This is a genomic window from Marinobacterium arenosum (assembly GCF_019795155.1).
GTDB classification, from domain to species: Bacteria; Pseudomonadota; Gammaproteobacteria; order Pseudomonadales; family Balneatricaceae; genus Marinobacterium_C; species Marinobacterium_C arenosum.
Map to the genome: position 1 here is coordinate 1 of NZ_JAILYN010000021.1, position 55,021 is coordinate 55,021.

Genomic DNA, 55,021 nt, shown 5'->3' on the forward strand with positions numbered 1-55,021 from the left:
GGATTTGCCAAGATCGATAGCCAGTGTCTTAACTTGCATGAGATGGACCCCTCTCTTTCGGTTTGGGTGACCTTCTCAGCGTAGGCGCGCTGAGAGGGAGGGTGGGTCCATCCCATTTCCTACTTAAGATGAGGGGCAGCGCGCACACCCTACAGAGCTTTACCTAGTTCAACCAGATCCGCCACCACCAGATCCGGCTCGATCCCCCAGGGGTCGAACAGGGTCTTGTCGCTGCGTTTGATCCAGGCGGCGTTCAGGCCGGCGCTCTTGCCGCCGATCACATCCCAGGGGTTGCTGGAGACCAGCCAGCAATCCTCTTTGCGGCTGCCGGTCCGTTCGACCAGGTAGTCGTAAACCACCGGATTCGGCTTGTAGGTGCGTTTGTCGTCGACGCTGACGATATCGCTCAGCAGCGGCAGTACGCCGGCCTGTTCCAGCAGCGGGCGAACCGAACGTTCCGGACCGTTGGAGAAGGCGACCAGGGTGTGGCCCTGGGCTTTCAGTGCCTGCAAGCCGGGAATCACGTCGTTGAAGGCATCAAGCGTCAGGAACTCTGTCAGCAGTGCTTGCTGCTGCTGGTCCGAAAGTTCCAGGTTGTAGACCTGCAGGCAGTAGCGCAGGGCGTCGTGGGTGCAGGTGCCGAAATCCTCGTAGCGGCCCATCAGTGCGCGGCGAAACGCATACTCCACCTTCTTGTCATGCCAGAGCCGGCCGAAGGCTTCCGCCTCATCGCCGATCAGGTCGCCGAGTTTGTAGGCCACGGCGACCGGGTCCACCAGGGTGCCGTAAACATCGAATCCAATTGCGCAGGGCATTCCACCATCCTCCTTCTTCCCGCAAAGCCCCTCAAGCGCTGGAGAGCCAACGGTATTCCATGGAAATTCAAGATTATCCCCTAAGGGATAGTCCTTAATTTAGGGTTCGTTCAGGAATATATTGAAAAATCGCTCAATTAACCAGCGAGGCGCTGTGAATTGTTTGGACGTTTGCCGTGACAGACGAGGAGGCGAGGTTTGCCCCGAATTACGTTGGTCGCGCCTGAGTGCCCGACCGGAAGCTCTCCTACAGTAGGACCGGGGGCAAAAAACGTGCGAGGAACGGGCAGGCGATCCGCTGGGGGTTGGGGCGCAACCCGTATCAAAAAAAGGAAAAATCAGCCGCGGTAGATCACTTCCACCAGGTGGAAACCGAACTGGGTCTTGATCGGGCCGTGCACCACCAGCTCTTTCTTGCGGAAGATCACGTTGTCGATCGCCTTGACCATCTGGCCGGGCCGCACCTCTCCTAGGTCGCCGCCGCGCTTACGGGAGTTGCACAGCGAATGCTTTTTGGCCAGCTGGCCGAAGTCGGCACTCTTGGCCAGTTGCTGTTTCAGCTGTTCCGCTTCCTGTCGGGTTTTTACCAGGATATGGCGGGCGAGGGCGGTACTCATAGGACTTGGCTTCTTCAGTTTCTTTAGGGGATGGAAAGGCGGGGATATTAACATCTCCCGCCCATATCGTGATGCGGAAAGGCTAGGGGCTGCAACAGGGGGGAGTCGGTCGCGGCTGAAGCCCCTCCCACAACAAGGAATATTCTGCCTGTGTAGCAGCCCGCTCCGCGGGCGACCGATGTTGGCACCGAATTTCCAAGCAAGTCGAGCCTTAAGGCTCCTCCTACCCTGTCCGCTAAAACAGGAAGGGATTGAACAAATCAACCGGCGTCGGCCTGGATCGCGGTCAACGCGATGGTGAACACGATATCGTCGACCAGTGCGCCGCGCGACAGGTCGTTGACCGGCTTGCGCATCCCCTGCAGCATCGGCCCGATACTAATCACGTCGGCGCTGCGCTGCACCGCCTTGTAGGTGGTGTTGCCTGTGTTCAGGTCGGGGAATACGAATACCGTCGCCTTGCCGGCCACCGAGCTGCCCGGTGCCTTGGACTGGGCCACGCTTTCCATTACCGCCGCATCGTACTGCAGCGGGCCGTCGATCAGCAGGTCGGGCCGCTTCTCCTTGGCGATCCGGGTGGCCTCGCGAACCTTGTCGACGTCGGCGCCATGGCCGGAGCTGCGGGTCGAGTAGCTGATCATCGCCACCCGAGGCGGAATGCCGAAGGCGCGGGCCGAATCGGCCGACTGGATGGCGATATCGGCCAGCTGTTCGGCGTTCGGGTCCGGGTTGATCGCACAGTCGCCGTACACCAGTACCTGGTCCGGCAGGCACATGAAGAACACCGAGGACACCAGGTTGGTGTCCGGTGCGGTCTTGATCAGCTGCAGCGGCGGTCTGATGGTGTTGGCGGTGGTGTGCACCGCGCCGCTGACCAGCCCGTCGACATGGCCCATCTCCAACATCAGGGTGGCCAGCACCACGTTGTCCTGCAGCTGCTCGGCAGCGATGATCTCGGTCATCCCCTTGTGTTTGCGCAGTTCGACCATCCGGCCGACGTAGTGGTTGCGGATCTTGGCCGGGTCGAAGATCTCGACCCCTTCGCCCAGCTCCAGATCCTGGTTCTTCGCCACCCGGTGGATCTCCTCCGGATCGCCCAGCAGGGCGCAGCGGGCGATGCCGCGCTGGGCACAGATCGCCGCGGCCTTGACGGTACGGGGTTCGTCACCTTCCGGTAGCACGATGATTTTGTTGGCGCGGCGGGCCCGTTCGATCAGCTGGTAGCGGAAGGCCGGCGGCGACAGCCGGCGTTCGTAGCTCGGTTCGACGAAGCGCTGCAGCCAGTCGCTGTCGATATAGGCGGCGGTCGCTTCCTTTATCTGCTGAACCCGCTCCAGGTCGTCGGCCGGGATCTCCCGGTCCAGCCGCGGCATATTGCGGGCGGTCTGCCAGCTATCGGTGGAGACGCTCAATACCGGCAGGCCGGCGTGGTGGGCGCCAGCGCAGAGTTTCATCACTGTCGGTGAGGGTTCGATGCCGCCGGTCAGTACCAGGGCGGCCAGGTCGACCCCGTTCAAACCGGCCAGGCAGGTGGCCAGGATGATGTCGTCGCGGTCGCCGGGGGTGAACACCAGGGTGCCCGGCTTCAACTCCTCCACCGCATTGGCGACCGTACGGGCGCACATGGTGATCCGCTTGACCCGGCGGCTGTCCAGTTCGCCCTGATTGATCACCCGGGCGTTCAGGTATTCGGCGATGTCGCGCACCCGCGGTGCGATCAGTTCCCGGTCCCAGGGGATGCAGCCGAGAATGCGGAAACTGTTGCTGAAGATCCGGCAGTGTTCGCGCACCACCTGCTCGGTGATGCTGTGGGTTACCGTATCGTCACCGTCCGGTTGCAGGCGGCCTTCGCGGTCGACCGGTGCGTCCAGCTTGTTGAGGATGCAACCGAGCACCTTGGGGTTGTGGATACCGCCGTAGGCACGGGCGGTGATATCGATATGGTCTTCGAATGCCGCCGGGGTATCGTTGCCCGGCGCGGCGACCAGCACCACCTGGGCGTCCAGCGCCTTGGCGATCTCCTTGTTGATCCGGGTGGCGTAGGGCTGGTTATGGGTCGGCACCATCCCCTCGATGATCACCACCTCGTTGCCGGCCGGCAGCGACTGTTCGTAGCGGGCGACGATCTCCTCCAGCAGTTCGTCGCCGCGGCCTTCGCTGACCAGGTGTTCCGCCTCGCGGATATTGATCGCCTGGGCGATCGGAAACTCGCAGCTGGGCTGCAGCATCTCGATCGAGCGGTCGTCGGTTTCGTCGCCGCGTACCGGCTGGGCGATCGGCTTGAAGAAGTGAACTTTGATCCCCTGGCGGTCCATGGCGTGGAACAGCCCCAGTACCGCGGTGGTCAGGCCGGCGCCGAGGCCGGTGGGTACTACCATCAATGCTTGTGACATCTTCGATCCTGCCTGGCCGGGTTACTGGGCGATGAACTGCGCCGCGTCCTGGGCGATCATCAGCTCTTCGTTGGTCGGGATCACCAGTGCGCAGGCACGGCTGCCGTCCGCGGTGATCGGCCCCTGGACACCGCGGATGGCGGCGGCGTTACGCTGCTCATCCAGCGTCAGGCCGAGGAAGCCGAGCTGGCGGATCACCTCGGCGCGGATCCGCACCGAGTTCTCGCCGATGCCGCCGGTGAACACCAGCGCATCGAGCCGGCCCAGCGGCACCATCAGCGCGGCGATCTCCTTGGCCAGCCGGTAGGCGTAGATCTCCAGCGCCAACTGGGCGCGCTTATGATCCTTGTCGGCGGCGTCCTCGATGGTGCGGCAGTCGTTGCTGATGCCGGAGATGCCGAGCAGGCCACTCTGCTTCCACAGCAGGTCGTTGACCTGCTCAATGCTGATATCCAGGCGGTGGGCCAGGTATTCGTGGATGCTCGGATCGATGCTGCCGCAACGGGTGCCGTGTACCACCCCTTCGTTTGGTGTCATCCCCATCGAGGTGTCCAGGCTCTGGCCGTTCAACACCGCGCTGACGCTGGCGCCATTGCCCAGGTGGGCGATGATCAGTGCGCAGTCGTCCAGCGGTCGGTTCAGTTCGGCGGCCGCCTGGCTGGCGACATAGCGGAAGCTGGTGCCATGAAAACCGTAGCGGCGCACGCCGTGGTGGATATAAAGCTCGTACGGCAGCGGGTAGACAAAGGCTTTTTCCGGCATCGACTGGTGGAAGGCGGTGTCGAACACCGCGGTGTGCGGCAGCTCGGGGAAGGCGGCACGGGCGATCTCGATACCGCTGATATTGGCCGGGTTGTGCAATGGCGCCAGGTGGTTGCAGCTGGCGATCACGTTGACCACCTCGTCGTCAATCAGCATCGACGAGCGGAACCGTTCGCCGCCGTGCACCACCCGGTGACCGACAGCGCCGATCCGCCCGGCCAGGTCGCCGGTCTGGTGGATCTGCTCGACGATGGCGTTCATCGCCGCCTTGTGGTCGGCATCCGGAATCGCGGTCAGCTGTTTTTCGCCATTGTGTTTGACGATCAGCTGGGCTTCGCTGCTGAACAGCCGTTCGGCGATCCCCTGCAGCAGTTCGCCGCCGCTGGCGGGTTCGATGATGGCGAATTTGATGGATGAGCTACCGCAGTTCAGTACCAGGACCAGTGATTCCGTCATTACTTCTACAACCTTCAGATGACTTGAGCGGGTACGGGCAGGCGCGACTGGGCGTTCGGCGTCTTACCCTGAGGTTTTTTACAGCGTAGTTGTTACGGTCGGGCGACGGTGGGCAGGAGGTCATAACCGGCTGCACCTGCCGACGGCAGACACGCACAAACCAGGGTTATGACTATTTTTATGAGGCTGGTTTACGGGGCTGAATTCTACGACCTTTGTATGGGGATGTGTAGCGTTGGGCCGGATAAAACCTTACATTTTTGCAGGTGCACAGATACCTGCACTAATCGGCTCAAAGCGCGCACTCTATTGCCGGGCCAAGCGTGTTGCTGCGCACCATGGAGAGCAGTTGATCCCGTAGTTGAGCGGCGGTTGGACTGAGCGAGCGGCTCTTGCGGGTCAGCAGGCAGATCTCCCGCGCCAGCAGTGGATGGTCGAGCGGTTGGTAGTGCAGTCCGGCGAAGGCGGCGGTGCTGGCCGCCAGTGCCGGCAGGATGGCGATACCGAGCCGGGCGCGTACCAGCTCCGCCAGGCCGGCCGGGTTGGAAACCTCCAGCAGCGGGCCATCCAGGTTCAGCTTGACCGGGGCTTCGCCGGGTATCCGCGACAGCTGGGCGCGGATGCCGGTATCGCTGGTCAGGAAGATCAGCTGATGTTGCTGCAGCTGCTGCCAGTCCAGCTGTTCGGTCGCCAGCAGCGGATGGTCCGGCGGCAGCACCACGCCGTAGCGATCACGCAGTAAGGGCTGATAGTCCAGTTCGCTGTGGCTGGAGTGGTTGCCGCCGATACCGAAATCCACCTCGTTGTTCAGCACCCGCTGCTCGATGCCGGCGGCGTTGTCGTCGCGCAGGTAGAGGCCGACCTGCGGGTACTGGCGGTGGAACCGGTCGATCAGCGGCGGTAGCAGCCGGCTCAGAACCGACGGCGAGCAGGCGATGCCGATCTTGCCCGATTGACCGGCGGCGACCGCCTGCAGGTCGTGCAAGGCGGTGTCGAAGTTGGACAGCAGCTGCTTGGCGACCGGCAGAAAACGCTCGCCCTCGGCGTTGAGCAAAACCTGGCGAGTGGTGCGATCGAGCAACTTGAGACCGGCCTGTTCCTCCAGCTGCTTGATGGTGGCGGTCAGCGTCGACTGGGTCAGGTGCAGCCGGCGGGCGGCCTGGGTGAAGCTGCCGCTGTCGGCGACGGTGACGAAGGCGCGCAGATGACGGATCGACAGATTATTCAGCATCATCGATTAATCTATTGTTTTTTATCATTTGTATTTGGTAATGCCATTTTGCATCATGGCACCATCGAAAATAAAGCAATGACAAGCAACGGAACCGGTTCAACACCGGCTTCGTTGAGAAAGACAAGAGTGAGTGAGCAATGATCCCGTCCATCACCATCGAAGACACGGTTCAACAGCAGTACCTGGCGTTTATCGAGGCGCTGAAGGAGGCCGGCTTCGAGGGCGACCTGAATGCCGATTACGCCAACCGGGTGGCACTGTCGACCGACAACAGCATCTATCAGCTGCTGCCGCAGGGTGTGCTTTACCCGAAGCATATCGACGACCTTGTGCGTATCGCCAAGCTGAGCAATGACAGTCGCTTCAGTAAGGTGGTGCTGAGCCCGCGTGGCGGTGGTACCGGCACCAACGGTCAGTCGCTGACCGACGGCCTGGTGGTGGATATCTCCAAACATATGAACCAGGTATTGGAGATCAACGCCGAAGAGCGCTGGGTGCGGGTGCAGGGCGGGGTGGTCAAGGATCAGCTGAACGCCGCACTGAAGCCGTACGGCCTGTTCTTCGCGCCGGAGCTGTCGACCAGCAACCGGGCCACCGTCGGCGGCATGATCAATACCGATGCCAGCGGTCAGGGTTCGGTGCTGTACGGCAAGACCCGCGACCATGTGCTGGAGTTGAACAGCGTTTTTCTGGATGGCACCGTCTGGCGCTCCGGCCCGCTGGATGAGGCGCAGCTGGACGAGATCAAACAGCGCGACGACCGGGTCGGCGAGGTGCACCGGCTGGTCGACGGGATCTTCAGCGACAAGCGGGAGCTGATCGACGCCAAGTTCCCCAAACTGAACCGCTGCCTGACCGGCTACGACCTGGCCCATATCCGTGACGAGCAGGGCCGCTTCAACCTGAACTCGGTGCTCTGTGGTGCCGAAGGGTCGCTGGCGTTTATCGCCGAAGCCAAGCTGAACTGCCTGCCGATCCCGAAATACGCCGCGCTGGTCAATATCAAGTACGACAGCTTCGAAGCTTCGCTGCGCGACGCCAAGGACCTGATGACCTGGGGGCCGACCTCGATCGAAACCATCGACTCCAAGGTACTGAACCTGGCGATGGGCGACATCATCTGGGATACGGTGGCGGCGTACTTCCCGCACAGTGAGGGTGAACCGGCCATTCGCGGCATCAACCTGGTGGAATACACCGGCGATGACGAGGCCGAACTGCAGGCCAAGGTGGCCAGACTGACCGATCACCTGCAGGCAGTGGCCGGCAGCGGCGGTAAGAGCTTCGGCTACAGCGTCGCCTACGGCAGTGGCGAAATCAACAAGATCTGGGCGATGCGCAAGAAGGCGGTCGGCTTGCTGGGCAACGCCAAGGGCGAGCAGCGGCCGATCCCGTTCGTCGAGGATACCGCGGTGCCGCCGGAGCACCTGGCCGACTTCATCATGGAGTTCCGTCAGTTGCTGGACGCGCACGATCTGGCCTACGGCATGTTCGGTCATGTCGATGCCGGGGTGCTGCATGTGCGGCCGGCGATCGACATGAAGGACGAAGCCCAGGCGCCGATGATCCGCACCATCACCGATGGCGTGGTCAAGCTGACCCAGAAATACCACGGCCTGTTGTGGGGCGAGCACGGCAAGGGGGTGCGTTCGGAATACGCACCCGAGTTCTTCGGCAAACTCTACCCGGAGCTGCAGCGGATCAAGGGCGCCTTCGACCCACGCAACCAGCTCAATCCTGGCAAGATTGCCACCCCGCTGATCGACGGCGCCGAGCTGCTGAAGATCGACGGCGTGCCGACCCGCGGCGAGCATGACCGCCAGATCGATCGCAACACACGCCAGTACTACGATGCGGCGATGTTCTGCAATGGCAATGGCGCCTGCTTCAACTACGATCCGAAGGACGCCATGTGCCCGAGCTGGAAGGGCACCCGCCAGCGCATTCATTCACCGAAAGGACGCGCGTCGCTGACCCGCGAGTGGCTGCGGTTGATGGCCAACAACAGTGTCGACCTGGTGCGCGAAGGCAAGCAGGTGCGGGCCGGCGGCTTTCTGCGCAGCCTGCCGAGCCGTATCCGCAATACCCTGGCCAAGCGGCGCGGTGACTATGACTTCTCGCACGAGGTGCACGAGGCGATGGCCGGCTGCCTGGCCTGTAAGTCCTGCGTCGGCCAGTGTCCGATCAAGGTCAACGTGCCGGACTTCCGTGCCCGTTTCCTGGAGGTCTACTACGGCCGTTACCTGCGCCCGGCCAAGGATTACATGATCGGTGGGCTGGAGTTCATGATCCCCTGGCTGTCGAAGTTCCCGCAGCCGTACAACTGGGCGATGCAGAACAGCCTGGTACGGGGCCTGCTGCGTAACTATGCCGGCATGGTGGACAGCCCGAGCATCTGCACCCACAGCCTGAAACGTGGCCTGGAGCAGCGCGGTATCGACTGGGCCAGCGCGGAGACAATCGAGGCGCTGAGCGATGCCCAGCGTGCCAAGACGGTGGTTATCGTGCAGGACGCCTTCACCAGCTACTTCGAAACCCGGCTGGTGCTGGACCTGGTCGACCTGCTCGGCGAACTGGGCTTCTACGTCCAGGTTGCACCTTATCTGCCGAACGGTAAGCCGCTGCACGTGCACGGTTTCCTCGGCGCCTTCGAGAAGGCGGCCAAGCGCAATGTGCAGATGCTGGCAGAGCTGGCTGAAACCGGTGTGCCGCTGATCGGTATCGATCCATCGATGACGCTGACCTACCGCTCGGAATATGCCGACTTTATCGACGGTGAACTGCCGAACGTGCAGCTGATTCAGGAGTGGCTGGCCGGGCAGGGTGAGCAGATCAAGCAATATGCCGCCGACCTGCCGGCCAACGAATACCGGATGCTGGCGCACTGCACCGAGCGCACCAATGCGGCGCCGAGCCTGCGCGACTGGCAGACGGTGTTTGCCGCGCTGGGTCAGCAACTGGTTCAGCAGCCGGTGGGCTGCTGCGGCATGTCCGGCACGTACGGCCATGAGACCGGCAATGCCGATACCTCACGCAAGATCTATGAACTGAGCTGGGCCGAGGTGGTCGAGGATCCGGCCAACGCCGGCAAGCTGGTGGCCACCGGCTACTCCTGCCGTTCGCAGGTCAAGCGGCTCAGCGACCAGCAGCTGCCGCACCCGGTGCAGATGCTGCTGGAGGTATTGCGCAGCCGGCCGTAGTCGATGCTGTTTAACCCTGTTGAGATGGGGCTTTGCGGGCCCCTGATCGACTGAACCTACCCGGCCGGTCTCTTCTCTACAAGGTGCGGCCGGCGATCGTCTCGTAGGGTTGGAAACCGCAGGCCTGCCAGAAACGGTTAGCCTGCTGGTTGGCGCAGTGCCAGCCGACCTGGGCGCTGCAGGCGCCTTGTTCTTTCAGCCAGCGGTGGCCTTCTGCAACCAGTCGGCGGCCGATATTGAGGCGGCGCAGGCCCGGTTCTACCCAGAGGCTGTAAAACACGCCACACTTCTCCAACTGGTAGCCGGGTTTGGCGGACAGGTAGACCGCGAGGGTGGCGACCAGCCGGTTATCGAGTTCCGCCACCAGTACTTGGGCGATATCGCTGTCCAGGGTGGCGTCCAGCTGCCGGCTCAACTGCTCCCGCATCGCTGCCGGTTGTGGCGCGCCGAAGTTCTGCGGCGGTAGTTCATCCGCCAATTGCTGCAGTGCCAGCCACATCTCCAGCACCGTTTCACTATCGGGTGGCATTGCGCTGCGTATCTCGATCTCCGGCATATCAATTCCGTTCAGCTGGACAAATGTGTCTGTGACACTCTATCTGCGTCCTAGGTGGTAGTGCAATTACCGCTGCAATACACCAATATGGCGTCTTCGAGCCTGAACCGGTGCCATGAGCCGTCGCTGGTCGATAAAAAACATTCAAAATGGCGGCATGGCCCGATGATTGGAAATCTGCAAGTAACGAGGAGTTAACCATGAAAGACCTGTTGCCCGACCTGTGCGATGCCTACCCGGAACTGGTACAGGTGGTCGAGCCGATGTTCGGTAACTTCGGCGGCCGCGAAATCTTCGGCGGCGAGATCGTCACCATCAAGGCCTACGAGGACAACTCGCTGGTCCGTGAGCAGGTGGCCCAGCCTGGCAAGGGTAAGGTGCTGGTGGTCGATGGCGGCGCCTCCCTGCGGCGGGCGATGCTCGGTGACATGCTGGCCGAAAAAGCGGTCGACAACGGCTGGGAGGGGATCATCATCTACGGTTGTATCCGTGATGCCGGTGCGATCGCCGAACTCGATCTCGGTGTTCAGGCGCTCGCTACCCACCCGATGAAAACCGACAAGCGGGGCCTTGGCGATCTCAATGTCGAAGTCACTTTTGGTGGTGTCACTTTCCGTCCCGGCGAGTATGTCTATGCCGATAACAACGGCATTCTGGTATCCCCGCAGGAGCTTAAACTTCCTTAATAATCAGTTGGCTGGAGCGGGCTTTGTGACCGCTTTCCAGCCATCTTCGCAACGCTGATGACGCAGTTGAAAAATTTCAGAAAAACGTAGCAAAACGTCATGATCGACTGCCACCATGACCCTGTCTTAATAAAGAGAGTTGGGTGGATTGTGATGTCAGAGATTGATGTTAAGCTGCTGGGCCGGCTACCAATAGAGCCTGTGCCTGCCAGTCGGTGAATAGCTGCGTTCTGAACTAACCCACCGTTCCGTGACTCTCCGAGGTCCGCTCAGAGGCCTCTAAATCCCCATCTGATGGCTGATGTAGAGCTTGGCGCCGATGCCGAACAGCGTCAGGGAGCTGATAACCCCCAGAAAGATCAGCTTGCCTTCGCGGTTCGCCTGGGAGCGTCGTGCCACGTGCCAGACCGACCACAGTTTGAACAGCACCATCAGTGCGACGGCGGCGAAGACTACAATCTCAGTTGTTGACCAGATAACCATGTTGCTGACCTCTTAAAATGTGCTTGATATACATCAATGTGTGATTTATAACATGGATATCATATACATCAAAGTGTTTTGCACGGGGGGTGATCGATGAACAACTCGCTTGAACAGCAGCATCAGCAGTGGATGCAGGTAACCGGCACTGCGTTGTCGGAACGCCATTGCAGTAATGGCTATACCGGAGATGCGGCGCATAACCGTTATGAGTCGCAGCCATGGGCAGCAGCGGTTGAGGAACCAGTCACGGAAAAGGAGCGGAACCGCGATGAAGCGCGCTGAGCCACTGAAGATATTAAGCCGTGAGCACCACCAGGCACTGGTGTTGTCGATGCGGCTGAGCAAGGCGGTGACGCAGCAGGAGGACTGGCAGTCGTTGTGGCGGGAGACCCGGGAGCAGAGCGAGGACCTGCTGGCCCATTTTGCCATCGAGGAGGAGCGGCTGTTACCGCTGATGACTGAAAACCAGCCGCTGGTGGAGCAGCTGCTGGAAGAGCACCGGGTGATGCGCCAGCTGCTAACCGATCCGGGGCGTACGGCCGCCGAAGCCTTTGCCGAGCGGTTGAAGGAGCATGTGCGGTTCGAGGAGCGTGAACTGTTCCCCTGGCTGGAACAGCGTTATCCGGAAGCGGTACTGCGTGAGGCGATGCTCCACTGAACGGATGAAATCAGGAGGCGTTTATGAATTCCAGCGAGGTTGCCGTTATCGGCGCCGGCCCTTGCGGTCTGTTCCAGGTGTTCGAGCTTGGCTTGCAGGGGATCAGGGCGGAACTGTTCGATGCATTGCCCGCCCCCGGCGGTCAATGCATCCGCCTCTACCCGGATAAGCCGATCTACGACATTCCCGCCTGTCCTGAGATCAGTGCGCGTCAGCTGGTCGACAACCTCTGCAAACAGATCGAGCCCTTTGCACCCGTCTGGCGGCTGGGCCACAAAGTTACGCAACTGGAGCCTGTGGCCGGCGGAGGGATACGACTGACAACGGACAGGGGGCTGGTCCATGAATTCAGGGCGGTGGTGATTGCCGGTGGCAGTGGCGCCTTCGAGCCGATCCGCTTGCTGGTTCCAGGGGTCGATCGCTACGTGGGTCATACACTGCACTACGCAGTAGATGATATAGCACGCTACCGCGATAAGCGGGTGGTGGTAGTGGGCGGTGGCGATTCGGCACTGGATTGGGCGTTGAACCTGATCCCTGTGGCCCGCGAGGTCGTGCTGGTGCACCGCAGCCAGCGCTTTCGCGCCCAGCCGCACTCGGTTGCCAGCATGCAGCAGGCCTGTGACGAGCTGCAGATGCTTCAGCTGACCGGCCGGATCGCCGGACTGGACGGGGAGGAGGGGCAGCTAAAAGCTGTCCGGGTACAATCAAGCGACGGCGTTACCCGCAGGGTTGAAGCCGATCAACTGCTGGTTCAGTTCGGCCTGGCACCACAGGTGGCACAACTGCGCAACTGGCGGCTGGAACTGCATCACAATCAGCTGGTGGTCGATACCGAGAAATTCCAGACCAGCCAGCCCGGCGTCTATGCGGTCGGGGATATCAACTGGTATCCGGGCAAGCAGAAATTGATTCTGAGCGGCTTTCACGAGGCAGCACTGGCGGCGTTTGCCATCAAACAGCAGTTGCAGCCGGACAAGCCGGTCAGGCTGCAGTACACCACCACCAGCCCGCTGATGCATCAGAGGCTCGGTGTGGAGGCACCGGAACTCAGCGATCTGAGCTGATCAGCTGCAGCTTCATCGCCTCGTTGTTCAGCAGTTGGGCCAGGGTGTACTGGCGCAAGGTGTCCATGAACGCTCGCTGGGCCTGGTGCAGGGCACCCTGCAGCGAGCAGATGCCGGTCAGGCAGCAATGCTGTTGCTCGCAGTTGATCAGCGGGCCGAAACCTTCGGTCTGGGCGATCAGGTCGCCGATATTGACCTGCTCCGGCGTCATCTTCATACGGATGCCACCGTTCTTGCCGCGAAAGGTCTCCAGGTGGCCGGATTTAGCCAGCGAATGGACGACTTTGCGCAGATGTTCGATGGAGATCTGGTAGTAGTTGGCGATCTCCGCCAGGGTGCAGAGCCGCTCGTCGTGGGTGGCGACATAGAACAGCACGCGAAGCGAATAGTCGGTAAATCGGCTCAATTGCATGGCTGGCATCCGAATCAGGTTAAATGCGCTCTTGTCTAAATCTCGGCGCTAATCATGTATTGATCATACCAGTCTGTATACCCAAGCAGAAGCGGTTGTTTAATGGCCTAGAGTCGCCGGATTGCCGGATCACGCTGAACGCGCTTCCCACCGGGTTAATTAAAAAAGCCCGCAGTGTCATTGACACTGCGGGCTGTGTTTTAAGCCTCTGGCTTGCAGCTGCGATTAACTGAAGCTGCGCTTGTCGAACACCCGCTTGGCTTTGCCTTCGGAGCGCGGGATCGAGCCGGTGTCGACCACGTTGACGCGGGTGCTGATACCGATCAGCGATTTGACGTGGTGCTGCAGTTCCTTGGCGACCAGCTGCTTGTCGGCATCACGGGCTTCCGGCGCCAGCTCGACCTTGACCTCGACGTTGTCCAGGTTACCGTCGCGGGTCACCACGATCTCGTAGTGCGGTGCCAGCGCCGGGATCTTCAGGATCTGCTCCTCGATCTGGGTCGGGAACACGTTGACGCCACGGATGATCAGCATGTCGTCGGAGCGACCGGTGATCTTGTCGATACGGCGCATCGGACGGGCGGTACCCGGCAGCAAGCGGGTCAGGTCGCGGGTCCGGTAACGGATGATCGGCAGCGCTTCCTTGGTCAGCGAGGTGAACACCAGTTCACCGTACTCGCCGTCCGGCAGCACTTCACCGGTATTCGGGTCGATGATCTCCGGATAGAAGTGATCTTCCCAGATGGTCGGGCCGTCCTTGGTTTCGATGCACTCCTGGGCGACGCCCGGACCCATCACCTCGGACAGACCGTAGATGTCGACCGCATCGATGCCGAGGCGGGTCTCGATGTTCTTGCGCATCTCGTCGGTCCAGGGCTCGGCGCCGAAGATGCCGAGGCGCAGCGCGGTATCGCGCGGATCCAGCCCCTGGCGCTCCATCTCGTCGATCAGGTTCAGCATGTAGGACGGGGTCACCATGATGATATCCGGGTCGAAATCGCGCATCAGCTGGACCTGCTTCTCGGTCTGGCCGCCGGACATCGGGATAACGGTGCAGCCCAGCCGCTCGGCGCCGTAGTGGGCGCCCAGGCCGCCAGTGAACAGGCCGTAGCCGTAGGAAATATGCACCTTGTCGCCGTAGTGGCCACCGGCCGCACGAATCGAGCGGGCCACCACATCGGCCCAGGTGTTGATATCGTTCTGGGTGTAGCCGACCACGGTCGGTTTGCCGGTGGTACCGGAGGAGGCGTGCACACGGACCACCTCGTTCATCGGCACGGCAAAGGTGTTGAACGGGTAGTTATCGCGCAGGTACGCCTTGGTGGTAAACGGAAACAGTTTCAGGTCGTCCAGCGTTTTCAGGTCGAACGGGTGGACGCCTTTCTCTTTGCACAGATTGCGATAAGCAGGAATGTTGTTATAGGCATGGGCTACGCTCCATTGCATGCGATTCAGCTGCAGGTCGCGAAGCTCGTCGATGCTGGCTGTTTCGATCGGGTCCAGCGCACCGCGCAACGGCTTGTCGTATTGCATAGTTTTTCTTGTCCTGTCTTATAGTCGTTTTAATCTAGAACTCACCCCTGGCTGAGCAAATTTCGGGGCACGCCGAGAAAACGAGCCCCGGGAGCGCGGCTCAGACGCGCTCGATGATCAGTGCAATACCCTGGCCGACGCCGATGCACATGGTGCACAGCGCATAGCGGCCACCGGTGCGGTGCAGCTGATACATGGCAGTGGTTACCAGGCGCGCGCCGCTGGCGCCGAGCGGGTGGCCCAGCGCGATGGCGCCGCCGTTCGGATTGACGTGGGCGGCATCGTCCGGCAAGCCGAGGTCACGCATCACCGCCAGGCTCTGCGAAGCGAAGGCTTCGTTCAGCTCGATCACATCCATCTGCTCCAGCGTCAGGCCGGCTTTCTCCAGCACCTTGCGGGCTACCGGTGCCGGGCCGAAACCCATGATGCGCGGTGCCAGACCGGCGGTAGCCATCGCCACCACGCGCGCCTTCGGCGTCAGGCCGTGTTTCTCGGCCGCTTCCTTGGACGCGATCAGCAGCGCGCAGGCGCCGTCGTTCACGCCGGAGGCGTTGCCGGCGGTAACGCTGCCGCCTTCACGGAACGGCGCTTTCAGCTTGGCCAGGCCTTCCAGCGTAGTCGAGGCGCGCGGATGCTCGTCGGTATCGACGACGAGCGGATCGCCTTTACGCTGCGGGATGCTGACCGGCACGATCTCCTCGTTGAACAGCCCCTGTTCCATTGCCGCGGCGGTCTTCTGCTGGCTGCGGAAGGCGAACAGGTCCTGGTCTTCGCGGGAGATGTTGAAATCCTCCGCCACGTTCTCGGCGGTTTCCGGCATCGAGTCGACGCCGTATTCGGCTTTCATCTTCGGGTTGATGAAGCGCCAGCCGATGGTGGTGTCGTACAGGCCGTTCGGGTTGCGGCTGAAGGCGCTCTCCGCCTTGCCCATTACGAACGGCGCGCGGGACATCGACTCGCAGCCGCCGGCGATCATCAGCTCGGTCTCGCCGGCCTTGATGGCGCGGGCGGCCATGCCGATTGCGTCCATGCCGGAACCGCACAACCGGTTGATGGTGGTGCCTGGCACATCGGTCGGCAGGCCGGCCAGCAGCGCGGACATGCGCGCCACGTTACGGTTGTCCTCACCGGCCTGGTTGGCGTTGCCGTAGATCACGTCCTCCACCTGGCTCCAGTCGACGTTCGGGTTGCGTTCCATCAGCGCTTTCAGCGGGATGGCGCCCAGGTCGTCGGCCCGTACCGGCGACAGGCTGCCGCCGTAACGGCCGAAGGGGGTGCGGATCGCGTCGCAGATAAATGCGTCTTTCATCAGGCTCTCTCCTGTCAGGCGGATTCAAGCTCTTCCGGCACCAGGGTCCCCTTGATCTGGTAGGACTTGCCGCGGAAGTAGGCCAGTTCTTCTTCGTTTTGATTCAGCACGGTCACGTCATAGACGCCGGTGCGCCCCTTGCGCTGGCGCTCGGTGGCGACGGCGGTCAGCCGATCGCCCTCGAAGCCGGGTGCGATGTAGTCGATATTGCAGCCGCTGGCCACGGTGACCCGGTTGTAACTGTTGCAGGCGTGGGCGAATGCGGTGTCGGCCATCGCGAACAGAAAGCCGCCATGACTCATGTTGTGGCCGTTGAGCATGTCCTTACGCACGGTCATCTGCAGTTTGGCGTAGCCGGGACCAACCTCGACGATCTCGATACCCATGGCCTGGGCCGCGTGATCGTTGGCATGCATCGCCTCGCTGCAGGCCTGTGCCAGTGCTTTTGCTTGCGGGTTGCTCATCAGATACCTCCGGCGACTTTACGGCGCAGTAACGGCGATGCACGGTAACGGTCATCCCCGTAGACGCCGGCCAGGTTGTTCAGCACCTGCAGCACGTTGCCCAGGCCGATCTGCTGGGCCCAGGCCAACGGACCGCGCGGGTAGTTGACGCCGCCCTGCATGGCGATATCGACCGCCTCTTCGCTGCAGACCTGCTGGTTGACCGCATCGAAGCCCTCATTGGCCAGCATCGCCACGGTGCGCATCACTGCCATGCCGGGGATATCGTCGATCAGGCTGACCTGCTTGCCGATCGCCTGGAACAGGCCGACCGCGGTGTTGACCGCCTCGGCGGAGGCGTGGTCGGCCGGTGACAGCGCGATACGATCGGCGTTCTGGTAATCCAGTGCCAGGTCGAAATGGATCAGGTTGCGGTTGGAGGATGCTGCCGCGCGTGCGGTGGCGAACTGGCCGTTGGTCAGCAGCAAGGTGGCCTCGCCAACCCGGATGCAGCCATTGCCGTCATCCTCGCGGAATACCTTGATACCGGCCTGTTCGCACAGCGCTACCAGCGGCTCCGCGACGCCCAGGCTGCCTTCGACGGTCATGGTTTTTGGCGCCGGTGCCGGCGCGGCGGTCTGCGGCTGCGGTTTTTCGGCGCCTTCGCTGTAATCGTAGAAGCCCTTGCCGGACTTGCGGCCCAGGTGGCCGGCGTTGACCAGCTCCAGCTGGATCAGCGCCGGCAGGAAACGCTGGTCGTAGTAGTAGGCTTCGAATACCGACGAGGTGACCGCGTAGTTGACGTCGTGGCCGATCAGGTCCATCAGCTCGAACGGCCCCATGCGGAAGCCGCCGCACTGTTTCAGCAGCGCGTCGATGGTAGCGATGTCGGCGCCGCCTTCCTCGGCGACCCGCAGTCCTTCAGCGTAGAACGGCCGGGCCACCCGGTTGACGATGAAGCCCGGGGTGGACTTGGCGTGCACCGGCTGCTTGCCCCAGCGCTCGGACAGCTGGTAGATCGCTTCGGCAACGGCCGGATCGGTATCCAGGCCGCTGATCACCTCGACCAGCTTCATGATCGGCGCCGGGTTGAAGAAGTGCATGCCGACCAGGTTCTGCGGCCGCGCCAGCTTGGCGCCGATCGCAGTGATCGAGATCGATGAGGTGTTGGAGGCGATGATGGTGTTTTCAGCACAGATCTTTTCCAGATCGCCGAACACCTGCTGCTTGATATCCAGCCGTTCGACGATCGCTTCGACCACCAGCGCCGCCGGCGCCAGATCGTTCAGCGAGTCGACCACTTGGATACGGCCGACCAGCGCGTCGACCTGGTCTTGGCTCATCTTGCCCTTGGCGACCAGACGGGCGAGGCCGTTGGCCACGCCGTCGAGACCTTTCTGCGCGGCCCCTTCCATCGCGTCGAACAGCAGAACCGGGTGACCGGCCTTGGCGGCCACCTGGGCGATACCGGCGCCCATGGTGCCGGCACCGATCACCCCGATGATGGATTCAGTTGTGAGATGGCTCATGGTGTCTCTCTTACTTACCTTTGAAGTTGGGCTGGCGTTTCTCCATGAACGCGGCGACCCCTTCGCGGTAGTCTTCGGTGCGGCCGGCCAGCGTCTGCAGGTCGCGTTCCAGGTCCAGCTGCTCGTCGAAGCTGTTGTTCCAGGAGGCGTTGATGGCCCGCTTGATCAGTGCCAACCCTTTGGTCGGCTGGGTCGCCAGCTGCTTGGCCAGGGCCAGGGCTTCATCCTTCAGCGCCTCGTCGTCGACCGCCTTCCATATCATGCCCCACTGTTCGGCCTGCTCGGCCTTGATCTTGTCGCCCAGCATCGCCAGCCCCATTGCACGGGCCTGGCCGACCAGGCGGGGCAGGGTGTAGGTGCCGCCGGAATCCGGTACCAGGCCGATCTTGCAGAACGCCTGGATGAAGGAGGCGGACTTGGCTGCCAGCACGATGTCGCAGGCGAAGGCGATGTTGGCGCCGGCGCCGGCCGCCACGCCGTTGACCGCGCAGATCACCGGCATCTCCAGCGAGTTGATGGTGCGGATCATCGGGTTGTAGTTCTTCTCGATCGATTCGCCCAGGTTCGGCATCTCGGCACCCGGCGCCACGTTGCGGTCGCTCAGGTCCTGGCCGGCGCAGAAGCCGCGGCCGTTACCGGTGATCAGCAGGCAGCGCACCTGGTCGCTCTTCTTGACCTCTTTCAGCGCATTGCGAACTTCGGCATGCATATCGGCATTGAAGCTGTTCAGGCTGTCCGGACGGTTCAGGGTCAGAACCGCAACGCCGTCGGTGATTTCGAATTCGATGTTCTGATAAGCCATGGGATTATTTTCCAGTGAAGTTCGGTTTACGTTTTTCCATGAAGGCGGCGATGCCCTCATTGCGGTCTTCGGTGGCGGCCAGCAGCGTGAACGCCTTGCGCTCCAGGTTCAGGCCGCTGTCCAGCGTGGTGTCAAAGGCCTTCAGCAGCACCTCCTTGGCCAGCCGTACCGCCACCGGCGGTTTGCTGGCGATGGTGGTGGCCAGCTGGCGGGCCCGTTCGAGGGTCCGCTCCGGGATCACCACCTCGCTGACCAGGCCGAACTCGCGTGCCTGCTCGGCGGAGATGAAAGTGCCGGACAGCACCAGCTGCATCGCCATCGACTTGCCAACGGTACGGATCAGCCGCTGGGTACCGCCGGCGCCCGGGATGATGCCGAGGTTGATCTCCGGCTGGCCAAACTGGGCGTTGTCGCCGGCGATCACGATGTCGCAGTGCATCACCAGTTCGCAGCCGCCGCCCAGCGCGTAGCCGTTGACCGCCGCGATCAGCGGTTTCGGGAAGGCGGCGATCCGCTTCCAATAGGTCGGCCGCTTGTCGGACAACATGCCGACCGCATCCAGCGCGGCCATCTCCTTGATGTCGGCGCCGGCGGCAAACACCTTGTCGCCGCCAGTGACCAGCACCGCCTTGACCTCATCGTTGTCGGCGACCTGGTCCAGCACGTCGGCCAGCTCCATCAGCAGCTGGTTGCGCAGCGCGTTATAGGCGTCCGGGCGGTTGAGGGTGATGGTCAGTACGCCGGCGTCGATCTCTGAGAGCTTGATGTCTTGCAGTTGCTGCATGAATACCTACCGTTAAAACAAAGCATTGCCGAATAGAGCAGAAAAAGTGACACAGTATTTCCGGCCGGAACCGGAAATACTGGTAGGGTTATGAGATTACGGCTGCTTACTCGGCGCCGGGTACGACCAGGCCGAGGCGGGTCAGCATGTCGTTGACCTTGCCTTCCCACTCGTTCAGGCGGCTTTCATTGCTCTGTTTCAGCAGGCCGTAGCGGCGGAAGCGTTCGTTGTGCTCGGAGTCGGCACGGCCAAAGGTGGCCGCCACGCGCGGATACCAGTAGTCCACACAACCCTGGGCGGCGCTGGTGCCGTCGCGGTCGATGATGTTGGCCAGGCCGCGTTCGGCCAGCTCGGCATGACGCTCCTCGCCCTTGATGATGTCGTCCATCACCTCCGCCAGCGGTGCGTAGGAGCAGTTGCGCAGCTCCTTCAGCTGGACGGTGGAGGCGGCCCCCATCAGGCTGCTCATCACCAGCGAGTCGGTCCAGCCTTCCAGCGGGTAGTGGAATACGTTCAGGCGCTTGTCGCCGCCGATACGGCGGTTGCCCAGATCCAGCGAGCGGCTCAGTCGGCCGGCCCAGCTGTGGGAGGCGACGTAGACGCCCGGGTTGACGCCGAACTCGTTCAGCAGGTTCAGCACTTTCTCGGCATGGTCGAACTTGTCGGCCACGATCTGTGCCGCCACCTGGCGCTCGCGCAGGCCCGGGCCGTAGTTGATCATGTCGGCAAAACCGGCCGCGCCGGCCAGCTCGGAGTCGGCGAATACCACCATCAGGCGCATCAGCTCGGAACGGTAGCCGGAGGAGAGCTCTTCGCCCTGCTGGATCTTTTCACCCTTGGCGATGCGGTCAATCAGAGTCTTGTCATCCATTGCCATAGAAGCCTCATTCTGTACGAGCTGAATAGGGCACTGCCCGGCGTGCTCGTGTTGTTGTTCTCGAAGTCCTTGAACCAGCCATTCAGTCAGGTAGTGAAGCTGATGACTTGTTCAAAGCCTGGCCAGGTTCTATCTATCGATGTATGGGAGAGTAACCCATAATGCGAAAGGGATACAATATTTTAAATTGAGAATGTTCTTTCCGTATCACAAACTTTGGTGTATCTTCTGGACTCATCAAGAATAAGCATATTAGGTGGCTACGTATCTCAGTGACCCAAGCGTAGTAGACTGAGTCATATATAGCCTTTTTGGGAGGATCAGATGACTGATATCGCCATTTTGGTAGGTACCGAATCCGGCAACGCACAGATGGTGGCGGATGCCCTGCAGGAGGTTCTGGAGGAGCAGGGGCACGAGGTGACTCTGTTCGAGGAGCCGGATGTAGAGGAGATCGATTTCCCGAATCGTGACGTGGTAATCATCAGCTGCTCCACCCACGGCGACGGCGAACTGCCGGACAACATCATTCCGATGTGCGACGCCCTGAAGGAGCAGAAGCCGGACCTGTCCCATATCCGTTACGGTGTGGTGGCGTTGGGTGACCAGACCTACCACCAGACGTTCTGCCAGGCGGGTAAGGATGTCGACGCGATCTTCGCCTCCTGTGGCGCGGTACGTGTTGGCGAACGGTTTGAAGTGGACGCCTGCACCCAGCCGCTGCCGGACGAAGACGCCCGTGAATGGGCCAAAGAGTGGCTGGAGCAGCTCTGAGCTGCCGCCTACGCCCTTGAATGCCAGGCCGACGCTCAAGCGCCGGCTTGATGTAAAAGAACAAGCTGACACGCCAATAAAGGGGAATACCCGATGAGCGAGAACCTGTTTGCCAAACACCAGGACACTCTGCATGCCGCTGTGAACGCGATCCACAGCCGCGACTACTTCAGCCCGTATAAAGAGAGCCCGAGCCCGCGCGCCTACGGCGAAACCGCCAACAAAGACGGCGAAAATGCCTTCAAGGCCCATATCGGTAGCGACTTTGAACTGCAGATGCCGGGGATCGTCGGCAAGGCAGGCAGCGAAAAGTCCCCCTACGGTTTTGATCTGAACGTGCAGTACCCGCTGGTCGATCTGGATCAGCTGCTGCCGGCGATGGATGAAGCCCGCAAGGCGTGGCGTGATGTCGGTGTCGAAGGGCGGGTGGGTATCTGCCTGGAGATCCTCGAGCGGATCAACAAGGCCAGCTTCGAGATCGGTTATGCGGTGATGCACACCTCCGGCCAGGGCTTCATGATGGCGTTCCAGGCCGGTGGCCCGCACGCCCAGGACCGTGGCCTGGAAGCGGTGACCTACGCCTACGAGGCGATGACCTCGGCGCCGGGCACGGCGACCTGGACCAAGCCGCAGGGTAAGCATGATCCGCTGGTGATGGATAAGAAGTTCACCGTGGTCGGTCGTGGCATCGGCCTGGTGATCGGCTGCTCCACCTTCCCGACCTGGAACACCTACCCGGGGCTGTTCGCCTCGCTGGTGACCGGCAACCCGGTGATCGTCAAGCCGCACCCGGCGGCGATCCTGCCGGCGGCGATCTCGGTCAAGATCGCCCAGCAAGTGCTGGTCGAGCAGGGCCTGCCGCCGCATATCGTATCGATGGTCATCGACGAAGATCCGGCCAAGCCGTGCACCGCCGAACTGGCGCAGCGCGATGAGATCCGGCTGATCGATTTCACCGGCAACACCCCGTTCGGTAACTGGCTGGAGCAAAACTGCCGCCAGGCCCAGGTGTACACCGAGAAAGCCGGCGTCAACACCATCATCATCGACTCCACCGACGACTTCAAAGGGATGATCCGCAACCTGTCGTTCACGCTGAGCCTGTACTCCGGCCAGATGTGTACCACGCCGCAGGATATCTTCGTCCCGGCCGGCGGTATCGAAACCGAAGACGGTCACAAGTCGTTTGACGAGGTGGCCCAGGCGATCGCCACCGGCGTGACCAAGTTCCTGTCCGACCCGGAGCGTGCCGGCATGGTGCTGGGTGCGATCCAGGCCGAGGTGACCGCTACGCGTATCGAAGAGAGCAAGTCGCTGGGCACGGTGATCCGCGAATCCGAGGCACTGGAGAACCCCTGGTTCAAGGATGCCCGCGTGCACAGCCCGCTGATCATGACCATCGACGGTGACAAGGAAGAGACCTATATGCAGGAGCTGTTCGGCCCGATCAGCTTCGTGGTCAAGACCGCCGATACCGCCGAGTCGATCGCCCTGGCCAACAAGGCGGTTAAAGAGCACGGCGCCATCACCATGGGCTGCTACTCCACCGACGAGGCGGTGCTGGAGCAGATCGAGGAAGCGGCGCTGGATGCCGGCGTTGCCCTGTCCTGCAACCTGACCGGCGGCGTATTCGTCAACCAGAGCGCTGCGTTCAGTGACTTCCACGCCACCGGCGCCAACCCGGCGGCCAACGCCTGCCTGGCGGACCTGGCATTCGTTGCCAACCGCTTCCGGGTGGTGCAGAGCCGCCGGCATCCGAAATAAAGCGACAAGCGATTAGCTGCAAGCGGCAAGCCATTCGGCTGCTGCTTGCAGCTTCAAGCTTTTAACTTACAGCTTGTGGCTTATCACTTTCAGCTTTCCCAAGGTTTGCTCCAATGAATTTCGAAACCATCCAGGTAGAAGTCAATCAGGGTGTCGGCATTATCACCCTGAACCGTCCCAAGGCGATGAACGCGCTCAACGTTACCCTGACCCGCGAGGTTGGCGAGGCGGTTGATGCGTTCGAGCGGGACGACAATGTCGGTTGCATGATCATCACCGGCGGCGAACAGGTGTTTGCCGCCGGCGCCGATATCAAGGAGATGAAGGACCAGAACTTCGTCGATCTGTACAGCCGCGATTTTCCCTATATCCAGCGCGACTGCTGGCGCGCCATCGACGACGCCCGCAAGCCGATTATTGCCGCGGTAGCCGGTTTCGCGCTGGGCGGTGGCTGCGAGATGGCGATGGCCTGTGACTTCATTATCGCCGCCGACAGTGCCAAATTTGGCCAGCCGGAGATCGGCATCGGCACCATGCCGGGCGCCGGCGGCACCCAGCGGCTGACCAAGGCGGTCGGTAAGGCCAAGGCGATGGAGCTCTGCCTGACCGGGCGGATGATGGATGCCGAGGAAGCCGAAAAGGCCGGCCTGGTCTCCCGTATCGTGCCGGCAGCCGAACTGGCCGAGCAGGCGTTCAAGACCGCCCGCAAGATCGCCGGTCACTCCCGTCCGGTGGTGATGCTGGTCAAGGAAGCGGTCAACATGGCGGTCGATGCCGATCTGCAGGATGGCCTGAAGTTCGAGCGCCGCACCTTTGAAGCCACCTTTGCCTTCGAAGACTGCAAGGAGGGCATGGCGGCATTTGCTGAAAAGCGTAAGCCGGAGTTCAAGCACTGCTGAGCGATGTTGCTGGGAATGTAGAGTTTCGGCCGCTATCTTCTCGCTGGGGATAGCGGCCTTTTTACGTATTTATGTACTTATCGTTTTGTTCTCAGTTTTTTGCGTTCGTCGCTTAGCTGAGTAGCTTAGGGAGTAGGGGATGAGCATTACCACTATCGAGATGGGCTATAGCGAGTGGCAGGCCCGCTTCAAGCCGCGAGTCATCAACGAGGGCGGTGAAAATCCGCTGATGGTCGAGGACGAGTTCCAGGCTGAGGAGTTGATGATGGAGGCCGGCGAAAACCGGGTCTGGACCCTGAAATATGCCGACGAAGGTGAGGGCGAAGTGCTGGTCAACGGCCTCTGGTCGGTGGGCTGCATCGGTTTCTTTATTACCGATGTCGAGTTCAAAGATGATGAAGACTACGTGGTAAGTGTATGAAGCTGAAAGGAAAACGCGTCTGGATTACCGGTGCCAGCAGTGGTATCGGTGAAGCCGCCGCGCGACTGCTGGCAAGCGAGGGCGCGGAGCTGGTGATCTCGGCCCGGCGCGAGGACAAGCTGCAGGCACTGTCCGAAGTGCTGATTGCTGAGGGCCATCAGGTGCATGTGGCGCCGGTCGACGTGTCCGATCGCCAGGCGATGGAAGCGGTCGGTGCCCGGCTGGCCGAGCTGGGCGGTATCGACATCCTGATCAACAACGCCGGCACCATGCCGATCAGCCCGATCATCAACGGCCGGGTGGACGAGTGGGAGCGGATGATCGACGTCAACATCAAGGGGGTGCTGTACGCGATCAACGCAGTCTACCCGGGCATGGCGGAGCGCAAGGATGGTCATATCGTCAACATCAGCTCGGTGGCGGCACGGCTGACCTACCAGAGCGCCGGCGTCTACGGTGGCACCAAGCATGCGGTGCGGGCGATCTCCGATACCTTGCGCAAGGAGGCGATCCGTTTTGGCGTGCGGGTGACAGACATCCAGCCCGGTTCGGTGGATACCGAGCTGCCGGACAGTATCGGCCATGACAAGATCCGCGCGGCGGTGAAGGACAACATGTATGCCGAGGATTCACCGATCCTGAAACCGGCGGATATCGCCAACGCCATCCTTTATGCAGTCAGTCAGCCGCCATACGTGGATGTCAGCGAACTGCTGATCCGGCCGCTGATCCAGGAAGATTGATTACCAGCCTTTTTCCGAAAACGCATTGTTTCAGGATTGACGGCTGGTCGGGTACCGCCCGGTTGCTACACTTGGCGGTACGCGCAGTGCCTCCTTGCCCTGCGCGAATGAAACGAGCGGAGGTTAAGGATGACATTTCTGGTGTTTGGCTTGGTGCTGTTTTTTGCGGTTCACCTGCTACCGCTGAGCCAACAGCGTGAAGTCCTGGTCGCCCGGCTGGGGCGGGGGGCTTACCTCGGGCTGTTTTCCGCACTGTCGCTGGCCGGTTTGCTGCTGATGATCCATGGCTACCGCCAGTCGGATCCGGTGCAACTCTGGATACCGGTTTCCTTTGCCCGCCCGCTGGCACATGTGCTGATGCCGTTCGCCTTTGTCCTGCTGGTCTCCGCCTACCTGCCCGGCAAGCTGCGGCGATGGCTGCGCCATCCGATGCTGCTGGCCACCCTGATCTGGGCCGGCGTTCACCTGCTGGCCAACGGTGACCTGGCTTCGACGCTGATCTTCGCTGCTTTCCTTGTTTATGCACTGGTCGATATAGTTTTCAGCCGCCCGCGCCAGACGCTGGTGCCGCAGGGCGAGCCGCGGGTACTGTTCGACCTGCTGGCGCTGCTAGTTGGCCTGCTCGGCTATTTTGCAGTGATGTTCGGCCACCAGGCACTGTTCGGCGTGACAGTGATCTGATTCCTTTGATCCCTGTCCTCACGTCTTGATTATGATTCATCACGGATTAGCGGGAATCATATACATCAGGTGAAAAATCGGCGCGTAGGCACAAAAAACGTGCCCACCCTACAAGGTTAAGGTTCTTCTCGGATTAATGGGAAACGTCTACGTCAGGTACAAACTTGCCGTTGGCACCCCGTTCTACGCCGACTCTGAGCGACCTGGCCGGCCGCTCCCTAGCACGGCGCGATACAGCGGCGATCAGGCAAAAAGCTGTCTGAGTGAGGTACGAGCGAGTTCTTTTTGCCAGCCGATGGAGCGAGTCGCGCACCCAAACTCAAGGGCATAAACGCAGGATCAGACGCTCAGTGGAGGCAAACGGGATTGTAGGGGAGCGCCCAGCTGCGGGCGGCCAGCCGGCGGTAGCCCTTGACTCGCCAGCAGGCGCAACCCCAGCTTGGTCGCAGGTGACAAACCGGGGGAATCGCCAGATTGCCGGACCACTCAGGGCACGTCTCCCTCTTCCTACTACTTGGCTTTGCAAGCCTGCTGCATGCACCGGATTCGAGGTTTTCCCGCTAAAGCGCGAAGGACCTTAATTATTCGCCTGACAGCGCAGCTTGCTTTGTCCGGCCGTCCGTCGGCGCCGATTCCGGCTGGCATTCACGGAAGATACGGCTGCTGCATTGCCGGCATACCTGCGGATCGAGTTGTAGATAGATTGCGCTGATCGCGTCGCCTTTCGACGGGAATATCGCCTGTTCGCCGATCTCGGCCAGGTATTCGCCCCGTCCCAGATAATCCTGCACCTGCTGCTTCAGGTTGGTCAGGTACAGCGCCCCTCCCAGGCTTCGACGGCGCGCAGCCTCATGCATCAGCATCTCGGCGCCGGCGATATCGATATGATTCATGCCGTTGCCGACGATCAACAGGTTGGCCTGCGGTACCCCTTCCAGATACTCCTTGACGTAGTTGACCGCGCCGAAGAACAGCGAGCCTTCGATCCGGATAATCCGCAGCTGCGGACAGCGGGGCTGTTCGGAGTTGGTTGCAGGGGCAATGAACGGACTGGGCGCGGCCGGGTCGGGCAGCACCTCGACAATTGCCGGCTGTGAGGTGCGCTTGAGGTAGAACACCAGTGACAGGATCACCCCGAGGTAGATCGCAAACTCCAGCGCCATCACCAGGGTGGCGCCGAAGGTGACCGCCAATACGGCGAACTCGGACTTGCCTGCCCGGAAGATGCCGCGAATATGGTGGAAGTCGATCAGGTTATAGGCGACCACCAGGAGCAGGCCGGCCATGCTGGGGATCGGAATGAAGGCGGTCAGCTCGGCAAACAGCAGTACGATCAGTGCCAGCGAGATCGCAGCGAAGATCGCCGCCAGCGGGGTGCGGGCTCCGGAGGTGAAGTTGACCCCGGTGCGGGTGAACGAGCCGGAGGAGGCGTAGCAGGAGAAAAATGAGCCGGCGATGTTGGACAGCGCCTGACCGTAGAACTCCTGGTTGCCGTTGATGCTCTGCTTGGAACGGGTGGCCACCGAACGGGCGATCGATACCGCCTCGACCAGCCCCAGCAGGCCGATGGCGATGGCGCCCGGCGCCAGCTGATGCAAGGCGTTGGCATCGAACAGCGGCAGGCTGAGTGGCGGCAGGCTGCCGGGGATCTCACCGACCAGTGCGATATCGTGCTGGTCGGCGCCCAGTAGCCAGGCGCAGAGACTGCCGATGATCATCGCAATCAGCATATTGGGCCACTTGGGCAGAAGGCGCTTGACCAACAGACAGCTGATTAGAGTCACCAGCGCGACCGCCAACGCGTAGACGTTGGTGTCGCCGACCGCATCGATCACCCCGACCCAAGTGGACAGGAAGGTGCCGTCGCTGTCGATGCGGATCCCCAGCAGGTTTTTCACCTGGCTGGAGGCGATGACGATCGCCGCGCCGCTGGTGAAGCCAACCACCACCGAATGGGAAACGAAATTGACCAGGCTGCCGAAGCGAAACAGCGCCAGCAGCAGTTGGAACAGTCCGGCCATCAGCGTCAGTGCCAGCGCCAGCTGGATGAACTCCGCCGACCCCGGCGCGGCCAGTGGGCTGATGGTGGTGAACACCACGATCGACAGGGCAGCGGTCGGGCCGGAGATCAGGTGCCAGGAGGAGCCGAACAGTGCCGCGATCATGGCCGGCATGATCGCCGCATAGAGGCCGTACTCCGGCGGCAGGCCGGCGATCAGGGCGTAGGCGACACCCTGCGGCAGCACGATCACCGCATTGGTCAGCCCGGCGAAAAGATCGGCCCGCAGAATGTCGCGGTTCAGCTGACGGGCCCAGATCAAGAAGGGGAACAGGCGATACCAGAAGGCGTTGGTAATGGCTGGCTCTCTGCGCATGGATGTCCCTTTTATTGTTGTTATGACGGCACGACGGGGACCGTCGGTTGAAGCGAATTTATGCGATTGTGGCACTGTACGTTTTCGCTGTTGACGACCGGTAGAACCAGATTCGACGGAGTCTCAAGTCCAGTGGCTGGCTGGTGCTTGGCGCAATGGCCTGGTCCCATCAAACCGTCCGGGTTGGCCTTTGTGAGCCTCGATGGCCGCTCCTAGCATGTTTTAGCAGCGCCGGTTCCGGGTGAGGCGGAATCGGCTTCCAATCTGTGCAGTCCCGCCCAGACGGGAGCGGCAATCGGTGGATAATAAATATGACAAGCCAAGCCAGCCTGCCGGTAACCACCGGCTTACCTGAGTTCGAGAACCGCAGTAACCAGCAAACCAAATACACCACCTGCTACATGTGCGCCTGCCGTTGCGGCATCAAGGTGACCGTGGAGGACAACCAGGTCCGTTTCATCCAGGGCAATCCCAACCATCCGATCAACAAGGGGGTGCTCTGCGCCAAGGGTAACTCCGGCATCATGAAGCAGCTGTCGCCGGCCAAGCTCAGCAAGCCGCTGCTGCGCAAGCCGGGCACCGAGCGCGGTGCCGGCGAATTCGAGGAGATCTCCTGGGCGCAGGCGCTGGATATGCTCGAGCAACGTCTGGCCCGTATCCGCGCCACCGATCCCAACAAGTTGGCGTACTTCACCGGTCGCGACCAGATGCAGGCGTTGACCGGTATGTGGGCCAGCCAGTTCGGCACCCTGAACTGGGCCGCCCACGGCGGCTTTTGCTCGGTGAATATGGCCGCCGGCGGCCTGTACACCATGGGTCACGCATTCTGGGAGTTTGGTGACCCGGATTGGGATAACACCAAGTACTTCATGATGTGGGGCGTGGCGGAAGACCACAGTTCCAACCCGATCAAGCTGGGCCTGAAGAAGCTCAAGGAGCGCGGTGCCAAGTTCGTCGCCGTCAACCCGGTACGTACCGGTTATCAAGCGATTGCCGACGAGTGGGTGGCGATCCGGCCGGGCACCGATGCGATCTTCGCGTTGTCGATGGTACAGGTGCTGCTCAAACACCGACTGGTCGACGAAGAGTTTCTGATCCGCTATACCAACGCGCCTCAGTTGGTGGTCAACACGCCGGGCCAGAAGGGCGACGGGCTGTTTTTCCGGGGGCAGAGCGGGCAGCCGCAGGTCTGGGACCTGGTCAAACAGCAGTTCGTCGACGCCAACCTGCCGGATATCAGCCCGGCACTGTTCGGCGAGTTCGAGATGCCGGACGGCACCCCGGTGCGGACCGCGATGAGCATCATGCTCGACAAGTACATGGACCCGCAGTACGCGCCGGAGAATGCCGCGAAGGAGTGTGGCGTGGCGGCCGAGGATATCGAGCGGATCGCGCTGGAGATGGCCCAGGTGGCGTTCAAGGAGTCGATTACGCTGGATATCGAGTGGACCGACTGGGCCGGCCGCAAGCAGGACAAATTTATCGGCCGGCCGGTGTCGATGCATGCGATGCGCGGCATCTCGGCCCACTCCAACGGCTTCCAGACCTGCCGGGCGATCCACCTGCTGCAGGTGATGCTGGGGACTATCGACTGCCCGGGCGGCCATCTGGCCAAACCGCCGTTCCCGAAGCACGTGCCGCCCGGCATTAAGCCGGCCAAGGTGTCCGCCCCCAATACGCCGCTGAAATCGCCGCCGCTGGGCTTTCCGACCTGCCCGGAGGACCTGGTGATCGATGCCGACGGCAACCCGCTGCGGATCGACAAGGCCTACAGCTGGGATGCGCCGATCTCCTGCCACGGACTGATGCACATGGTGATCAGCAACGCGGTCAAGGGTGATCCTTACAAGATCGATACGCTGATGCTGTTCATGGCCAACATGGCCTGGAACTCCAGCATGAACACCGCCCAGACTATCGAGATGCTCTGCGCCAAGGAAGCGGACGGCGAGTACAAGATTCCGTTCATCGTCTGTTCCGACGCCTTCAACTCGGAGATGGTGGCTTACTCCGACCTGGTGCTGCCGGATACCACCTATCTGGAACGCTACGACACCATCTCGATGCTGGACCGGCCGATCTCCGAACCGCATGCGGCCTGCGATTCAGTGCGGATTCCGGTGATCGCACCGGACCGCGACGTGCTGTCCTGGCAGGAGGTGATGGTCGAGCTGGCCGGCCGGCTCGGCTTCCCGGCCTTTACCGATCAGGCGGGCGAGCGGCGCTACACGGACTATAAGGATTTCATCGTCAATTTCGAAAAGGAGCCGGGCATCGGTTTCCTGGCCGGCTACCGCGGCAAAGACGGCGACAAGTCGCTGCGTGGCGAGCCGAATCCGCGCCAGTGGGAGGCCTACGAGGAGAACGAGGGTTTCTTCGAGCACCACTTGGCACCGAACCAACGCTATATGCGCCACGCCAACCGGGACTACCTGGAGCTGGCGAAAGAGGCCGGATGGGTGGGTTCGACCGACCAGATCCTGATCGAGCTCTACTCCGAAAAGCTGCAGACCTTCCGGCTGGCCGGCCAGGGGCTCTATGACGGCCCGATGCCGACCGAGGAGCACCATAAGGAGCGGTTGGTGAAGTACTTCGACCCGCTGCCGTTCTACTACATGCCGCTGGAGGAGCAGCGGATCGACCGCGACAAGTACCCGTTCCATGCCGTCAACCAGCGGCCGATGTTCATGTACCACAGCTGGGACAGCCAGAACGCCTGGTTGCGCCAGATCATGTCGCAGAACTACCTGTTCATGAACCGGGTGGCCGCCGAGAAGCAGGGCATCGAAGATCTGTCCTGGGTCTGGGTGGAGTCGCACAACGGCAAGATCCGAGTGCAGGTCAAGCTGATGGAAGGCAGCAACGAGCAGACGGTCTGGACCTGGAACGCCATTGCCAAGCGGGGTGGCGCCTGGGGGCTTGCGGACGACGCCAACGAGGCCACCGATGGCTTCCTGATGAACCACCTGATCTCCGAGCTGTTGCCTCAGAAGGGCGACAAGGTCGACCGGGTGACCAACTCCGATCCGGTCACCGGCCAGGCGGCCTGGTATGACCTGCGGGTCAGCATCAGCCCGGCTGCGCCCGGCGAAACCGGTACCTGGCCGAGCTTCGGCGCGTTGAAGCCGCAGCCCAATGCCAAGAGCTCGCCGCAGATGCTCAGCTACTCGAGCCACGAGAACGTCAACCTGGTCCGTCCGATGTCCGACATCCTGACCCGGGGCGAAAAATAACAACAAGACAAGAGTCGTGAATCCGCCGCCGGTCGCAATCCAACAGGGCGACCGGGCGGATTCCGAGGTGGGAGAAAGCGAATGAAACTCGGTCTAGTAGTCGATCTGGATACCTGTGTCGGTTGCCATGGTTGCGCCACCGCCTGCAAGCAGTGGAACACCTCCGGCACCATCGGTCCGCTGTCCGACAAGGATCCGTACGGGCGGGACCCCAACGGCGCCTGGCTGAACCGGATCCGCACTTATGAGGTGGGCGACACACCGAACAGCAAGACGGTCAACATGCCGATGTCCTGCATGCATTGCGACAACGCCGCCTGCGTGACGGTCTGCCCGACCGGTGCCTCCTACAAGCGGGAGGAGGACGGTATCGTGCTGGTCGATCAGGACAAGTGCATGGGTTGCAATCTCTGTTCCTGGGCCTGCCCGTACGGTGCCCGCGAACTCGATCCGCACCAGGGCACGATGAAGAAATGCACCCTTTGCGTCGACCGGATCTATGACGAACGGTTGCCGAAGGGGGAGCGCCAGCCGGCCTGCGTGCTGACCTGTCCGACCAAGTCACGGGTGTTCGGCGATTTTGACGACCCGGATTCGGAGGTCAGCCGGCTGGCGCGTGAACGCGGCGGCAAGCAGCTGATGCCGGAGCTGGGCTACAACCCGGTCAACACCTACCTGCCGCCACGCAACAAGAAACAGCAGGCGGCCTACGAGACCTCGGGCCGTTCGGTCAAAGACACCGTAAAGCAGTGGGTGAACAAGGTGATCGCCCGTTGATATCCGGGCTGCTTGTAGCGGTTCTAACAATAAAAAACAGCGCCGACTCCTTGCTGAGGGAAGAGGCGCGAAGCCTGTAGCGCCTGGCGCGCTGCTCGAAAACGGAGACTATGATTATGCATCCGGCATTTTCCGTTCTGGTTTTTACCGTGCTGTCCGGCGCCGGTTACGGGCTGATCAGCCTGTTGGTGCTGGCCCATTTGGCCGGGATTCCCCAGCTGCAAGACACCGCCGTGCTGCTGGCAGGCGGGTTGTTGGCATTCCTGCTGATCACCGGTGGTTTGCTGTCCTCGACCCTGCACCTGGCCAATCCCAAAAACGCCTGGCGGGCATTCAGCCGCTTCCGCACCTCATGGCTGTCGCGCGAGGCGGTGTTCGCGGTGTTGTTCTATCCGTTCCTGCTGCTTTACCTCTTCGGGATCTACCGTCAAGGGGCAGAGCTGGGTGCGCTGTTCAAGCTGGCCGGCATTCTGGCGGCGACGCTGGCGCTGGTGACCCTGTTCTGCACCAGCATGATCTACGCCAGCCTGAAAACCATCCGTCAGTGGAACAGTGCGCTGACCCCGCTGAACTACCTGGCGCTGGGATTGATGTCCGGTGCGCTGCTGCTGGCAGCCGTCCAGGCTGTGGCCCAGGGTGGCCTGGCCGCAGTGCTGCAGCAGCTGGCACTGGGCCTGGTGCTGCTTGGTGCGGTTGCCAAGCTGATTTACCTGTTCTGGATCGGCAAGCCGGCCGGCTCGACCATCCACACCGCCACCGGTTTCACCCAGGCCAGCGTGCGCCTGCTGGACCAGGGCCATACCGCCAACAGCTTCCTGAATGACGAGTTTGGCTACCGGGTGGAAGCCGAGCGATTGATGAAACTGCGCTACCTGATGGTGGGGTTGGCCTTTGTGCTGCCGTTCATGCTGCTGCTGAGCGGCCAGGCCTGGCTGGCACCGGCTGCTTCTGTGCTGGCGATCGCCGGCCTGCTGACCGAGCGCTGGCTGTTCTTCGCCGAAGCGCGTCACGTAGTGCGCCTGTTCCACGGCGAGCAGCATACCTGATCAACTTGAAGGCGGAGATAACCATGGATTACCAATCGATCAATCCGGCAACCGGCGAGCTGTTGCAGCACTTCGAACTGATGACGCCACATCAGCTGGAGCTGGCGCTGGAGCATGCCCGGCAGCAAAGTGCCCTCTGGCGTGGCAGCGGTTTCGACCGGCGCGCCGGCCTGCTGCAGGCGGTGGCGGGGCTACTGGCCGAGCGACGCGAGATGTTGGCTACCCTGATCAGCGAAGAGATGGGCAAGCTGCTGCCGGAGGCGCTGGCGGAGGTCGACAAGTGTGCGGCAGCCTGCCTGTACTATGCCGACAACGGCGCCGAGATGCTGATCGATGAGCTGGTCGATACCCAGGCCAGCAAGAGTTTGATCAGCTATGAGCCGCTTGGCACCGTATTGGCGATCATGCCGTGGAACTTCCCGCTCTGGCAGGTGTTCCGTTGCGTGGCGCCGACCTTGATGGCCGGAAACACGGTATTGCTGAAGCATGCGCCGAACGTGCCGCAGTGTGCGCGGGCAATCGAGCAGTTGTTGCTGGATGCCGGCGCGCCGGAGGGGCTGCTGATCAACCTGACGATATCGATCGAGCAGTGTGCCGAGGTGATCGCTGACCGGCGGGTACAGGCGGTCGCCTTTACCGGCAGCGAGGCGGCCGGCCGCCAGATCGCCGCGCTGGCGGGACAACACCTGAAAAAGGTGGTGTTGGAACTGGGCGGCTCCGATCCCTTTATCGTATTGCCGGATGCCGATCTGGACAAAGCCGTCGAGGTGGCGGTGCGGGCACGGTTCGGTAATGCCGGCCAGATCTGTATCGCCGCCAAACGCTTTATCTTGGTCGATGCGATCGCCGGGCCCTTTATCGATAAGCTGTTGGAGCGAGCCCGGACGTTGCAGCCCGGTAACCCGATCGAACCGGCCACCACACTGGCACCGTTGGCACGGCCCGACCTGTTGGACAAGGTGCACCGCCAGGTGCTGGACAGTATCGAGGAGGGCGCGGCGCCGTTGCTGGGCTGCGAGCCGCTCGGCGGCCCCGGTAATTTCTATCCGGCGTCGGTGCTCGATCACGTGCAACTCGGCATGACCGCTTTCAACGAGGAACTGTTCGGCCCGGTGGCAGCGATTATCCGTGCCCGTGATGAGCAGGATGCGATTGCACTGGCAAACGGTACCCGGTTCGGTCTGGGGGCCAGTATCTGGACCCGCGACCTGGTCCGGGGTGAGCTGTTGGCCCGCCAGTTGGAGGTCGGCGCCTGTTTCGTCAATGCCCAGGTTGCCAGCGACGTGCGGCTGCCGTTTGGCGGCATCAAGGCATCGGGGCTTGGTCGCGAGCTGGGGGAGGCGGGTATCCGCGAGTTCTGCAATATCAAGACCCTGTGGCTGGCCGAATGACCGACGGCAAGGGGTTGGCAGAAATAGAAAAACCAAAAAACGCGCCCATCGGCGCGTTTTTTGGTTTTAATGTTAGTCTTTTAAAAACAACAGATTAAGTAATATTTTTCAGGTCTTGGCGAAGCTCGTCCAGCTTGCTCTGCAGTACGCTTTCCAGCCGGTCTATATCCTCGGTCAGGCGCTGGCGCAGGTCATGCTGCGAATCGCGTTTTTTCGACAGCTGGTTCAGCTCGTTGATCGCTGCCATCAGCACCGGATCGCTACCGCAGTGCTCTGCCTGTTTGCGGGCGGCCTCGCCATCGGCCGCTACGGTGGCGGAGCGCTTGAAGCTGAATGTATGGCTGTTGGGTTGCAGCGAGCTGTCGGGACGGTCGAAGTAGACTTTCAGGATCTCCTGGCCGTCCTTCTGGCTTAGGCTGTAACGGCTGATCCGATCGATATCGGTCAGCCCCATGGTCTGGAGGGTCTTGAACTCTGGCATGCGGGGCTCCTGCAAAGGTCTTCTTTTTATAGGTGGCTTTATCAGGTGGCCTGGCTCGACGAAGCCGGCCGGCGGCTGTATCTACTAAGCAATCAGGTTAGTCCGTGCCGATGACAGTGGTAGCGCCAGTTTGCCCTGGCAGATGGGCCAGCGATCCGGCCTGGTGCCAATACCGGCGGGTGTCTGGACCTAAACGGGGAAGGGGGGCTGCTTCTATAGTGACAGGCTCATCGCCCTTCGAATAACAACCGAGACCCCGGAGCGAGGCTGACTATGACTGAAAACACCCGTGTTGAGATCGAGCTTGAGCAGGAAGCCGCCGAGCTGTTCGCACGCTATCAGCAGATCACCGGCACCACCGCCGAGCAATATATCGGTGAACTGGTGGTAAAGACATTGCCGACCCTGCGAGCCATCGTCGAAGCGATGGAGGAAGCCGCCACCAGTGAGGATCCCGAAAAAGTGATGGAGCTGTTCGGCCGCAAAATGGCCCAGGCCATGGTTCAGCAGCGCGACGCGGTCAACGCTGCCGCCCATGGCTGATACTCTGCGGACCTGAATCTGCCTGATGGCGGCCGGTCGGCCGCCTGAGGTTCGCTTGGCCTCTACACTCCTTCCTCATTATCCATCCCCCCGTATCAAATTACCTCCGCTAACAAAGCCTGGGCGGCACTTGTGTTAGGCTATGCAGCCTCTATATAAAGCTGTGTGCAGTCCCCTCGGGACTGCAGCTGTTGCACCAGGTAATTTGAGGTATTGATTTGTATAAGCTCCTGATTTTCGACTGGGACGGCACGGTGATCGATTCTGCGGCGCGGATCGTTTCCAGTATGCAGAAAGCCGCCTGCGACCTTGATATGCCGATTCTGACCGATGAGGCGGTACGCGACATTATCGGCCTGGGCCTGCCGGAAGCGATCCAGGTCCTGATTCCGGGTATCGATCAGGGCGGAATCGAGCGCATGCGTGAGCGTTACGGCTATTATTTCCTTAGTGGCGACGATACGCCGACGGCACTGTTCGACGGTGTACGCGAATCGCTGCATAACCTGCACCAGAAGGGCTACCGGTTGGCGGTGGCGACCGGTAAAAGCCGGCGCGGCCTGGAGCGGGGATTTGTCGATACCGGCCTGGGGCATCTGTTCGAAACGTCGCGTTGTGCCGATGAAACCACCTCCAAGCCGGATCCGCACATGCTGGAGGAGATTTTGGCCGAAACCGGTGTCCAACCGAGCGATGCGCTGATGATCGGCGATACTGAATTTGATCTGGAGATGGGACAGCGTGCCGGTGTCGATCGGGTGGCAGTCAGCTACGGCGTCCACCATATCGAACGCCTACAGGCATACGATCCGGTACTGGAAGTCCATCAATTCCCGGAGCTGGAGCAATGGCTGGAGAGTCTGCGCCCTGTAGCTTGAGGTAAGAATTGTGTCTGAAAATCATTGGGACGAGCGAGAAAAGAACCGTAATGAAGCCGAAGAGGCGTTGGCCCGGGTGCGCTCCGAAAGCAAAGGCCGCGAGTGGCAGTTGCTGGAGAAAGTGGTCAGCGGTATCTACGTGGAGCAGCGCCGTGCCCGTCGCTGGGGGATCTTTTTCAAGGGGCTGACCTTTCTCTATCTGTTTGCGCTGCTGGGGCTGTTCTTTGTCGGCAACCAACTCGGTGAAAGCGACAAGGCGGTCGAAGTGCATACGGCGGTGATCGAAGTCGCCGGGCCGATCGCGGCAGATGAGGATGCCAGCGCTGATAACCTGGTCGGTTCGCTACGCGAAGCGTTCGACGAGCCGAAGGCCAAGGCGGTGGTGCTGCGGATCAACAGCCCGGGCGGCAGCCCGGTACAGGCCGGCTATGTCTATGACGAGATTAAGCGGCTGCGTGCCCTGCACCCTGAGAAGAAGGTCTATGCGGTGATTGCCGATATGGGGGCCTCCGGTGCCTACTATATTGCGGCGGCAGCGGACGAGATCTATGCCGACAAGGCCAGCCTGGTCGGCTCGATCGGCGTGACCGCATCGGGTTTTGGCTTTGTTGAATTGATGGATAAGCTCGGTGTCGAGCGCCGCATCTACACCGCTGGCGAACACAAGGCGTTTCTGGACCCATTCAGCCCCGCCAACGAACGGGAAGGTAGGCTCTGGCAGGAGGTACTCAACACCACCCATCGTCAGTTCATCGAACAGGTCCGGCAGGGGCGCGGCGAGCGGCTGACGCCGGATGACCGGCTGTTCAGTGGCCTGGTCTGGACAGGCGAGCAGGCGCTGGAATTGGGCCTGGTCGATGGACTGGGTTCGACAAGTTATGTAGCCCGGGAGCTGGTCGGCCATGAGAAACTGGTCGAATACATGCCCAAGCGCCAGCCCTGGCAGGAGATCGTGGACCGGCTGGGGGCCAGTTTCGGCAAAGCGCTGGCGACCGAGCTGGGAATCAGCAACAGCAACGGTATCCGTCTGCAATAATTGATGACCAATGGATAAAAAACGGCCCCGCCGGTCTGTGCCGGCAGGGCCGTTTTTCCATATGGCTTCTCTGTATGGCTGACCGGCCTGGTGAGACAGAGTTAGAGAATCTGGATATCCTCATTTTCCAGCATCCGCACCAGCCGAATCAGTGGCAGGCCGATCAGGGTGTTCGGGTCCTCGCCTTCCAGTCGGTCGAACAGGGCAATCCCCAGCCCTTCCGATTTGAAGCTGCCGGCACACTGATAAGGTTCTTCGGCACGCAGGTAATTCTCAATCATCCGTTCATTCAGACCACGGAACTGGACCTTGAACGGAATTACCTCACTTTGCACTCTGCCGGTTTGGGCGTTTAGCAGTGTCAGCCCGGTCAGGAAACTGACCTTTCGTCCGGAAGCGTTGTGCAGCTGCTTGACCGCCCGTTCATGGGTCAGCGGCTTGCCGATGATCTCTCCGTCCAGCACCGCTACCTGGTCGGAACCGATAATCAGCGCATCGGGGTACTGCTGAGCGACCGCCTGGGCCTTTTCGGTCGCCAGCCGTTCGACCAGTTCGGCCGGCGTTTCGTCCGGGCGGGCGGTCTCGTCGATCTCCGGAGCGCAGGTTTCATAACGCAACTGCAGCTTATCGAGAATGGCGCGACGGAAGGGCGAGCTGGAGGCCAGGACCAGAGTTTGCATTTATTGAATCCATTTCTTTCGGGTAACGGGTACTGAGAGTAACATATAGCTGTAGGTCGGTGACGCCCGTTAGCGGATTTGTTCCGTGAATACGGTCGCTTGCCGCTATTGATAAAACCCAGCTAAGGCTTTGACAGACAGGGCTTTCGGCCCTAGAATTGCGCGCTTATGTCGTACGGTCCATTACCGAAAAGAATTGACCCGCGAAAGCTTGCTGAGCGGGAAGTGCGGTTTGAGAGTTCCGTTGACGTTGATCAGTTGCCGCGACTGGTGGAGTGCCTGGCTCTGCCGGACGGTAAAATTGAGGTTGATCTTCAGTTCAGCGTTGATGAACAGCGAATTCGCACCATTGTTGGCAGTGCCAGGGGAGATCTCCATATGGCCTGTCAGCGCTGCCTTGAACCGGTTGAAGTAGAAGTCGCAGCGACATTCAATCTGGCAATCGCGGCCAGCGAAGAAGCGGCGAAGCAGTTGCCTCGCTACTACGATCCGCTGATCGTTGAGGACGAAGAGATTGAGTTGCTGCCGGTCCTCGAAGAGGAGTTGATACTGAGCTTGCCCATGGTGCCATACCACCAGGACTGCAGTATCCAGACTTCTTTCGGCGACGATGCCGGGGCAGTTGACGCGGATGGTGCTGAAAGCGCATCCGAGAAACCGAACCCATTTAGTGTATTGGCTAAGTTGAAAGGCCAATAAGACGTTGAACTAGGAGCTATTGAATCATGGCAGTACAGCAGAACAAAAAGTCTCGTTCTAAGCGTGATATGCGTCGTTCCCACGATGCGCTGAGCAACCCGACTCTGTCTGTTGACCCGACCACTGGCGAAACACATCGTCGTCACCACGTGACTGCCGATGGTTTCCTGCGCGGTAAGCAGGTCATCAGCAAGCAGGGCGACGAATAAGTCTTGCCTGACTATACCATTGCAGTCGATGCGATGGGCGGGGACTTCGGTCCCCGCGTTACCGTTCACGCAACGGTAGAGGCGCTGAAGCGCCATCCCCACCTTAAGGTGAGCCTGGTCGGCCACCGCGATAAGATCTCCCCGCTGTTGAAACGGCTCAAGCCGGATCTTGCCAGTCGCTTGGCGGTTGTCCATGCCGATGCGGTTATCGAGTGTGATGAAAAGCCGTCCCATGCCTTGCGGCACGGACAGGCCTCTTCGATGTATATCGCCCTGAATGAAGTCGCCGCAGGTCGAGCCAAGGCCTGTGTTAGTGCCGGCAATACGGGGGCGTTGATGGCACTCGGGCGTCATATCCTTCGCACGCTGCCCGGTATTGACCGGCCGGCGATCATCTCGGCAGTGCCGACCCTGACCGGCCACAGCTATATGCTGGACCTGGGTGCCAATGTCGACTGTAGCGCCGAGCATTTGCTGCAGTTCGCCATCATGGGCTCGGTGATGGTGCAGGCGGTCGAGCGCAAGGCGGCGCCGTCAATCGGTCTGCTGAATATCGGCCAGGAACAGATCAAGGGCAACTCTCAGGTGCGGCTGGCGTCGCGGCTGATCGAGTCCCACGACGAGTTGAACTATATCGGTTACGTCGAAGGCGACGATCTGTTTTCCGGCCGTGCCGACGTGGTGGTCTGTGACGGTTTTGTCGGCAATATCGCGCTGAAGAGCAGCGAGGGGCTGGCCCGGTTGATTGGACGTAAGGTGCGCGCCAGCTTCAGACGCGGACTCTATCGACGCCTTTTGGCCTTCCTGGCGCAGCCCGCGCTGCTCGAGCTGCAGCGGCAGATAGATCCTTCCCGTCAGAATGGTGCCAGCCTGCTCGGCTTGCAGGGGATAGTCATCAAAAGTCACGGCGGCGCCAACCGGCGCTGTTTCCGCTATGCGCTGGATCACGCGGTGGCCGAGATCGAGATGGGCGTGCCCGACCGTATCAGTCAGCAGCTGGAGCGCCACCTCGCCTGAATGCCGGGCCGGCGCGCTGTTAAAGCGTGACGAATAATGTAAACTACGCCTCCTATCCACCCGTCAGGCAGACGGGAATGATCATCGAATTGCTATAGATAGAGGAATCTATGTCGCAGTCCTTAGCATTTGTTTTCCCCGGTCAGGGTTCTCAGCAAGTTGGTATGCTGGCGGAGCTGGCCGAGGCGCACAGTGTTATCACCGATACCTTCGCAGAAGCGTCCGAAGTCCTGGGGTACGACCTGTGGGCCTTGGTGCAGAACGGTCCGGCGGAAGAGCTGAACAAGACCGAGAAAACCCAGCCTGCACTGTTGACCGCCGGCGTAGCCCTGTGGCGGCTCTGGCAACAGCAGGGTGGTGCGACCCCCTCTATCATGGCCGGTCACAGCCTGGGCGAATATACCGCACTGGTCTGTGCCGGTGCCATCAGCTTTGCCGACGGCGTCAAGCTGGTACAGTCCCGCGGCGAATACATGCAGCAGGCGGTGCCGGCAGGTACCGGTGCGATGGCGGCCATCCTGGGGCTGGGTGATGCAGAGATCCAGCAGGCCTGTGCCGATGCCGCGCAGGGTGAAGTGGTCTCGCCGGTTAACTACAACTGCCCGGGCCAGGTGGTGATTGCCGGCCAGAAAGCGGCGGTTGAGCGTGCCATCGAAGCGTGCAAGGCGGCCGGCGCTAAGCGTGCGGTGCCGCTGCCGGTCAGCGTCCCCTCCCACTGCGAACTGATGAAGCCGGCGGCCGAACAGATGAAGCAGGCATTGGCGAATATCACCGTATCCGAGCCGGAAATTCCGGTAATGCAGAACGTCTCGGCGGCGCTGCCGGCTTCAGTCGATGAATTGAAAGAAAACCTGCTGGCCCAGCTGTACAGTCCGGTACTCTGGACCAACAGTGTTCAGGCGATGGTAGAGCAGGGTGTTGAACGGACCGTCGAGTGCGGCCCGGGCAAGGTACTTTCCGGCCTGAACAAGAAGGTACATAAACCGCTGGCGGTAGCTGCGATCGGCGATCTTGCCGGTTTGGAAAAGGCGCTGGGCGAGTAACCACCGGTTTGAAGGACAAAGCATATGAGCATTGAAGGTAAAGTGGCGCTGGTAACCGGCGCAACCCGGGGGATCGGCAAGGCGATCGCCGAAGAACTGGGGCGTCAGGGCGCCATCGTGGTGGGTACCGCGACCAGCGAGAACGGCGCAGCGGCGATCAGCGACTACCTGGCCGCCAACGGTGTGCAGGGCAAGGGGCTGGTGCTGAATGTCGCCGATGCCGACTCCGTGGACGCGGTGCTGAAAGCGGTACAGGAGGAGTTCGGGGCGGTGGCCGTGCTGGTCAACAACGCCGGCATCACCCGTGATAACATCATGATGCGGATGAAGGACGATGAGTGGGATTCGGTGCTGAATACCAACCTGACCTCCGTCTTCCGCGTCGTAAAAGGCTGTCTGCGCGGCATGACCAAGGCGCGCTGGGGGCGTATTATCAATATCAGTTCCGTGGTGGCATCCATGGGCAACGCGGGTCAGGCCAACTACGCCGCCGCCAAGTCCGGTATGGAGGGCTTCTCCCGTGCGCTGGCGCGCGAGGTGGCTTCCCGCAACATCACGATCAACTGTGTGGCGCCCGGCTTTATCGATACCGATATGACCAGTGGGCTGCCGGAAGAGCACAAGGCCAGCCTGCAGAACCAGATTCCGATGAACCGTCTCGGCCAGCCGGAAGAGGTTGCCGCAGTGGTTGGTTTCCTGGCAAGCCAGGGTGGCGCTTATGTCACAGGTGAAACGATCCATGTCAATGGCGGAATGTATATGTCCTGATCCCGCGGGGGCAGGAATTGTTTTTTCCGTCGAATTGTTGATAATGGGCCGTCAAACTGAGTTCTAATCGTTCACGCCATCACGCTTGATAGGGCGCGATGGGTTCGAATACAATCCCGACTCACATCCATCCCTGGGATGTGATGGTGTTGATAAGAAATAGGAAGAGTTATGAGCAACATTGAAGAGCGCGTAAAGAAAATCATCGCTGAGCAGCTGGGCGTTAAAGAGGAAGAGGTAACTAACGAAGCTTCTTTCGTTGAAGATCTGGGCGCGGACTCTCTGGACACTGTAGAACTGGTTATGGCGCTGGAAGAAGAGTTCGAAACTGAGATTCCGGACGAAGAAGCAGAGAAAATCACCACTGTACAGCTGGCAATCGATTACATCAACGCACACCAGTAATCGAATCCGCTAACAGCAGATTCCCTGAAAAGCCGCACTATGGCACATAGTTGCGGCTTTTCTTTTGAGTGAAGGAATGTAACTGGAGAAGATATGACTCGTCGGCGTGTAGTAGTAACCGGTCTGGGCATGTTGACCCCGGTGGGTAACACTGTGGCGCAGAGCTGGGAAGGGATCCTGGCAGGCAACAGCGGTGCCGCCCCTATAGAGCACTTTGACGCATCCCAGTTTGCTACTCGGTTCGCTTCGTCGGTCAAGGCATTCGATGTCAGCGAATACATGAGCGCCAAGGAAGCGCGTAAGATGGATCTGTTCATCCAGTACGGCATCGCCGCGGCGCAACAGGCGCTGGCTGATTCCGGCCTGGAGGTGAATGAATATAATGCCGCTCGCATCGGTTGTGCGATCGGCTCCGGCATCGGCGGCCTGCCGATGATCGAAAAATCCCACGAGTTGCTCTGCAACAGCGGTCCGCGCCGCATCTCGCCGTTTTTTGTACCGGGCAGCATCATCAACATGATCGCCGGCCATCTGGCGATCCAGCACGGTTTCAAGGGCCCGAATATCGCCATCACCACCGCCTGCACCACCGGTACCCACAATATCGGCCAGGCGATGCGGATGATTCAGTATGGCGATGCCGACGTGATGTTGGCAGGTGGTGCCGAGATGGCGACCACCCCGTTGGGTATAGGTGGCTTTTCCGCTGCCCGCGCGCTGTCTACCCGCAACGATGATCCGCCAGCCGCCAGCCGCCCCTGGGACCGCGACCGCGACGGCTTCGTGCTTGGCGACGGGGCCGGTATCCTGGTGCTGGAAGAGTACCAGCACGCCAAGTCACGCGGTGCAGAGATCTATTGTGAACTGGCCGGCTTCGGCATGAGCGATGACGCCTATCATATGACCGCCCCGCCGGAAGGTGGCGAGGGGGCTGCACTGGCGATGGACAATGCGATCCGCGATGCCAGCCTGAACCCGGAGCAGGTGCACTATATCAACGCCCACGGTACATCCACCCCAGCGGGTGACGAGGCCGAGTCCAACGCGGTCAAGCAGGTGCTGGGGCAGGCGGCAAAGCAGGTACGGATCAGTTCCACCAAATCGATGATCGGGCACCTGCTCGGCGCCGCCGGTGCGGTCGAGGCGATCTTCTCGATCCTGGCGATCCGCGACCAGGTCGCACCGCCGACCATCAACCTGGATAACCCGTCCGACGGCTGCGACCTCAACTACGTGCCTCACCAGGCGCAGGAGGCGGTGATCGAAACGGCGATCTCCAACTCCTTCGGTTTCGGCGGCACCAACGGTACACTGGTATTCCGTAAACTCTGACAACTTGCGGGTACGGCCGATGGCTGGCTGTGCCCCTGATTACTGAGAGCTGCATGAAAACCTGGCTCAATGGCCAGCCCGCCGGCCAGATCAGTCTACTTGACCGCGGCCTGGCTTACGGTGATGGCCTGTTCGAAACCCTGCGCATCGACAACGGCCGGCCACTCTGGCTGGCGGCCCATCTGGCTCGGCTGACCGAAGGCCTGCAGCGGCTCGGTTTCCCGCTTGAGGTGGTGGAGCTGCTGAAGGCGGACCTGCAGCAGATTCCAATGCCGGACGACGGCGTATTGAAACTGACAATCACCCGCGGTGCCGGTGGCCGGGGCTATCGGCTGCCGGAGCAGCCGCAGTGCAGCCGGATTATCGCGCTGGGGGAACTGCCACAGTTCGTCGGTCGGCCAGCGGAGCAGGGCGTCAGGGTTCGTCACTGCCAGACCGGACTGGCGATCAACCCCGCACTGGCCGGTCTCAAGCACCTGAACCGCCTCGAGCAGGTGATGGCGCGCCAGGAGTGGCAGTCAACAGAGATCGCCGAAGGGCTGGTATGCGACCTCGACGGTTTCCTGGTCGAGGGTACCATGAGCAACCTGTTCTGGTGGCGCGACGGCGTGCTCTATACGCCGGATCTGAGCGGCAGCGGCGTGAGCGGTATCATCCGCAATCAGCTATTACAGATTGCCGAACGGCATGGTATCGAGACCTGTGTCGGCCGTTTCCGCCCGGATCAGCTGGCATCGGCCGATGAGCTCTTCATCTGCAACAGCCTGATCGATATCTGGCCGGTGGTCCGCCTGGATGAACAGCGTTGGCCAATCGGATCTATAACCCGGCAACTTCAGCAGTGGCTGCAGCAGGAGAGTGGTATTGAAAGCTAAGTTACTGTCGGCGCTGGCACTGCTGGTGCTGTCGGCTGCATTGGCGGCAGCCTGGGGCTGGCAGAGTTATCAGCGCTTCCTGGCCGCTCCGCTGCCGATCGAAGAATCGACCCTCTATCATCTGGAGCGCGGTAGCAGCTTTTCGCAGCTGATGGCAGACCTGCAGCTGCGCGGTTGGTTGGCGCAGCCGCTCTATTTCAAGCTTTATGCCCGCCACAGTGGCCTTGGCCGGAAGCTGAAGGCCGGTGAGTACCAGCTGGAGCCGGGCATGACGCCGGTCAGGTTGCTGCAGCGGCTGACCTCCGGTCGCTCGGTACAGCACCGCTTCACCATCGTCGAAGGCACCACCTTCAGCGAGCTGCGCGCCCAGCTATTGGCCGATGAACGGTTGCAGCACGCGTTGCCAGGGCTGTCGGATGAGCAACTGCTGGAAAAACTGGCCAGCAAGGCGGCACACCCGGAGGGGTTGTTCCTGGCCGAGACCTACCAGTTCCAGCGTGGCGACAGCGATCTGGACCTGTTGGTGCGGGCTCATCAGCACCTGACCCAGGTGCTTGAGGACGCCTGGCAGCAGCGGACCGAAAAGAATGCTTATCGGCAGCCCTATGAGGCGCTGATCATGGCGTCGATTGTCGAGAAGGAGACCGCCCGTGCCGATGAGCGGCCACGTATCGCCGGTGTCTTCGTACGCCGGCTTGAGAAGGGGATGCGTCTGCAGACCGATCCCACCGTGATTTACGGCCTGGGGGAGACCTTCGACGGCAACCTGACACGCAAAGACCTGCGTCGTAAAACTCCGTATAATACGTATGTAATCAAAGGGTTGCCGCCAACACCTATAGCGATGGTTGGCGAGGATGCGATCCGTGCCGCGCTGAATCCGGCGGATGGCGAAGCGCTTTTTTTCGTCGCCCGCGGCGACGGCAGTCACGCTTTCTCGGTAACCCTGAAGGAACATAATCGCGCCGTGCGCAAGTATCAGCTGCAACGGCGCAGCGATTACAGGTCGAGCCCCTGAATATGAATACACAGAAGTCCGGTCGCTTTATCACCATCGAAGGCATCGAAGGTGTCGGCAAGACCACCAATATCGAGTTTGTCCGCCAGTGGCTGGCAGAGCGCGGTATCGAGGTGATCATGACCCGTGAACCGGGCGGCACGCCGCTGGCGGAAGAGTTGCGGGCGCTGTTGCTCAGTCCCCGTGATGAGGAGGTCAGCCATGACACCGAGCTGCTGTTGATGTTCGCCGCCCGCGCCCAGCACCTGAACCAGGTGATCAAACCGGCCCTGCAGCGGGGCGCCTGGGTGCTGTGCGACCGTTTCACGGACGCCACTTATGCCTACCAGGGAGGGGGGCGCGGCTTGGATACCACGCCGATCGAAACGTTGGAGCAGCTGGTGCAACAGGGCCTGAATCCGGATCTGACACTGCTGCTGGACCTGCCGGTGGAAGTGGGGCTGCAGCGCGCCAATCAGCGCAGCGCGCCGGACCGTTTCGAGCAGGAGAAACAGGCGTTCTTCGAGCGGGTCCGTGCTGCCTATCTGGAGCGGGCGCAAAACGCGCCGCAACGGTTCCGCATTATCGACGCCGAACCGGCGCTGGCGCAGGTCCAGCGGCAGATCGCCACCGTGCTTGGCGAGTTTCTGGAGGCGCACCGATGAACGAGCGCGCGCAACCGGTGGAGCTCTATCCCTGGCTCGAGGAACGCTGGCGCTACCTGTTGAATCTGCACGGTCAACGTCGACTGCCGCATGCGCTGATGATCAACGGCGCGGAGGGGATCGGCAAAGGGGGCTTTGCCACGCTGCTGGCCCGCTATCTGCTCTGTCAGCAACCGGTGAACGAACAATCCTGCGGTCAATGCCGTAGCTGTCAACTGAATGCGGTGCAAGGGCATCCCGATCTCTACCGGCTGGAGCCGGATGAGCCGGGCAAGCCGATCAAGGTGGATCAGATTCGCGAGCTGACCGATTTCATCTACAGCACGGCCCAGCAGGGCGGCTACCGGATCGTGATCATCAATCCGGCCCATGAGATGAACGTGGCGGCCGCAAACGCATTGCTGAAAACCCTCGAGGAACCGGGCCGCGATACGGTGCTGATGCTGCTGACCCATCGGCTCGGTCAGGTGATGCCGACCATCAAGAGCCGCTGTCAGCGGGTCGATATGCCGCTGCCTGCGCACGCGCTGGCCGCTTCCTGGGTGCAGCAGCAACTGTCGGTCGATACCGAACAGGCAGCGCGCTACCTGGCGATGGCCAATGGTGCTCCGCTGGCGGCGCTGGGTTTCGCCGACGAAGAGACCCGTCAGCTGCGCCAGGAATTGATCAAGGGGCTGACCGATCTGCTCAAGCAGCGCCGGTCGGTGATCGAGGTGGCCGGCCAGTGGCATAAGCTGGATCTGGAAAGGCTGCTAAGCTGGTTACAAAGCTTGGTAGCCGATCTGGCGCGGGCGGTGCTGGTCGGCGACGGAGCGCTGTTGCGTCAGCAGGATGCCGGCAATATGCTCAAGGCGTTGGCTAAGCGGGTGCCGGCGGACAAGCTGTTCCGCTACGCCGAGCAATTGGCCGAGGCGCGCAAGAGCCTGATGCTACGGCAGAACCCGAACAAGCAGCTGTTGATGGAAACCCTGCTTGCCGGCTGGATCGAATTGGTGAGGTAACTGGATGACAGCGGCACAACGTGGCGGTAACGGCATACTTTCTCTGGTGGTCGAAGACAAAGAGAGCCTCTACCAGGCCTATCTGCCCTATATCAAGAATGGCGGTCTGTTCGTGGCTACCTCGGTTCCCTACCAGCTGGGCGACGAGGTGTTCCTGCTGCTCAGTCTGATGGACGAGCCGGACAAGCTGCCGGTCGCTGGCAAGGTGGTCTGGGTAACTCCCGTTGGAGCCCAGAACGGCCGCCCGGCGGGGATCGGCGTTCAGCTTTCCAGCGAAGACGCCACCCTGGTTGCCAAGATCGAAACCTACCTGGCTGGCGCGCTGAACTCCGGTCGCAAGACCAACGCACTCTGAATTTTCTCCACTACGATTTCCGGACAGTATTCCCACTATGCTGATTGACTCCCATTGCCACCTGGACCGGCTGGACCTGACTCCCTATGACGGAAACCTGGACGCGCTGCTGCGGGCTGCACGCGACCGGGGGGTATCGCGGATGCTCTGCGTATCGATCGATCTGCCGCAGTTCGAACAGATGTATGAGGCTGTCAGCGGTTATGCCGACGTCGACCTGTCGGTCGGTGTTCATCCGCTGCACGTCGAGGAATCGCCGGTAACCGCCGAACAGCTGGTCGAGTTGAGTAAGCGGCAGGGGATTGTCGCACTGGGCGAGACCGGGCTGGATTACTACTACCAGACCGACAGCAAGGCTGCTCAACAGCAGTGCTTCGTCGAACATCTGAAGGCGTCGCGCAGCACCGGCCTGCCGCTGATCGTACACACCCGGGATGCGCGCGACGACACCATCGCGTTGATCCGTGAGCATGGCGACCCTCAGGTGGCAGGTGTGCTGCATTGCTTTACCGAAAGCTGGCAGATGGCGGAGCAGGCGTTGGAGCTGGGTTATTACGTCTCTTTCTCCGGCATCATCACCTTCCGTAACGCCGAAGCGCTGCGCGAGGTGGTCCGACAGATGCCGATGGAGCGACTGCTGATCGAAACCGATGCGCCTTACCTGGCGCCGGTACCGCACCGGGGCAAGAAGAACGAGCCGCAGTATGTCTACGAGGTCGCCCAGCTGGTAGCCGAACTGAAGGGGCTGACGCTGCAGCAGGTGGCCGATCAGACCGCCGACAACTACCGGACCCTGTTCCATCGTCGTTGAGGCCCCAGCATGTATATCTACCCGCCCGTCCAATATATCGAGCCGCTGTTCCGGCCGCCCAGCGAGGCCAGCTCGCTGATCCTTCAGGTCACCAACGGCTGCAGCTGGAACAACTGCACCTTCTGCGAGATGTACACCGAGCCGCAGAAGAAGTTTCGTCCCAAGGACGAGCGACAGGTGCTGGAGGAGATCCGCGCCTGTGGCGCACAGCTGGCCGGCGTGCGGCGGGTTTTCCTGGCCGATGGCGACGCAATGGCGCTGTCGGTGCGACGGCTGCGCACCATCCTGCGGGCGATTCGCGAGCACCTGCCGTCGGTGAGCCGGGTATCGGCCTACTGCCTGCCGCGTAACCTGCGCAAGAAGAGTGTCGAAGAGCTGCAGGAGCTGCGCGAACTCGGCCTGTCGCTGTTGTACGTCGGTGCCGAAAGCGGTGACGACCTGGTGCTTGAGAAGATCCAGAAAGGGGAGAGCTACCAGAGCACCCTGGATGCGTTGCTGAAGATCAAGGCCGCCGGCATGAAAAGCTCGGTGATGATCATCAATGGCATGGGCGGTGCCCGTTACAGCGAGCAGCACGCACTGAACTCGGCACGGCTGGTCAATGAGGCTCAGCCGGATTACCTGGCAACCCTGGTACTGTTTTTCCGCCAGGGAGACCGCAAGGTGGTGGAGGGGTTCGGTGGTGATTTCCGGATGTTGGACCGGCTTGGACTGTTCCGTGAGATGGAGCTGCTGATCGGTCGCACCGAGTTGGAACGCACCATCTTCCGGAGCGATCACATCTCGAATCACCTAGTATTGAAGGGCGTGCTGGGCCGCGATAAGCCGCAGCTGCTAGATCAGATTCGCCAGGCGATCAGTACCGGCGACGGCCAGATAGCGCTCTGTCGTGAATAGGAAAGAAATCTGCAATAAAGGTCGTTTTGAGTCATTTCGCTGCAGATCGAATATAGATCCCGTCATTTAATTTTAATCTGGTTGTTGTTTTCTTAACTCTCCTCGTTATACCTTTGTCTAAAACAATAAATCTATAACTATGGAGTTGAGAGATGAGACGGCCTGTACGTATTGCAATAACCGGTGCCGCCGGCAGCATAGCCAACAACCTGTTGTTCAAGATTGCCTCCGGCGAAATGATGGGCAGGGACCAACCGGTAATCCTGCAACTGATCGAGGTGCCCCAGGCGATGGAAGCACTGCGCGGTATCGCCATGGAGCTGGAGGATTGCGCCTATCCGCTGCTGCACACCATTACCCTGCACGATAACGTCGAAGACGGTTTCAACAACGTGCACTATGCGCTGCTGATCGGCGCGCGGCCGCGCGGCCCCGGCATGGAGCGTCGTGACCTGCTGGAGGTCAACGCCGAGATCTTCACCCGCCAGGGGCGGGCATTGAACGACTTCGCCAACCGCGACGTCAAGGTGCTGGTCGTCGGCAACCCGGCCAATACCAATGCGCTGATCGCCAGCCGCAATGCGCCGGACCTGAGTCCCTCCCAGTTCACCGCGCTGACCCGACTGGACCATAACCGTGCCCGCGGTATCCTGGCCAACCACACCGGCGCCAATCCGAAGGATATCCGCCGGGTGGTGATCTGGGGCAACCACTCCACCACCCAGTACCCCGACCTGCATCAGGCGACCGTGCTGGAGCAGCCGGCGATGGAGCAGATCAACGGCGACTGGTACCGAGAAGTTTTCATCCCGAAAATCCAGGGCCGTGGTGGCGAGATCATCAAGGCCCGCGGCGCTTCTTCGGCCGCCTCCGCCGCCCAGGCGGTGGTCGACCATATGCGCGACTGGGTGCTGGGTACCGAGGTTGGCGAGATCGTCAGCATGGGTATCGTCAGCGACGGCAGCTACGGTATCGCCAAGGGGATTATCTACTCCTTCCCGGTGCGTTGTGACTACGGCCGCTACCAGATCGTGCAGGGGCTGCCGATCAACGAGTTCAGCCGCGAGCGGATGACCGCCAGCGAGCAGGAGCTGCTGGCCGAGCGGGAGATGGTCGAGCACCTGCTGCCGGCGGAAACCGCCGCATCCCATGAAGATCTGTCGATCTGCCTGCGCTCGGGGGTGACGCTGTACGCCGACGGCACCGGCCCGGCCAATAACAGCAAGTACCTGTCGACCAACCGCGTCATGTAAAGCGGCGTCATAGCTGCTAAGCTGCCTCCATCATCTGATGGAGGCAGTGTTCGTTATGGTTGACGTTATCGAGATCCAGACCCATACCCAGAGCCTGTACGAAATTACCGGCCAGCTGCAATCACTGGTGCACAGTAGCGGTATCGAGCAGGGGTTGTGTTCATTGTTGATCCAGCACACCAGTGCCAGCCTGCTGGTGCAGGAAAATGCCGATCCCAGTGCCCAGCATGACCTGGAGCGCTGGTTCAACCGCCTGGTGCCGGAACATGACCCGATCTATACCCACACCATTGAAGGGCCGGATGATATGCCGTCACACGTCAAGTCGGCGTTGACCACCACCACGCTGTCGATCCCGGTGATGAACGGCAAACTGGCGCTGGGCACCTGGCAGGGGGTGTTTCTCTGGGAGCATCGCCACCGCGGCTCACGACGGAGGGTGGTGGTGCATATCGGCCGCTGACAGGCGGCCGATACACAGGAGGTAGGGAGTAGGGCGAGGCTTATTTATCAAGCAGCCTTAGTAGCCGTTGTTCTCTTCATAATCTTTCGGAGTGATGCTTTCCAGCATCTTCAGCAGATCCAGCAGGATGGTCAGCACCCCATCGTGATAGCAGACGCCCTGTACGAAACGGCGGGTGGCTTCATCACCGGCCACGTTCGGTGCGCGGTCGACGTCGTTCTGCGGCAGGTTGATCACCTCGTCGACGCTGTCGACCACCATACCAACCACTTCCTGCTCGTTGAACTCCACTACGATGATCCGGGTGTCGTCATCGATCGGCACGGCCGGCAGGCCGAACAGTTGACGGGTATCCACCACGGTCACCACGTTGCCGCGCAGGTTGATGATGCCCAGGATGTAGTGCTCGGAGCCCGGCACCGGTGTGATCTCGCTGTAACGCAGTACCTCTTTTACCTGTACTACGTCGATGCCGTACAGCTCGTTATCTACGCGGAAGGTCGCCCACTGGTGATAGACCACGTCGTCCTGATTGGCGCGCTGGCCCGCCAACTCTTCGAGGTCCTGACTGACCTCCATCGATTTCAGCTGTGCTGCTGCTGCCTGTAAGCTCATCTTCGATACCTGCTTAGTTTCCTATCTGGCTCAGCCAGCCAAGGCCCTGTTCGGTAGAGCCGGCCGGAGTGTATTCCAGGCTGACGAAGCCTGAGTATCCCATAGCATCCAGTGCCTTGAAAAGGCTCGGAAAATTAATTTCGCCGCGGCGGTGAAGCGCTCGACCAGCGGGTATTCGAAGAACAGCCTGCTGAGGTTGACGGCGAAGCGGGGCATCAGTGTGCCTCCTGCACCTTTGTTGCTACCAATGGCGGCGCCTGGGTTGGCCCCTCGCCCAGCTGACAGCGATTCAGCGCTTCCAGTTGCAGCAGCAAGCCGCTGTGATCGCAGTTCTCGTTGCCGCCATTGACCAGCGCCAGGTACTCGTCGTGTACCCGCTGGGTCAGTGGCAGCGTCAGGTGCTGTTCGCGGGCGGTATCCAGGATAGTGCGCAGGTCTTTCAGTTGCACCCGGGCGGTGGCGCCGGGCTGGAAGTCGCGCTCCAGCATCCGCTGGCCGTGCAGCTCCAGGATTCGGCTGCCGGCAAAGCCGCCCAGCAACGCTTCACGTACCGCTTCGGGGTTGGCGCCGCCTTCGGCTGCCAGCAACAATGCTTCGGCTACCGCGCCGATGGTGATGCCGACGACCGCCTGGTTGGCACACTTGGCCAACTGACCGGAGCCGGCTGGACCGATATGGAATGGCCGGCCCAGCGGGGCGAAAATCGCCTCGGCACGCCGGAAATCGGCTTCGCTGCCGCCGGCCATGATCGACAGGTTGGCCTGCTCGGCACCGACGGTGCCGCCGGAAACCGGGGCGTCCAGGTAGCCGATGCCGCGTTCGGCGAACAACGTGGCGTGACGCTTGGCCATCTCTGGCGGGCTGGAGCCCATATCGATCAGCAGGGCACCGGCCGGGATCTGCGCGACGGCGGCCTGTTCGAACAGCACCTGTTCGACCACCGGGCCGTTTTCCAGCATGCAGATCACCACGTCCGAACCCTGCACGGCTTCGGCCGGGCTGTCGGTAACGGTCGCGCCGGCATCGATCAGTACCTCGGCTTTCGAACGGGTCCGGTTCCAGGCAGTCAGCCGGAATCCGGCGTTTAGCAGGTGCAGTGCCATCGGTCGGCCCATCAGGCCGATGCCGAGAAAAGCGATCTTTAGAGGTGCCATCGGGGTTCCCTGTTATTTTTCTTGGTCATTGGGAGAAAAGGGGCTTACAGAGGCTACCGCAAAACGCCACGAGCACGGTGGTTTTACAGCGGTCTCTACAGACAGTTGGTCGGCTTCGGCAGACCGGCGATCTTGGCTGCCAGCTTGGCCGGGCTGTCGGGGAACAGTTTCATCAGGTAGATGCTGCGCCCCTTGTCGGCGCCGAGCTGCTGAGCTACCGCCTTGACCAGCGGGCGCATCGCCGGCGCATGTTCGTAGGTGGCGTAAAATTCGCGCAGCAGGTTGATGATCTCCCAGTGGGCGTCGGTCAGCTCAACGCCGGCCGCCTGGGCCAGCTGTTCGGCGACCGCCGGCGTCCAGCCGGAGAGTTCTTGCAGGTAGCCTTCGCTGTCCAGCGCCGGCAGGGTATCAGTGTTATTGCTCATCAGAACCAGCTCAGTGTCTGAGAATGTTTGCAGGCCAGGGCGACAAATCCGGTGTCGTCGACAATCTCGGCCGCCAGTTGCTCGGCTTTCAGGCCGCGTGCCTCGATATCCGCCTGCAGGGCGCAGAAGCGGCAGCCGCTCGGCAACTCCGCCGGACGTGCGGCGGCGCCGTACACGCCGCTCTCGATCAGCAGCAGGGTATCGCCGTCGGCGCAGCTGGCCAGGCAGTCTCGCCAACAGTCGCCGTCGGACAAAGGCTTGTTCAGGATATGTAGCGTACTCATTAGAAGTTCAGTACCACATCATGTTGCTTGATCAGGGTCTGTACCGCATCGTCGTCCAGTTCAGTGACCGGCACTGCCAACTGGTCGGTGCTGAGGCCACGCTCCGCCAGTGCCCGCGCCGAGACGTAGAGCTGTTCGATATCGTACATCGGCAGCACCTGAAGGTTGGCCGCCAGGCTTTTCTGGCCGATCGCCGCCGGCTGCTGGTCGGGCAGCAGCTGGTAGACCGCGTCGGACAGAAACAGTATCGCCACCGGCTGTTCGAATACCGCGACGGTCAGCGCGCTATCCAGTGCCTCGCGCGCCAGGTTGCTGGCGTAGGGCGGGCGACGGTTGATAATCAGAAAGGATTTGGTGCTCATCGGCTGCTCTTTGCTAATTACTGGCCGAAGGTCAGTACACGGTCGGATACCAGTGCGGCTTCGGCCAACTGGCCCAGGCCGGACAGGTTGAAGCCATCGGCCAGATTGCCGTGGGCCTTGTCATGACGGCGGGCTTCGGCGTCGTTCATCACGCCGCGGCGGATCGCCGCGGCGATACAGACCACCAGATCGAGTTGGTGCTTCTCTACCAGGGCCTGCCAGCCGCGCGGCAGGTGGCGTTCGTCCTGCTGCGGCGTCGCCAGGTCCGAGCCGTTGTGAACTCCGTCGCCGGAGAAAAAGACCCGGTGAATTTGGTGGCCGGCGGCCAGTGCGGCTTCGGCAAAGCGCAGTGCGCTGTCGGCCGACTGCTGGCTGTGCGGTGCGCCCTGCACGACGATGGTGAAGATCATGAATCCTGCTACCCGTAAACGAAAATGCCCCGCTATCTTAGCAGATAGCGGGGCATTTGAGGCCCTTCGGAAGGAGGGCTATCAGTCGTCGCTCATCACGCCCAGCAAGCTCAGCAGGTGGATGAACAGGTTGTAGATGTTCAGGTACAGGCTGACGGTAGCCATGATGTAGTTGCTGTAGTGGCCGTTCACGATGTTGCTGGTGTCATACAGGATGAAACCAACCATCAGCAGCACGATCAGCGCCGAGAAGGCGACATGAGCGGAGCCGACGTTAACGCCGAACAGCGGCAGTACGAATAGCGCCACCATGGCGATCAGCGCCACCATCATGCCGGCAGCCAGGAAGCCACCCATGAAGCTGAAGTCCTTGCGGGTGGTCAGCACGTAGGCGGACAGGCCGACGAAGGTCAGCGCGGTCATGCCCAGCGCGGTGACGATCAGCTGACCGCCGTTAGCCATCCCCAGGTACATATTGAGGATCGGGCCCAGGCCGAAGCCGAGCAGGCCGGTGAAGGCGAACACCAACGGCAGGGCGGCGGCGCTGTTCTGCTTCTTGTTCAGGATAAACAGCATGACGAAACTGACGATCACGCTGCCGAGGTACATGATGAACGGCGGATTGATCAGCATCGATACG

The 55,021-nt window shown here is 61.2% G+C and carries 59 protein-coding genes (1 of these 59 cut by a window edge); 34 read left to right on the plus strand and 25 right to left on the minus strand.

All coding sequences use genetic code 11. The features are described from left to right. Positions 1–149 precede the first annotated feature (149 nt). The 5 genes from K6T12_RS11060 to K6T12_RS11080 all read right to left on the minus strand — a co-directional run bounded on the left by K6T12_RS11060 (position 150) and on the right by K6T12_RS11080 (position 6,277). On the minus strand, positions 150–815 hold the full coding sequence (locus K6T12_RS11060; protein WP_222222434.1) for a haloacid dehalogenase type II: 666 nt from the start codon (positions 813–815) through the stop codon (positions 150–152). A 338-nt stretch (positions 816–1,153) separates the two neighbouring features. Continuing rightward, complete coding sequence (locus K6T12_RS11065) at positions 1,154–1,432, minus strand: peptidylprolyl isomerase (protein WP_222222436.1); 279 nt, start codon at positions 1,430–1,432, stop codon at positions 1,154–1,156. A gap of 260 nt (positions 1,433–1,692) precedes the next feature. After that, entirely contained in the window at positions 1,693–3,825 is a 2,133-nt protein-coding gene (pta, locus tag K6T12_RS11070) for a phosphate acetyltransferase (RefSeq protein WP_222222438.1), read from the minus strand. Positions 3,826–3,846: 21 nt separating this feature from the next. Continuing rightward, positions 3,847–5,043, minus strand: a complete 1,197-nt coding sequence (locus K6T12_RS11075; protein WP_222222440.1) for an acetate/propionate family kinase — start codon at positions 5,041–5,043, stop codon at positions 3,847–3,849. 292 nt (positions 5,044–5,335) lie between these two features. Next, on the minus strand, positions 5,336–6,277 hold the full coding sequence (locus tag K6T12_RS11080) for a LysR family transcriptional regulator (protein WP_255611675.1): 942 nt from the start codon (positions 6,275–6,277) through the stop codon (positions 5,336–5,338). Between the two features lie 137 nt (positions 6,278–6,414). Here K6T12_RS11080 and ydiJ point away from each other — a divergent pair, with 137 nt between their 5' ends. Beyond that, positions 6,415–9,477, plus strand: coding sequence for a D-2-hydroxyglutarate dehydrogenase YdiJ (ydiJ, locus tag K6T12_RS11085; protein WP_222222442.1), 3,063 nt, complete (start codon positions 6,415–6,417; stop codon positions 9,475–9,477). Between the two features lie 76 nt (positions 9,478–9,553). Here ydiJ and K6T12_RS11090 read toward each other — a convergent pair whose 3' ends face one another. Then, positions 9,554–10,033, minus strand: a complete 480-nt coding sequence (locus K6T12_RS11090; RefSeq protein WP_222222443.1) for a GNAT family N-acetyltransferase — start codon at positions 10,031–10,033, stop codon at positions 9,554–9,556. Between the two features lie 200 nt (positions 10,034–10,233). Here K6T12_RS11090 and K6T12_RS11095 point away from each other — a divergent pair, with 200 nt between their 5' ends. Next, positions 10,234–10,719, plus strand: coding sequence for a putative 4-hydroxy-4-methyl-2-oxoglutarate aldolase (locus tag K6T12_RS11095; RefSeq protein ID WP_222222444.1), 486 nt, complete (start codon positions 10,234–10,236; stop codon positions 10,717–10,719). A gap of 279 nt (positions 10,720–10,998) precedes the next feature. On the opposite strand, the gene K6T12_RS11100 is transcribed toward K6T12_RS11095, so the two are convergent. Then, complete coding sequence (locus K6T12_RS11100) at positions 10,999–11,202, minus strand: hypothetical protein (RefSeq protein ID WP_222222445.1); 204 nt, start codon at positions 11,200–11,202, stop codon at positions 10,999–11,001. Positions 11,203–11,298: 96 nt separating this feature from the next. On the opposite strand from K6T12_RS11100, the gene K6T12_RS11105 reads away from it, so the two are divergent. Genes K6T12_RS11105 through K6T12_RS11115 form a run of 3 tightly spaced genes read left to right on the plus strand, consistent with a single transcriptional unit; the run spans position 11,299 to position 12,930 of the window. Beyond that, positions 11,299–11,487, plus strand: a complete 189-nt coding sequence (locus tag K6T12_RS11105) for a hypothetical protein (RefSeq protein WP_222222446.1) — start codon at positions 11,299–11,301, stop codon at positions 11,485–11,487. Further along, entirely contained in the window at positions 11,474–11,863 is a 390-nt protein-coding gene (locus K6T12_RS11110) for a hemerythrin domain-containing protein (protein ID WP_222222447.1), read from the plus strand. The genes K6T12_RS11105 and K6T12_RS11110 overlap by 14 nt, the downstream gene beginning before the upstream one ends. 23 nt (positions 11,864–11,886) lie before the next feature. Then, complete coding sequence (locus tag K6T12_RS11115; protein ID WP_222222448.1) at positions 11,887–12,930, plus strand: NAD(P)/FAD-dependent oxidoreductase; 1,044 nt, start codon at positions 11,887–11,889, stop codon at positions 12,928–12,930. Here K6T12_RS11115 and K6T12_RS11120 read toward each other — a convergent pair. From K6T12_RS11120 to K6T12_RS11155, 8 genes are all read right to left on the minus strand, one after another. Beyond that, the gene (locus tag K6T12_RS11120; RefSeq protein WP_222222449.1) at positions 12,914–13,342 is read right to left on the minus strand and encodes an RrF2 family transcriptional regulator; all 429 of its coding nucleotides are present in this window, start codon (positions 13,340–13,342) and stop codon (positions 12,914–12,916) included. The two genes, K6T12_RS11115 and K6T12_RS11120, sit on opposite strands and share 17 nt — an antisense overlap. Positions 13,343–13,567: 225 nt before the next feature. Continuing rightward, on the minus strand, positions 13,568–14,875 hold the full coding sequence (gene paaK / locus K6T12_RS11125) for a phenylacetate--CoA ligase PaaK (protein ID WP_222222450.1): 1,308 nt from the start codon (positions 14,873–14,875) through the stop codon (positions 13,568–13,570). A 100-nt stretch (positions 14,876–14,975) separates the two neighbouring features. Continuing rightward, positions 14,976–16,184 carry a 3-oxoadipyl-CoA thiolase gene (gene pcaF, locus K6T12_RS11130; RefSeq protein WP_222222451.1) on the minus strand — a complete coding sequence of 403 codons (1,209 nt, stop codon included), beginning with the start codon at positions 16,182–16,184 and terminating at the stop codon, positions 14,976–14,978. 14 nt (positions 16,185–16,198) lie between these two features. Beyond that, a complete protein-coding gene (gene paaI / locus K6T12_RS11135; RefSeq protein WP_222222452.1) occupies positions 16,199–16,648 on the minus strand; it encodes a hydroxyphenylacetyl-CoA thioesterase PaaI in 450 nt (149 codons plus the stop codon). Further along, on the minus strand, positions 16,648–18,156 hold the full coding sequence (paaH, locus tag K6T12_RS11140; RefSeq protein WP_222222453.1) for a 3-hydroxyacyl-CoA dehydrogenase PaaH: 1,509 nt from the start codon (positions 18,154–18,156) through the stop codon (positions 16,648–16,650). The genes paaI and paaH overlap by 1 nt, the downstream gene beginning before the upstream one ends. A 10-nt stretch (positions 18,157–18,166) precedes the next feature. Next, on the minus strand, positions 18,167–18,958 hold the full coding sequence (gene paaG, locus K6T12_RS11145; protein ID WP_222222454.1) for a 2-(1,2-epoxy-1,2-dihydrophenyl)acetyl-CoA isomerase PaaG: 792 nt from the start codon (positions 18,956–18,958) through the stop codon (positions 18,167–18,169). Between the two features lie 4 nt (positions 18,959–18,962). Further along, positions 18,963–19,742 (minus strand): 2,3-dehydroadipyl-CoA hydratase PaaF, encoded by a 780-nt coding sequence (gene paaF / locus K6T12_RS11150; protein WP_222222455.1) that lies wholly within the window; start codon positions 19,740–19,742, stop codon positions 18,963–18,965. A 106-nt stretch (positions 19,743–19,848) separates the two neighbouring features. Then, a complete protein-coding gene (locus K6T12_RS11155) occupies positions 19,849–20,613 on the minus strand; it encodes a Phenylacetic acid catabolic protein (RefSeq protein WP_222222457.1) in 765 nt (254 codons plus the stop codon). A gap of 330 nt (positions 20,614–20,943) precedes the next feature. On the opposite strand from K6T12_RS11155, the gene K6T12_RS11160 reads away from it, so the two are divergent. The 6 genes from K6T12_RS11160 (at position 20,944) to K6T12_RS11185 (ending at position 25,901) form a co-directional block, all read left to right on the plus strand. Then, on the plus strand, positions 20,944–21,393 hold the full coding sequence (locus K6T12_RS11160; protein ID WP_222222459.1) for a flavodoxin domain-containing protein: 450 nt from the start codon (positions 20,944–20,946) through the stop codon (positions 21,391–21,393). 93 nt (positions 21,394–21,486) lie between these two features. Then, entirely contained in the window at positions 21,487–23,157 is a 1,671-nt protein-coding gene (gene paaN, locus K6T12_RS11165) for a phenylacetic acid degradation protein PaaN (protein ID WP_222222461.1), read from the plus strand. A gap of 113 nt (positions 23,158–23,270) precedes the next feature. Next, positions 23,271–24,056, plus strand: coding sequence for an enoyl-CoA hydratase-related protein (locus K6T12_RS11170; protein WP_222222463.1), 786 nt, complete (start codon positions 23,271–23,273; stop codon positions 24,054–24,056). Between the two features lie 139 nt (positions 24,057–24,195). Beyond that, positions 24,196–24,477, plus strand: coding sequence for a hypothetical protein (locus K6T12_RS11175; protein ID WP_222222465.1), 282 nt, complete (start codon positions 24,196–24,198; stop codon positions 24,475–24,477). Further along, positions 24,474–25,220, plus strand: a complete 747-nt coding sequence (locus K6T12_RS11180) for an SDR family oxidoreductase (protein WP_222222467.1) — start codon at positions 24,474–24,476, stop codon at positions 25,218–25,220. The genes K6T12_RS11175 and K6T12_RS11180 overlap by 4 nt, the downstream gene beginning before the upstream one ends. A gap of 129 nt (positions 25,221–25,349) precedes the next feature. After that, entirely contained in the window at positions 25,350–25,901 is a 552-nt protein-coding gene (locus K6T12_RS11185) for an NnrU family protein (protein WP_222222469.1), read from the plus strand. Positions 25,902–26,482: 581 nt separating this feature from the next. On the opposite strand, the gene K6T12_RS11190 is transcribed toward K6T12_RS11185, so the two are convergent. After that, positions 26,483–28,276 carry a SulP family inorganic anion transporter gene (locus K6T12_RS11190; protein WP_222222471.1) on the minus strand — a complete coding sequence of 598 codons (1,794 nt, stop codon included), beginning with the start codon at positions 28,274–28,276 and terminating at the stop codon, positions 26,483–26,485. Between the two features lie 311 nt (positions 28,277–28,587). Between K6T12_RS11190 and K6T12_RS11195 the strand changes: the two genes are divergently transcribed. From K6T12_RS11195 to K6T12_RS11210, 4 genes are all read left to right on the plus strand, one after another. Next, a complete protein-coding gene (locus K6T12_RS11195; RefSeq protein ID WP_222222473.1) occupies positions 28,588–31,509 on the plus strand; it encodes a molybdopterin oxidoreductase family protein in 2,922 nt (973 codons plus the stop codon). An 81-nt stretch (positions 31,510–31,590) separates the two neighbouring features. Next, entirely contained in the window at positions 31,591–32,286 is a 696-nt protein-coding gene (locus K6T12_RS11200) for a 4Fe-4S dicluster domain-containing protein (protein ID WP_222222475.1), read from the plus strand. A gap of 116 nt (positions 32,287–32,402) precedes the next feature. Continuing rightward, the gene (locus K6T12_RS11205; RefSeq protein WP_222222477.1) at positions 32,403–33,332 is read left to right on the plus strand and encodes a dimethyl sulfoxide reductase anchor subunit family protein; all 930 of its coding nucleotides are present in this window, start codon (positions 32,403–32,405) and stop codon (positions 33,330–33,332) included. A gap of 23 nt (positions 33,333–33,355) precedes the next feature. Continuing rightward, positions 33,356–34,723, plus strand: coding sequence for an NAD-dependent succinate-semialdehyde dehydrogenase (locus tag K6T12_RS11210; protein ID WP_222222479.1), 1,368 nt, complete (start codon positions 33,356–33,358; stop codon positions 34,721–34,723). Between the two features lie 94 nt (positions 34,724–34,817). On the opposite strand, the gene K6T12_RS11215 is transcribed toward K6T12_RS11210, so the two are convergent. After that, the gene (locus K6T12_RS11215; RefSeq protein ID WP_222222481.1) at positions 34,818–35,204 is read right to left on the minus strand and encodes a DUF3461 family protein; all 387 of its coding nucleotides are present in this window, start codon (positions 35,202–35,204) and stop codon (positions 34,818–34,820) included. Between the two features lie 273 nt (positions 35,205–35,477). Here K6T12_RS11215 and K6T12_RS11220 point away from each other — a divergent pair, with 273 nt between their 5' ends. The 3 genes from K6T12_RS11220 (at position 35,478) to K6T12_RS11230 (ending at position 37,661) form a co-directional block, all read left to right on the plus strand. Further along, a complete protein-coding gene (locus tag K6T12_RS11220; protein WP_222222483.1) occupies positions 35,478–35,747 on the plus strand; it encodes a hypothetical protein in 270 nt (89 codons plus the stop codon). A gap of 218 nt (positions 35,748–35,965) precedes the next feature. Next, entirely contained in the window at positions 35,966–36,625 is a 660-nt protein-coding gene (locus tag K6T12_RS11225; RefSeq protein WP_222222485.1) for an HAD-IA family hydrolase, read from the plus strand. Positions 36,626–36,635: 10 nt separating this feature from the next. After that, positions 36,636–37,661, plus strand: a complete 1,026-nt coding sequence (locus K6T12_RS11230) for a S49 family peptidase (RefSeq protein ID WP_222222487.1) — start codon at positions 36,636–36,638, stop codon at positions 37,659–37,661. Between the two features lie 101 nt (positions 37,662–37,762). Here the strand turns inward: K6T12_RS11230 and K6T12_RS11235 are convergent, their stop codons facing one another. Next, on the minus strand, positions 37,763–38,341 hold the full coding sequence (locus tag K6T12_RS11235) for a Maf family protein (protein ID WP_222222489.1): 579 nt from the start codon (positions 38,339–38,341) through the stop codon (positions 37,763–37,765). A gap of 168 nt (positions 38,342–38,509) precedes the next feature. Between K6T12_RS11235 and K6T12_RS11240 the strand changes: the two genes are divergently transcribed. From K6T12_RS11240 to K6T12_RS11315, 16 genes are all read left to right on the plus strand, one after another. Further along, on the plus strand, positions 38,510–39,040 hold the full coding sequence (locus K6T12_RS11240) for a YceD family protein (RefSeq protein WP_222222491.1): 531 nt from the start codon (positions 38,510–38,512) through the stop codon (positions 39,038–39,040). A 26-nt stretch (positions 39,041–39,066) separates the two neighbouring features. Further along, positions 39,067–39,249 (plus strand): 50S ribosomal protein L32, encoded by a 183-nt coding sequence (rpmF, locus tag K6T12_RS11245; protein ID WP_222222492.1) that lies wholly within the window; start codon positions 39,067–39,069, stop codon positions 39,247–39,249. Positions 39,250–39,252: 3 nt separating this feature from the next. Beyond that, positions 39,253–40,266 carry a phosphate acyltransferase PlsX gene (gene plsX, locus K6T12_RS11250; protein ID WP_222222494.1) on the plus strand — a complete coding sequence of 338 codons (1,014 nt, stop codon included), beginning with the start codon at positions 39,253–39,255 and terminating at the stop codon, positions 40,264–40,266. Positions 40,267–40,376: 110 nt separating this feature from the next. Further along, positions 40,377–41,309, plus strand: coding sequence for an ACP S-malonyltransferase (gene fabD / locus K6T12_RS11255; protein ID WP_222222496.1), 933 nt, complete (start codon positions 40,377–40,379; stop codon positions 41,307–41,309). A gap of 24 nt (positions 41,310–41,333) precedes the next feature. Further along, the gene (fabG, locus tag K6T12_RS11260) at positions 41,334–42,077 is read left to right on the plus strand and encodes a 3-oxoacyl-ACP reductase FabG (RefSeq protein ID WP_222222498.1); all 744 of its coding nucleotides are present in this window, start codon (positions 41,334–41,336) and stop codon (positions 42,075–42,077) included. Between the two features lie 171 nt (positions 42,078–42,248). Continuing rightward, positions 42,249–42,482, plus strand: coding sequence for an acyl carrier protein (acpP, locus tag K6T12_RS11265; RefSeq protein WP_188862345.1), 234 nt, complete (start codon positions 42,249–42,251; stop codon positions 42,480–42,482). Positions 42,483–42,575: 93 nt separating this feature from the next. Next, entirely contained in the window at positions 42,576–43,814 is a 1,239-nt protein-coding gene (fabF, locus tag K6T12_RS11270) for a beta-ketoacyl-ACP synthase II (RefSeq protein ID WP_222222500.1), read from the plus strand. Between the two features lie 53 nt (positions 43,815–43,867). Continuing rightward, entirely contained in the window at positions 43,868–44,689 is an 822-nt protein-coding gene (gene pabC / locus K6T12_RS11275) for an aminodeoxychorismate lyase (protein WP_222222502.1), read from the plus strand. Beyond that, on the plus strand, positions 44,673–45,707 hold the full coding sequence (gene mltG / locus K6T12_RS11280; protein WP_315853598.1) for an endolytic transglycosylase MltG: 1,035 nt from the start codon (positions 44,673–44,675) through the stop codon (positions 45,705–45,707). The genes pabC and mltG overlap by 17 nt, the downstream gene beginning before the upstream one ends. Before the next feature lie 2 nt (positions 45,708–45,709). After that, complete coding sequence (tmk, locus tag K6T12_RS11285) at positions 45,710–46,351, plus strand: dTMP kinase (RefSeq protein WP_222222506.1); 642 nt, start codon at positions 45,710–45,712, stop codon at positions 46,349–46,351. Then, complete coding sequence (locus K6T12_RS11290; RefSeq protein WP_222222508.1) at positions 46,348–47,352, plus strand: DNA polymerase III subunit delta'; 1,005 nt, start codon at positions 46,348–46,350, stop codon at positions 47,350–47,352. Before tmk ends, K6T12_RS11290 begins: the two co-directional genes overlap by 4 nt. Before the next feature lie 4 nt (positions 47,353–47,356). Continuing rightward, positions 47,357–47,707: a PilZ domain-containing protein gene (locus K6T12_RS11295; protein WP_222222510.1), complete on the plus strand. Its 351-nt coding sequence runs from the start codon at positions 47,357–47,359 to the stop codon at positions 47,705–47,707. A gap of 37 nt (positions 47,708–47,744) precedes the next feature. Continuing rightward, entirely contained in the window at positions 47,745–48,518 is a 774-nt protein-coding gene (locus K6T12_RS11300; protein WP_222222512.1) for a TatD family hydrolase, read from the plus strand. A gap of 9 nt (positions 48,519–48,527) precedes the next feature. Further along, positions 48,528–49,415 (plus strand): radical SAM protein, encoded by an 888-nt coding sequence (locus K6T12_RS11305; RefSeq protein WP_222222514.1) that lies wholly within the window; start codon positions 48,528–48,530, stop codon positions 49,413–49,415. 152 nt (positions 49,416–49,567) lie between these two features. Continuing rightward, a complete protein-coding gene (locus K6T12_RS11310) occupies positions 49,568–50,668 on the plus strand; it encodes a malate dehydrogenase (protein ID WP_222222516.1) in 1,101 nt (366 codons plus the stop codon). Between the two features lie 55 nt (positions 50,669–50,723). Further along, entirely contained in the window at positions 50,724–51,131 is a 408-nt protein-coding gene (locus K6T12_RS11315) for a secondary thiamine-phosphate synthase enzyme YjbQ (protein ID WP_222222519.1), read from the plus strand. A 57-nt stretch (positions 51,132–51,188) separates the two neighbouring features. Here the strand turns inward: K6T12_RS11315 and K6T12_RS11320 are convergent, their stop codons facing one another. The 7 genes from K6T12_RS11320 to K6T12_RS11350 all read right to left on the minus strand — a co-directional run. Next, positions 51,189–51,746 carry a chemotaxis protein CheW gene (locus K6T12_RS11320; RefSeq protein ID WP_222222521.1) on the minus strand — a complete coding sequence of 186 codons (558 nt, stop codon included), beginning with the start codon at positions 51,744–51,746 and terminating at the stop codon, positions 51,189–51,191. Positions 51,747–51,961: 215 nt separating this feature from the next. Beyond that, the gene (locus K6T12_RS11325) at positions 51,962–52,900 is read right to left on the minus strand and encodes an NAD(P)-dependent oxidoreductase (RefSeq protein WP_222222523.1); all 939 of its coding nucleotides are present in this window, start codon (positions 52,898–52,900) and stop codon (positions 51,962–51,964) included. 95 nt (positions 52,901–52,995) lie between these two features. Continuing rightward, positions 52,996–53,325 carry a TusE/DsrC/DsvC family sulfur relay protein gene (locus tag K6T12_RS11330; protein ID WP_222222525.1) on the minus strand — a complete coding sequence of 110 codons (330 nt, stop codon included), beginning with the start codon at positions 53,323–53,325 and terminating at the stop codon, positions 52,996–52,998. After that, positions 53,325–53,609, minus strand: coding sequence for a sulfurtransferase complex subunit TusB (gene tusB, locus K6T12_RS11335; protein WP_222222527.1), 285 nt, complete (start codon positions 53,607–53,609; stop codon positions 53,325–53,327). The genes K6T12_RS11330 and tusB overlap by 1 nt, the downstream gene beginning before the upstream one ends. Beyond that, positions 53,609–53,971: a sulfurtransferase complex subunit TusC gene (gene tusC, locus K6T12_RS11340; protein ID WP_222222529.1), complete on the minus strand. Its 363-nt coding sequence runs from the start codon at positions 53,969–53,971 to the stop codon at positions 53,609–53,611. The genes tusB and tusC overlap by 1 nt, the downstream gene beginning before the upstream one ends. Before the next feature lie 17 nt (positions 53,972–53,988). After that, positions 53,989–54,381 (minus strand): sulfurtransferase complex subunit TusD, encoded by a 393-nt coding sequence (gene tusD / locus K6T12_RS11345; RefSeq protein ID WP_222222531.1) that lies wholly within the window; start codon positions 54,379–54,381, stop codon positions 53,989–53,991. Between the two features lie 81 nt (positions 54,382–54,462). After that, positions 54,463–55,021, minus strand: the 3' portion of a protein-coding gene (locus K6T12_RS11350; protein WP_222222533.1) for a Bax inhibitor-1/YccA family protein. 122 nt of this gene lie beyond the right edge of the window; only the last 559 of its 681 coding nucleotides appear in the window; its start codon lies off the right edge, out of view — the gene reads right to left on this strand; it ends in the stop codon at positions 54,463–54,465.

Excerpts from the sequence above, each read along its gene's own strand:
- K6T12_RS11190 (WP_222222471.1), bottom strand. The coding sequence starts at position 28,276 with ATGCGCAGAGAGCCAGCCATTACCAACGCCTTCTGGTATCGCCTGTTC.
- acpP (WP_188862345.1), top strand. The coding sequence starts at position 42,249 with ATGAGCAACATTGAAGAGCGCGTAAAGAAAATCATCGCTGAGCAGCTG.
- paaN (WP_222222461.1), top strand. The coding sequence starts at position 21,487 with ATGAGCGAGAACCTGTTTGCCAAACACCAGGACACTCTGCATGCCGCT.
- K6T12_RS11115 (WP_222222448.1), top strand. The coding sequence starts at position 11,887 with ATGAATTCCAGCGAGGTTGCCGTTATCGGCGCCGGCCCTTGCGGTCTG.
- tmk (WP_222222506.1), top strand. The coding sequence starts at position 45,710 with ATGAATACACAGAAGTCCGGTCGCTTTATCACCATCGAAGGCATCGAA.
- K6T12_RS11105 (WP_222222446.1), top strand. The coding sequence starts at position 11,299 with ATGAACAACTCGCTTGAACAGCAGCATCAGCAGTGGATGCAGGTAACC.
- K6T12_RS11290 (WP_222222508.1), top strand. The coding sequence starts at position 46,348 with ATGAACGAGCGCGCGCAACCGGTGGAGCTCTATCCCTGGCTCGAGGAA.
- K6T12_RS11305 (WP_222222514.1), top strand. The coding sequence starts at position 48,528 with ATGTATATCTACCCGCCCGTCCAATATATCGAGCCGCTGTTCCGGCCG.
- paaF (WP_222222455.1), bottom strand. The coding sequence starts at position 19,742 with ATGCAGCAACTGCAAGACATCAAGCTCTCAGAGATCGACGCCGGCGTA.
- K6T12_RS11200 (WP_222222475.1), top strand. The coding sequence starts at position 31,591 with ATGAAACTCGGTCTAGTAGTCGATCTGGATACCTGTGTCGGTTGCCAT.
- K6T12_RS11325 (WP_222222523.1), bottom strand. The coding sequence starts at position 52,900 with ATGGCACCTCTAAAGATCGCTTTTCTCGGCATCGGCCTGATGGGCCGA.
- pcaF (WP_222222451.1), bottom strand. The coding sequence starts at position 16,184 with ATGAAAGACGCATTTATCTGCGACGCGATCCGCACCCCCTTCGGCCGT.
- paaI (WP_222222452.1), bottom strand. The coding sequence starts at position 16,648 with ATGAGCAACCCGCAAGCAAAAGCACTGGCACAGGCCTGCAGCGAGGCG.
- K6T12_RS11155 (WP_222222457.1), bottom strand. The coding sequence starts at position 20,613 with ATGGATGACAAGACTCTGATTGACCGCATCGCCAAGGGTGAAAAGATC.
- K6T12_RS11195 (WP_222222473.1), top strand. The coding sequence starts at position 28,588 with ATGACAAGCCAAGCCAGCCTGCCGGTAACCACCGGCTTACCTGAGTTC.
- K6T12_RS11090 (WP_222222443.1), bottom strand. The coding sequence starts at position 10,033 with ATGCCGGAGATCGAGATACGCAGCGCAATGCCACCCGATAGTGAAACG.
- K6T12_RS11320 (WP_222222521.1), bottom strand. The coding sequence starts at position 51,746 with ATGAGCTTACAGGCAGCAGCAGCACAGCTGAAATCGATGGAGGTCAGT.
- K6T12_RS11205 (WP_222222477.1), top strand. The coding sequence starts at position 32,403 with ATGCATCCGGCATTTTCCGTTCTGGTTTTTACCGTGCTGTCCGGCGCC.
- fabF (WP_222222500.1), top strand. The coding sequence starts at position 42,576 with ATGACTCGTCGGCGTGTAGTAGTAACCGGTCTGGGCATGTTGACCCCG.
- pta (WP_222222438.1), bottom strand. The coding sequence starts at position 3,825 with ATGTCACAAGCATTGATGGTAGTACCCACCGGCCTCGGCGCCGGCCTG.
- tusD (WP_222222531.1), bottom strand. The coding sequence starts at position 54,381 with ATGATCTTCACCATCGTCGTGCAGGGCGCACCGCACAGCCAGCAGTCG.
- K6T12_RS11220 (WP_222222483.1), top strand. The coding sequence starts at position 35,478 with ATGACTGAAAACACCCGTGTTGAGATCGAGCTTGAGCAGGAAGCCGCC.
- K6T12_RS11060 (WP_222222434.1), bottom strand. The coding sequence starts at position 815 with ATGCCCTGCGCAATTGGATTCGATGTTTACGGCACCCTGGTGGACCCG.
- K6T12_RS11075 (WP_222222440.1), bottom strand. The coding sequence starts at position 5,043 with ATGACGGAATCACTGGTCCTGGTACTGAACTGCGGTAGCTCATCCATC.
- K6T12_RS11315 (WP_222222519.1), top strand. The coding sequence starts at position 50,724 with ATGGTTGACGTTATCGAGATCCAGACCCATACCCAGAGCCTGTACGAA.
- paaK (WP_222222450.1), bottom strand. The coding sequence starts at position 14,875 with ATGCAATACGACAAGCCGTTGCGCGGTGCGCTGGACCCGATCGAAACA.
- K6T12_RS11185 (WP_222222469.1), top strand. The coding sequence starts at position 25,350 with ATGACATTTCTGGTGTTTGGCTTGGTGCTGTTTTTTGCGGTTCACCTG.
- K6T12_RS11210 (WP_222222479.1), top strand. The coding sequence starts at position 33,356 with ATGGATTACCAATCGATCAATCCGGCAACCGGCGAGCTGTTGCAGCAC.
- K6T12_RS11100 (WP_222222445.1), bottom strand. The coding sequence starts at position 11,202 with ATGGTTATCTGGTCAACAACTGAGATTGTAGTCTTCGCCGCCGTCGCA.
- fabD (WP_222222496.1), top strand. The coding sequence starts at position 40,377 with ATGTCGCAGTCCTTAGCATTTGTTTTCCCCGGTCAGGGTTCTCAGCAA.
- K6T12_RS11170 (WP_222222463.1), top strand. The coding sequence starts at position 23,271 with ATGAATTTCGAAACCATCCAGGTAGAAGTCAATCAGGGTGTCGGCATT.
- K6T12_RS11120 (WP_222222449.1), bottom strand. The coding sequence starts at position 13,342 with ATGCAATTGAGCCGATTTACCGACTATTCGCTTCGCGTGCTGTTCTAT.
- K6T12_RS11215 (WP_222222481.1), bottom strand. The coding sequence starts at position 35,204 with ATGCCAGAGTTCAAGACCCTCCAGACCATGGGGCTGACCGATATCGAT.
- paaH (WP_222222453.1), bottom strand. The coding sequence starts at position 18,156 with ATGAGCCATCTCACAACTGAATCCATCATCGGGGTGATCGGTGCCGGC.
- K6T12_RS11110 (WP_222222447.1), top strand. The coding sequence starts at position 11,474 with ATGAAGCGCGCTGAGCCACTGAAGATATTAAGCCGTGAGCACCACCAG.
- paaG (WP_222222454.1), bottom strand. The coding sequence starts at position 18,958 with ATGGCTTATCAGAACATCGAATTCGAAATCACCGACGGCGTTGCGGTT.
- K6T12_RS11065 (WP_222222436.1), bottom strand. The coding sequence starts at position 1,432 with ATGAGTACCGCCCTCGCCCGCCATATCCTGGTAAAAACCCGACAGGAA.
- K6T12_RS11160 (WP_222222459.1), top strand. The coding sequence starts at position 20,944 with ATGACTGATATCGCCATTTTGGTAGGTACCGAATCCGGCAACGCACAG.
- K6T12_RS11175 (WP_222222465.1), top strand. The coding sequence starts at position 24,196 with ATGAGCATTACCACTATCGAGATGGGCTATAGCGAGTGGCAGGCCCGC.
- K6T12_RS11235 (WP_222222489.1), bottom strand. The coding sequence starts at position 38,341 with ATGCAAACTCTGGTCCTGGCCTCCAGCTCGCCCTTCCGTCGCGCCATT.
- K6T12_RS11330 (WP_222222525.1), bottom strand. The coding sequence starts at position 53,325 with ATGAGCAATAACACTGATACCCTGCCGGCGCTGGACAGCGAAGGCTAC.
- K6T12_RS11295 (WP_222222510.1), top strand. The coding sequence starts at position 47,357 with ATGACAGCGGCACAACGTGGCGGTAACGGCATACTTTCTCTGGTGGTC.
- K6T12_RS11240 (WP_222222491.1), top strand. The coding sequence starts at position 38,510 with ATGTCGTACGGTCCATTACCGAAAAGAATTGACCCGCGAAAGCTTGCT.
- K6T12_RS11080 (WP_255611675.1), bottom strand. The coding sequence starts at position 6,277 with ATGATGCTGAATAATCTGTCGATCCGTCATCTGCGCGCCTTCGTCACC.
- rpmF (WP_222222492.1), top strand. The coding sequence starts at position 39,067 with ATGGCAGTACAGCAGAACAAAAAGTCTCGTTCTAAGCGTGATATGCGT.
- fabG (WP_222222498.1), top strand. The coding sequence starts at position 41,334 with ATGAGCATTGAAGGTAAAGTGGCGCTGGTAACCGGCGCAACCCGGGGG.
- K6T12_RS11310 (WP_222222516.1), top strand. The coding sequence starts at position 49,568 with ATGAGACGGCCTGTACGTATTGCAATAACCGGTGCCGCCGGCAGCATA.
- pabC (WP_222222502.1), top strand. The coding sequence starts at position 43,868 with ATGAAAACCTGGCTCAATGGCCAGCCCGCCGGCCAGATCAGTCTACTT.
- tusC (WP_222222529.1), bottom strand. The coding sequence starts at position 53,971 with ATGAGCACCAAATCCTTTCTGATTATCAACCGTCGCCCGCCCTACGCC.
- ydiJ (WP_222222442.1), top strand. The coding sequence starts at position 6,415 with ATGATCCCGTCCATCACCATCGAAGACACGGTTCAACAGCAGTACCTG.
- K6T12_RS11095 (WP_222222444.1), top strand. The coding sequence starts at position 10,234 with ATGAAAGACCTGTTGCCCGACCTGTGCGATGCCTACCCGGAACTGGTA.
- K6T12_RS11180 (WP_222222467.1), top strand. The coding sequence starts at position 24,474 with ATGAAGCTGAAAGGAAAACGCGTCTGGATTACCGGTGCCAGCAGTGGT.
- K6T12_RS11300 (WP_222222512.1), top strand. The coding sequence starts at position 47,745 with ATGCTGATTGACTCCCATTGCCACCTGGACCGGCTGGACCTGACTCCC.
- tusB (WP_222222527.1), bottom strand. The coding sequence starts at position 53,609 with ATGAGTACGCTACATATCCTGAACAAGCCTTTGTCCGACGGCGACTGT.